Annotated in this window: 56 protein-coding genes (1 of these 56 cut by a window edge); 49 read left to right on the top strand and 7 right to left on the bottom strand. The window is 50.3% G+C overall.

The window, feature by feature from the left end; all coding sequences use genetic code 11:
* From yqeK to G477_RS0103470, 6 genes are all read left to right on the top strand, one after another.
* A protein-coding gene (gene yqeK, locus G477_RS0103495; RefSeq protein WP_245575370.1) for a bis(5'-nucleosyl)-tetraphosphatase (symmetrical) YqeK crosses the window boundary here: on the top strand, nucleotides 1-283 show its final stretch. Its footprint begins 305 nt before the window's first position; 283 of the gene's 588 nt are visible here — the last part of the coding sequence; its start codon lies beyond the left edge, outside the window; its stop codon occupies nucleotides 281-283.
* Nucleotides 284-370: 87 nt separating this feature from the next.
* Complete coding sequence (rsfS, locus tag G477_RS0103490) at nucleotides 371-730, top strand: ribosome silencing factor (RefSeq protein ID WP_035211072.1); 360 nt, start codon at nucleotides 371-373, stop codon at nucleotides 728-730.
* Nucleotides 731-744: 14 nt separating this feature from the next.
* Nucleotides 745-1,479 carry a class I SAM-dependent DNA methyltransferase gene (locus G477_RS0103485; RefSeq protein WP_026696769.1) on the top strand — a complete coding sequence of 245 codons (735 nt, stop codon included), beginning with the start codon at nucleotides 745-747 and terminating at the stop codon, nucleotides 1,477-1,479.
* A gap of 364 nt (nucleotides 1,480-1,843) precedes the next feature.
* Entirely contained in the window at nucleotides 1,844-2,467 is a 624-nt protein-coding gene (locus G477_RS18565) for a helix-hairpin-helix domain-containing protein (protein ID WP_051287638.1), read from the top strand.
* Nucleotides 2,468-2,516: 49 nt separating this feature from the next.
* Nucleotides 2,517-3,086 (top strand): ComE operon protein 2, encoded by a 570-nt coding sequence (locus G477_RS0103475; protein WP_026696768.1) that lies wholly within the window; start codon nucleotides 2,517-2,519, stop codon nucleotides 3,084-3,086.
* Between the two features lie 50 nt (nucleotides 3,087-3,136).
* Nucleotides 3,137-5,398, top strand: coding sequence for a DNA internalization-related competence protein ComEC/Rec2 (locus G477_RS0103470; protein ID WP_026696767.1), 2,262 nt, complete (start codon nucleotides 3,137-3,139; stop codon nucleotides 5,396-5,398).
* On the opposite strand, the gene G477_RS20855 is transcribed toward G477_RS0103470, so the two are convergent.
* Nucleotides 5,387-5,518 carry a YqzM family protein gene (locus G477_RS20855; RefSeq protein WP_026696766.1) on the bottom strand — a complete coding sequence of 44 codons (132 nt, stop codon included), beginning with the start codon at nucleotides 5,516-5,518 and terminating at the stop codon, nucleotides 5,387-5,389. The genes G477_RS0103470 and G477_RS20855 overlap by 12 nt on opposite strands.
* 266 nt (nucleotides 5,519-5,784) lie before the next feature.
* Here G477_RS20855 and holA point away from each other — a divergent pair, with 266 nt between their 5' ends.
* Nucleotides 5,785-6,825, top strand: coding sequence for a DNA polymerase III subunit delta (gene holA, locus G477_RS0103460; RefSeq protein WP_026696765.1), 1,041 nt, complete (start codon nucleotides 5,785-5,787; stop codon nucleotides 6,823-6,825).
* 80 nt (nucleotides 6,826-6,905) lie between these two features.
* Here the strand turns inward: holA and rpsT are convergent, their stop codons facing one another.
* A complete protein-coding gene (gene rpsT, locus G477_RS0103455) occupies nucleotides 6,906-7,175 on the bottom strand; it encodes a 30S ribosomal protein S20 (protein WP_026696764.1) in 270 nt (89 codons plus the stop codon).
* A 253-nt stretch (nucleotides 7,176-7,428) separates the two neighbouring features.
* On the opposite strand from rpsT, the gene lepA reads away from it, so the two are divergent.
* The 35 genes from lepA (at nucleotide 7,429) to G477_RS0103275 (ending at nucleotide 43,299) form a co-directional block, all read left to right on the top strand.
* Nucleotides 7,429-9,255 (top strand): translation elongation factor 4, encoded by a 1,827-nt coding sequence (lepA, locus tag G477_RS0103450; RefSeq protein WP_026696763.1) that lies wholly within the window; start codon nucleotides 7,429-7,431, stop codon nucleotides 9,253-9,255.
* A gap of 69 nt (nucleotides 9,256-9,324) precedes the next feature.
* On the top strand, nucleotides 9,325-10,464 hold the full coding sequence (hemW, locus tag G477_RS0103445; protein WP_026696762.1) for a radical SAM family heme chaperone HemW: 1,140 nt from the start codon (nucleotides 9,325-9,327) through the stop codon (nucleotides 10,462-10,464).
* Between the two features lie 112 nt (nucleotides 10,465-10,576).
* Complete coding sequence (gene hrcA, locus G477_RS0103440; protein WP_026696761.1) at nucleotides 10,577-11,602, top strand: heat-inducible transcriptional repressor HrcA; 1,026 nt, start codon at nucleotides 10,577-10,579, stop codon at nucleotides 11,600-11,602.
* 22 nt (nucleotides 11,603-11,624) lie between these two features.
* Nucleotides 11,625-12,185 (top strand): nucleotide exchange factor GrpE, encoded by a 561-nt coding sequence (grpE, locus tag G477_RS0103435; RefSeq protein WP_026696760.1) that lies wholly within the window; start codon nucleotides 11,625-11,627, stop codon nucleotides 12,183-12,185.
* Between the two features lie 35 nt (nucleotides 12,186-12,220).
* Nucleotides 12,221-14,050, top strand: a complete 1,830-nt coding sequence (gene dnaK / locus G477_RS0103430; protein ID WP_026696759.1) for a molecular chaperone DnaK — start codon at nucleotides 12,221-12,223, stop codon at nucleotides 14,048-14,050.
* A gap of 122 nt (nucleotides 14,051-14,172) precedes the next feature.
* Nucleotides 14,173-15,294, top strand: coding sequence for a molecular chaperone DnaJ (gene dnaJ, locus G477_RS0103425; protein WP_026696758.1), 1,122 nt, complete (start codon nucleotides 14,173-14,175; stop codon nucleotides 15,292-15,294).
* 21 nt (nucleotides 15,295-15,315) lie between these two features.
* Nucleotides 15,316-16,263, top strand: a complete 948-nt coding sequence (gene prmA, locus G477_RS0103420; RefSeq protein ID WP_026696757.1) for a 50S ribosomal protein L11 methyltransferase — start codon at nucleotides 15,316-15,318, stop codon at nucleotides 16,261-16,263.
* Nucleotides 16,263-16,997 (top strand): 16S rRNA (uracil(1498)-N(3))-methyltransferase, encoded by a 735-nt coding sequence (locus G477_RS0103415; protein WP_026696756.1) that lies wholly within the window; start codon nucleotides 16,263-16,265, stop codon nucleotides 16,995-16,997. The genes prmA and G477_RS0103415 overlap by 1 nt, the downstream gene beginning before the upstream one ends.
* Before the next feature lie 13 nt (nucleotides 16,998-17,010).
* Nucleotides 17,011-18,339, top strand: coding sequence for a tRNA (N(6)-L-threonylcarbamoyladenosine(37)-C(2))-methylthiotransferase MtaB (mtaB, locus tag G477_RS0103410; protein WP_026696755.1), 1,329 nt, complete (start codon nucleotides 17,011-17,013; stop codon nucleotides 18,337-18,339).
* Nucleotides 18,340-18,442: 103 nt separating this feature from the next.
* Nucleotides 18,443-18,616, top strand: a complete 174-nt coding sequence (gene rpsU, locus G477_RS0103405; RefSeq protein WP_026696754.1) for a 30S ribosomal protein S21 — start codon at nucleotides 18,443-18,445, stop codon at nucleotides 18,614-18,616.
* Nucleotides 18,617-18,640: 24 nt separating this feature from the next.
* Nucleotides 18,641-19,078, top strand: coding sequence for a GatB/YqeY domain-containing protein (locus G477_RS0103400; protein ID WP_035211101.1), 438 nt, complete (start codon nucleotides 18,641-18,643; stop codon nucleotides 19,076-19,078).
* Nucleotides 19,079-19,493: 415 nt separating this feature from the next.
* Complete coding sequence (tnpB, locus tag G477_RS0103395; RefSeq protein WP_026696752.1) at nucleotides 19,494-20,645, top strand: IS200/IS605 family element RNA-guided endonuclease TnpB; 1,152 nt, start codon at nucleotides 19,494-19,496, stop codon at nucleotides 20,643-20,645.
* 209 nt (nucleotides 20,646-20,854) lie between these two features.
* Complete coding sequence (locus G477_RS0103390) at nucleotides 20,855-21,187, top strand: hypothetical protein (protein WP_026696751.1); 333 nt, start codon at nucleotides 20,855-20,857, stop codon at nucleotides 21,185-21,187.
* 271 nt (nucleotides 21,188-21,458) lie between these two features.
* The gene (locus tag G477_RS0103385; RefSeq protein WP_026696750.1) at nucleotides 21,459-22,796 is read left to right on the top strand and encodes an NfeD family protein; all 1,338 of its coding nucleotides are present in this window, start codon (nucleotides 21,459-21,461) and stop codon (nucleotides 22,794-22,796) included.
* 19 nt (nucleotides 22,797-22,815) lie between these two features.
* Nucleotides 22,816-23,835 carry a flotillin-like protein FloA gene (gene floA, locus G477_RS0103380; RefSeq protein ID WP_026696749.1) on the top strand — a complete coding sequence of 340 codons (1,020 nt, stop codon included), beginning with the start codon at nucleotides 22,816-22,818 and terminating at the stop codon, nucleotides 23,833-23,835.
* A 17-nt stretch (nucleotides 23,836-23,852) separates the two neighbouring features.
* Entirely contained in the window at nucleotides 23,853-24,365 is a 513-nt protein-coding gene (locus G477_RS0103375) for a hypothetical protein (RefSeq protein ID WP_156897272.1), read from the top strand.
* A 318-nt stretch (nucleotides 24,366-24,683) separates the two neighbouring features.
* Nucleotides 24,684-25,658, top strand: a complete 975-nt coding sequence (locus G477_RS0103370; protein ID WP_026696747.1) for a PhoH family protein — start codon at nucleotides 24,684-24,686, stop codon at nucleotides 25,656-25,658.
* 78 nt (nucleotides 25,659-25,736) lie between these two features.
* A complete protein-coding gene (locus G477_RS0103365; RefSeq protein ID WP_425387096.1) occupies nucleotides 25,737-27,920 on the top strand; it encodes an HD family phosphohydrolase in 2,184 nt (727 codons plus the stop codon).
* Between the two features lie 3 nt (nucleotides 27,921-27,923).
* The gene (gene ybeY, locus G477_RS0103360) at nucleotides 27,924-28,385 is read left to right on the top strand and encodes an rRNA maturation RNase YbeY (protein ID WP_026696745.1); all 462 of its coding nucleotides are present in this window, start codon (nucleotides 27,924-27,926) and stop codon (nucleotides 28,383-28,385) included.
* Nucleotides 28,369-28,761 (top strand): diacylglycerol kinase family protein, encoded by a 393-nt coding sequence (locus G477_RS0103355; protein ID WP_026696744.1) that lies wholly within the window; start codon nucleotides 28,369-28,371, stop codon nucleotides 28,759-28,761. Before ybeY ends, G477_RS0103355 begins: the two co-directional genes overlap by 17 nt.
* 26 nt (nucleotides 28,762-28,787) lie before the next feature.
* The gene (locus tag G477_RS0103350; RefSeq protein WP_026696743.1) at nucleotides 28,788-29,186 is read left to right on the top strand and encodes a cytidine deaminase; all 399 of its coding nucleotides are present in this window, start codon (nucleotides 28,788-28,790) and stop codon (nucleotides 29,184-29,186) included.
* Nucleotides 29,179-30,081, top strand: a complete 903-nt coding sequence (gene era, locus G477_RS0103345; RefSeq protein ID WP_026696742.1) for a GTPase Era — start codon at nucleotides 29,179-29,181, stop codon at nucleotides 30,079-30,081. The genes G477_RS0103350 and era overlap by 8 nt, the downstream gene beginning before the upstream one ends.
* An 18-nt stretch (nucleotides 30,082-30,099) precedes the next feature.
* Nucleotides 30,100-30,855 carry a DNA repair protein RecO gene (gene recO / locus G477_RS0103340; RefSeq protein WP_026696741.1) on the top strand — a complete coding sequence of 252 codons (756 nt, stop codon included), beginning with the start codon at nucleotides 30,100-30,102 and terminating at the stop codon, nucleotides 30,853-30,855.
* Between the two features lie 302 nt (nucleotides 30,856-31,157).
* Nucleotides 31,158-32,042, top strand: a complete 885-nt coding sequence (gene glyQ / locus G477_RS0103335; protein ID WP_026696740.1) for a glycine--tRNA ligase subunit alpha — start codon at nucleotides 31,158-31,160, stop codon at nucleotides 32,040-32,042.
* A complete protein-coding gene (glyS, locus tag G477_RS0103330; RefSeq protein WP_026696739.1) occupies nucleotides 32,035-34,128 on the top strand; it encodes a glycine--tRNA ligase subunit beta in 2,094 nt (697 codons plus the stop codon). The genes glyQ and glyS overlap by 8 nt, the downstream gene beginning before the upstream one ends.
* A 25-nt stretch (nucleotides 34,129-34,153) precedes the next feature.
* Nucleotides 34,154-34,786, top strand: a complete 633-nt coding sequence (gene ccpN, locus G477_RS0103325; RefSeq protein ID WP_026696738.1) for a transcriptional regulator CcpN — start codon at nucleotides 34,154-34,156, stop codon at nucleotides 34,784-34,786.
* Nucleotides 34,787-34,798: 12 nt separating this feature from the next.
* A complete protein-coding gene (locus G477_RS0103320) occupies nucleotides 34,799-35,614 on the top strand; it encodes a pyruvate, water dikinase regulatory protein (RefSeq protein ID WP_026696737.1) in 816 nt (271 codons plus the stop codon).
* 69 nt (nucleotides 35,615-35,683) lie between these two features.
* Complete coding sequence (locus G477_RS18560; protein ID WP_170203819.1) at nucleotides 35,684-36,136, top strand: DUF188 domain-containing protein; 453 nt, start codon at nucleotides 35,684-35,686, stop codon at nucleotides 36,134-36,136.
* Between the two features lie 32 nt (nucleotides 36,137-36,168).
* Complete coding sequence (dnaG, locus tag G477_RS0103310) at nucleotides 36,169-37,977, top strand: DNA primase (protein ID WP_026696736.1); 1,809 nt, start codon at nucleotides 36,169-36,171, stop codon at nucleotides 37,975-37,977.
* A gap of 26 nt (nucleotides 37,978-38,003) precedes the next feature.
* Nucleotides 38,004-39,119, top strand: a complete 1,116-nt coding sequence (gene rpoD / locus G477_RS0103305) for an RNA polymerase sigma factor RpoD (protein WP_026696735.1) — start codon at nucleotides 38,004-38,006, stop codon at nucleotides 39,117-39,119.
* Between the two features lie 312 nt (nucleotides 39,120-39,431).
* A complete protein-coding gene (locus G477_RS0103300) occupies nucleotides 39,432-39,977 on the top strand; it encodes a hypothetical protein (protein ID WP_026696734.1) in 546 nt (181 codons plus the stop codon).
* 12 nt (nucleotides 39,978-39,989) lie between these two features.
* On the top strand, nucleotides 39,990-40,709 hold the full coding sequence (locus G477_RS0103295) for a glycerophosphodiester phosphodiesterase (protein ID WP_026696733.1): 720 nt from the start codon (nucleotides 39,990-39,992) through the stop codon (nucleotides 40,707-40,709).
* A 152-nt stretch (nucleotides 40,710-40,861) separates the two neighbouring features.
* On the top strand, nucleotides 40,862-41,230 hold the full coding sequence (locus G477_RS0103290; RefSeq protein ID WP_026696732.1) for a c-type cytochrome: 369 nt from the start codon (nucleotides 40,862-40,864) through the stop codon (nucleotides 41,228-41,230).
* A 252-nt stretch (nucleotides 41,231-41,482) separates the two neighbouring features.
* Entirely contained in the window at nucleotides 41,483-42,187 is a 705-nt protein-coding gene (locus G477_RS0103280; protein ID WP_026696731.1) for a tRNA (adenine(22)-N(1))-methyltransferase, read from the top strand.
* Nucleotides 42,184-43,299 (top strand): Nif3-like dinuclear metal center hexameric protein, encoded by a 1,116-nt coding sequence (locus G477_RS0103275; protein WP_035211065.1) that lies wholly within the window; start codon nucleotides 42,184-42,186, stop codon nucleotides 43,297-43,299. Before G477_RS0103280 ends, G477_RS0103275 begins: the two co-directional genes overlap by 4 nt.
* A gap of 318 nt (nucleotides 43,300-43,617) precedes the next feature.
* On the opposite strand, the gene G477_RS0103270 is transcribed toward G477_RS0103275, so the two are convergent.
* Together G477_RS0103270 and G477_RS0103265 are read right to left on the bottom strand one after the other, a co-directional pair.
* Complete coding sequence (locus tag G477_RS0103270; protein WP_026696729.1) at nucleotides 43,618-44,577, bottom strand: 4-hydroxy-3-methylbut-2-enyl diphosphate reductase; 960 nt, start codon at nucleotides 44,575-44,577, stop codon at nucleotides 43,618-43,620.
* Between the two features lie 74 nt (nucleotides 44,578-44,651).
* Nucleotides 44,652-45,131 carry a CarD family transcriptional regulator gene (locus tag G477_RS0103265; protein WP_026696728.1) on the bottom strand — a complete coding sequence of 160 codons (480 nt, stop codon included), beginning with the start codon at nucleotides 45,129-45,131 and terminating at the stop codon, nucleotides 44,652-44,654.
* A gap of 222 nt (nucleotides 45,132-45,353) precedes the next feature.
* Here G477_RS0103265 and G477_RS0103260 point away from each other — a divergent pair, with 222 nt between their 5' ends.
* The 3 genes from G477_RS0103260 to G477_RS0103245 all read left to right on the top strand — a co-directional run bounded on the left by G477_RS0103260 (nucleotide 45,354) and on the right by G477_RS0103245 (nucleotide 48,532).
* Nucleotides 45,354-46,655 carry a DEAD/DEAH box helicase gene (locus G477_RS0103260; RefSeq protein ID WP_026696727.1) on the top strand — a complete coding sequence of 434 codons (1,302 nt, stop codon included), beginning with the start codon at nucleotides 45,354-45,356 and terminating at the stop codon, nucleotides 46,653-46,655.
* The gene (locus G477_RS0103255; RefSeq protein ID WP_026696726.1) at nucleotides 46,652-47,554 is read left to right on the top strand and encodes a deoxyribonuclease IV; all 903 of its coding nucleotides are present in this window, start codon (nucleotides 46,652-46,654) and stop codon (nucleotides 47,552-47,554) included. Before G477_RS0103260 ends, G477_RS0103255 begins: the two co-directional genes overlap by 4 nt.
* A gap of 258 nt (nucleotides 47,555-47,812) precedes the next feature.
* On the top strand, nucleotides 47,813-48,532 hold the full coding sequence (locus G477_RS0103245; RefSeq protein ID WP_051287636.1) for a lytic transglycosylase domain-containing protein: 720 nt from the start codon (nucleotides 47,813-47,815) through the stop codon (nucleotides 48,530-48,532).
* Nucleotides 48,533-49,063: 531 nt separating this feature from the next.
* Here the strand turns inward: G477_RS0103245 and G477_RS0103235 are convergent.
* Complete coding sequence (locus G477_RS0103235) at nucleotides 49,064-51,151, bottom strand: RNA degradosome polyphosphate kinase (protein WP_051287635.1); 2,088 nt, start codon at nucleotides 51,149-51,151, stop codon at nucleotides 49,064-49,066.
* A 57-nt stretch (nucleotides 51,152-51,208) separates the two neighbouring features.
* Nucleotides 51,209-52,750, bottom strand: a complete 1,542-nt coding sequence (ppx, locus tag G477_RS0103230; RefSeq protein ID WP_026696721.1) for an exopolyphosphatase — start codon at nucleotides 52,748-52,750, stop codon at nucleotides 51,209-51,211.
* Nucleotides 52,751-52,905: 155 nt separating this feature from the next.
* On the opposite strand from ppx, the gene G477_RS0103225 reads away from it, so the two are divergent.
* The 4 genes from G477_RS0103225 to G477_RS0103210 are packed head-to-tail and all read left to right on the top strand — an operon-like array spanning nucleotide 52,906 to nucleotide 55,868.
* Nucleotides 52,906-53,721, top strand: coding sequence for a metal ABC transporter ATP-binding protein (locus tag G477_RS0103225; RefSeq protein ID WP_035211062.1), 816 nt, complete (start codon nucleotides 52,906-52,908; stop codon nucleotides 53,719-53,721).
* The gene (locus G477_RS0103220; protein WP_026696719.1) at nucleotides 53,718-54,581 is read left to right on the top strand and encodes a metal ABC transporter permease; all 864 of its coding nucleotides are present in this window, start codon (nucleotides 53,718-53,720) and stop codon (nucleotides 54,579-54,581) included. Before G477_RS0103225 ends, G477_RS0103220 begins: the two co-directional genes overlap by 4 nt.
* The gene (locus G477_RS0103215) at nucleotides 54,568-55,431 is read left to right on the top strand and encodes a metal ABC transporter permease (RefSeq protein ID WP_026696718.1); all 864 of its coding nucleotides are present in this window, start codon (nucleotides 54,568-54,570) and stop codon (nucleotides 55,429-55,431) included. Before G477_RS0103220 ends, G477_RS0103215 begins: the two co-directional genes overlap by 14 nt.
* Nucleotides 55,428-55,868, top strand: a complete 441-nt coding sequence (locus G477_RS0103210) for a Fur family transcriptional regulator (RefSeq protein WP_026696717.1) — start codon at nucleotides 55,428-55,430, stop codon at nucleotides 55,866-55,868. The genes G477_RS0103215 and G477_RS0103210 overlap by 4 nt, the downstream gene beginning before the upstream one ends.
* A 1,052-nt stretch (nucleotides 55,869-56,920) precedes the next feature.
* On the opposite strand, the gene G477_RS0103205 is transcribed toward G477_RS0103210, so the two are convergent.
* Nucleotides 56,921-57,502, bottom strand: a complete 582-nt coding sequence (locus tag G477_RS0103205; RefSeq protein ID WP_026696716.1) for a 5' nucleotidase, NT5C type — start codon at nucleotides 57,500-57,502, stop codon at nucleotides 56,921-56,923.
* Between the last annotated feature and the right edge of the window lie 169 nt (nucleotides 57,503-57,671).

Genomic DNA, 57,671 nt, shown 5'->3' with positions numbered 1-57,671 from the left:
AGCTGTGCTGCAGATGATTGCGTCGCACACGACAGGCCGAGCCGGAATGACGCTGGAGGAGAAGATTCTCTTTTTGGCAGATTATATTGAACCGGGAAGGACCTTCGCTGGAGCGGACGCAGCAAGGCAGGCCGCTGAAGAGAGTCTGGAGGCAGGATGTCTGCAGGCTTCATCCCAGATGATTCAGTTTCTCGCGGGAAAGCAGGTGTCCATTTATCCTGCTTCTGTCGAGGCATACAATGATCTGATCCGACAGGAACAAAGGCGGCGGATTTCCCTTTAATCAGGGACTCATGTACAATGTGATTAAACGAATCAACCGTTTGGAATACCGATAAATTATATCATCAGGAAAGGATGAACAATCGATTTGACTAACGAGAGTGAACGAATCGTACAGACCGTTCTACAAGCGGCCGATGAAAAAAGCGCACAGCAGATACGAACTTTGAATATGGAGGGGATCTCTTCCATTGCTGATTACTTTGTAGTTTGTCATGGTACCTCAGAAACACAGGTCGAGGCCATTGCGCGTGAGATTAAAGACCAGATTGAAGAAGCAGGGCTTCCCGTCAAACGTGTCGAAGGGATGCGTGAGGCCCGATGGATCCTGATTGACCTGGCGGATGTGGTCGTTCACGTCTTTCATAAAGAGGACAGAGAGTACTATCAGCTTGAGAAAATGTGGGGAGACGCCCCGGTCTACGAGCTTGAGGATATGCTTCGCTGAGGAGGGCGGTCTGAATGAGCAGTACGCATTTTGCGTCTTTATACGATCTGCTTATGGAGGATGCACCATACGAGGAGTGGCTCGACTACACGAGACGCTTCGCGGAGCCCGGCAGCAGAATTCTGGATCTCGCCTGTGGGACAGGGACACTGACGCTGCAGCTTGCTGCTGAAGGCTACACCATGACCGGCATTGATATTTCCGCAGACATGCTCGCTGCTGCAGAAGGAAAGGCTCGTGCCGCCAGCGAATCTGTTTCATTTGTCCAGCAGGATATGCGTGAACTGCATGCAGGAACGTATGATGTCGTGACATTATATTGTGACGGCTTGAATTATCTTGCGGAAGAGAGCGATGTCAAGCAGACGTTTCAGCATGTTGCTGCTTCTCTGGAAGCAGGAGGGGTGTTTTTATTTGATGTGCATACACCGTTTAAAATGGAGCACATCTTTCATCATCAGCTCTATGGTGAAGATGGGGCGGAAGTCTCTTACCTCTGGTTCTGTGAACCGGGTGATGACCCGCTCAGCGTCCATCATCTGCTCACGTTTTTCGTTAAAGGGGGAGACGGGCGCTATGAACGGATGGATGAAGAGCTGTATCAGCGCACGTTCTCTCCTTCATCCTATGAGCGCTGGCTGAAGGAATCCGGATTTACAGACATTGAAGTGAAAAGCGAATTCGGGGCAGCAGAAGCGAATCCGAATGATGAGCGTCTTTTTTTCAAAGCCGTAAAAAATAGCTGGTAATCTCGGAACCCCTCCTGTATAGTTTTATAAAAGAGAACAGGAACGTTACCATATGCAGCGAGATTTCAAAAGGCAAGGACTGTTATTCCCGTGACGGGATGACGGTCCTTTTTTTGCTCATAAGAATGTAAAAGTTTTCATCGAGGGAAACGGCGCCGCCGCAAGCCGTTCAGACCGAAATGCGCTCTGCGCTTTTGTTCTGGAAACGAAGACTGTGTCGGTGAACTTCATCACACGGCGAAACGTCCGAAGCAAATGTGCCGGCCGCATGGTTAATGCAGCTGAACAAAGGAAGCCGACGGCCGCTGCTCCAACCTCAGCAGCCGGCATACAGTAGAAGAGGTGCTGGAGAGGAGAAGGTGTAATGCTGGAAAAAGGGAAAGCCTATATGAATGCCCTGCCGAACCGCTGGAAATATGGGAGCGGCGCAGCAGTGATTCTACTGCTTTGGCTGGTTCTTTCGCCGGATGATACATCGGGGGAAATCCCTGAAGAACGAAACGAAGAGACGGAATCCGTCCTTCTGGAGACCGTGACAGATGAGGCGGATATGGAAGGCACAGGCATGCTGATGGTGGATGTAAAAGGAGAGGTAATGGACCAGGGAACCTATCAGCTGGAAGAAGGGGACAGAGTGGAAGATGCTGTTTCCGCAGCAGGCGGATTTACTGAACATGCCGCTGCAGACGGCGTGAACCTGGCGCAGCGTGTGATGGACGAGATGATGATCGTGATCCCGGAAGAGGGAATGGAAGAAAGTACAGCGGTTCAGCCGGATGCTTCCAGCGAAGCGGAGACATCGATATCGATCAACCAGGCGGACAGTGCCCAATGGCAGACACTGCCCGGCATCGGCCCGGCGAAAGCGGATGCTATCGTCCTGTTCCGCGAAGAAAACGGGCCGTTCGGATCGGTCGAAGAACTGGTCGAAGTTCCTGGAATCGGAGAGAAAACATTGGATCAGCTGCGTCCATATCTGCAGCATTGACGTGCAGAATACGCTTCTCTAAACTGAAAAGGAGAGAGGAGTGGAACTGATGGAGAGAATCTCATGGCACCAGTACTTCATGGCACAGAGTCATCTGCTGTCCCTTCGCAGTACATGCACGAGGCTGATGGTGGGGGCTACGATTGTCCGGGATAAGCGGATTATTGCCGGCGGGTATAATGGCTCTATATCAGGAGGCACCCATTGTTCAGAAGAAGGATGCTACCTGGTGGATGACCACTGCGTCCGCACCATTCATGCAGAAGTGAATGCGATTCTGCAGTGCGCCCGGTTCGGTGTTGCCACCAATGGAGCAGAGATATATGTAACCCACTTCCCGTGCCTGAACTGCTGCAAAGCGATCATTCAGGCGGGGATCAAGAAGCTGTATTATGCTGCAGACTATAAGAATCATCCGTTTGCGGAGCAGCTGTTCGACGAAGCAGGAGTAGAAGTGGAGCAGGTCGAGCTTGAGGAAATGATATTAGATACACAAAACCAGGAAAAGCTTGCTTTTACTGCACAACTGCTTGAGCGCCTCGAAAAATCCGGTGCTTCCGAGCAGGAGATGAAAGAAATGAGAGACAAAGCAAACGACTTGTATGTAAAACAGATGTAGGGTCGTTTACATGAAGAATGGGCAGCCGTTCCTGAACAAGGGGGATCTGGATGTATCCATTCTTTTTTTTACTGCTGGGAACGATCTGCGGCCTTCTTCTGGCGGATGGGGTTTATTTCCTTGGAGGTGGCTTCCTGCTGCTTCTGGTAACAGGACCAGCAAGACGGTGGACGGCCGCTGGAGCTGCAGCCGCTTTCCTGCTGCAGCTGGTTTCCCCTCACGAGGCGGTGGTCCCTGTCGGTCAGGAAGCTGTGTCCGCAGGCACAGTACTGGATGCTTCGCTCGATGGGAGAGTGACGTTTGAAAGCGGGCCGTACGTTTACTATCTTTACGGTCCTGAGGAGAACTATCCCGCGCCGGGAGACTACTGCCGCCTTGATATCAGAACTTGGGATCCGGAACCCCCGGCAACCGCATACTCTTTCGATTATTCCCTGCACCTGGAAAGAAGCGGGATTTACAGCACCGGCTCTGTGAAGGAATGGCACTGCCTGGATCGCAGCGGTCTTTTTCATCTCGTGCAGCGCTGGCGCGCAGAGAAATTGAAGAGCCGCTCATGGGAGGAATCGGAAGCAGCTGCGCTCGCGGCTGCTCTCGTTTATGGGGAGCGCAGTTTTATCACAGAGGAACGTACACAGCAGTACCAGCAGTTCGGCGTCATTCATCTGCTCGCGGTATCAGGTCTGCATGTCGGTGTTGTCAGCGGTGTGCTATGGTTGATCCTTGTCAGGAGCGGCCTTTCGAGAGAAGGGGCTGCCTGGGTTGTCATTGCCGTGCTGCCGCTCTACGCTGCTGCTGCAGGTGGGGCTCCTTCGGTTGTTCGAGCGTCCTTGATGACTGCAGCCGGCCTGCTGTTGTATATCTGGAAAGGCCGTCTCGCCGGACTGGATATTATTGGAGCCGCCGGCCTGCTGCTGCTGCTCTTTGACAGCAACCTGCTCCATCATCTCGGATTTCAGCTCTCGTTTTTGACAACGTCCGCGCTGCTGCTGTCACGACGGCTGCTCGCCGGATCGTTCATGCTATGGAAAGTCACACTCACCGCACAGGCTGTTTCACTGCCATTGGTCCTTTTTCATTTTTATGAAGTATCTCCCTGGTCGCTGCCCGCGAACCTGGTGTTTGTTCCTGCCGTTACGGTCGTGCTGCTGCCATTATCGTTCGCTGCAGCCCTGCTGCCCGGGGCGGGTGGAGGGGCGGCTCTATTCCTATCAGAACAGCTGCTGCAGCGGGTACACCGGCTGCTTGACGTCCTGGAACAGCTCCCCGGACATCCACTGAATACGGGTGCGGTCCCGGCAGCGGGTGCATGCTTGTTGTTTGTCATCATCGTCTGGATGCTGTACAGATGGGAACGGAAAGGACCGGCCGTGTTCCTTCTGCTGATTCCGATTTTCGGGATCCTGATCGGACGTCCGTATGTGGACACCCAGGCATACGTGCATTTTATTGATGTAGGTCAAGGCGATGCTGTGCTGATAGAGCTGGCAGAACGGGAGAAAGTCTATTTGATTGATACTGGGGGAGAACTTGATTTTTCACAAGGGGAAAACCCGGAAGTGAAAGCATACGGCCCGGGGAGGAAGGCCCTTCTGCCGCTGTTGAAAGGAAGAGGGATCGAGCGGATTGACAAAGTCATCCTTTCACATGGACATACCGATCATCTGGGAGAGCTCTGTCTGCTCGTAGACGAGTTGGATATTGGCGCCGTTCATTATCCGATGACGAATGAACGGCCGTCGATTGCAGAAGAGCATCTCTTGTGCGCGCAGGCGGAACAGATACCTATCCACTTTGCTTCCGCAGGGGAAGGATGGGAAACAGATTCGGACTCGTTCCGTTATCTCCATCCGCAGGATCCCGCCGGATGGTCGGAAAACGACTTATCTCTTGTGCTGCAGGCGGACATTGAAGGCGTATCGTTTTTGTTCACGGGGGATATCGAAGAGGAGGCAGAAAGAAAATTGATCGGGGAAGGACTGCTCTCCAGGACCGACGTGCTGAAAGTTCCGCACCACGGCAGTAACAGCTCGTCGACAGCGCCCTTTATAAGCAGTATACGCCCGAAAGCAGCCGTGATTCAGGCCGGGTTGAACAACCGTCATGGCCATCCGCATCAAGACGTGCTGGATCGGTATGAAGAAGCGGGAACGGAGGTGTATCGGACAGATGCTATGGGCACCATTACCTTTACCTTGCAGGAGGGGAGCTGGGAGGCCAACTGTTCCAGATCATGCAGCTCGATGGAAGACGAAAAAAGATCGGGAAAGCAGTCTGCTTCCCCGATCCGTGCTGGTAGTTTAGAAAAATAAATCCACAACGTGACCCAGCGAAAAGATGGCCATAAAAAACACGAAAGATGCAACGAAACCGATACCGCTGTCGATAGCATCATTACGGTTCGACTGTACGTCTTTTTCGAACTCATTCATGCTTATCCCTCCCTGTCTGAATAAATTATAATGCATCAGACGGAAAAAATCCATCAATATCATAGGAAAAAGCCGCTTTCCGTCTCACTAATGTGCTCGTCAGAAGAGAGCTGCGGTAGCTGGATGCTATGTTCTCCTGTATGATGGATGAAGAAGGTCGGACGGACGCCGTTCACCACAGAGAAGAAACAGCCGCACAGTCTCGGAGAAAAAGGCCGGAATCGACGCACCACTCACTACAAGAAGTTGAACATGGAGGCCTAAACATGTCGTATGTACACGAACTAAAAAACATTCAAAACGGAGATATTTCTCCGCTTTATTTGATCACCGGAACCGAATCCTATCTTATCGAAGATATCATCCAGAAAATCACAGGCAGGGTGCTGAGTCTGGAAGAACAGGAAATGAACCTGCTGCGTTTTGATCTGGAAGAAACGCCGGTAGAGGCGGTAGTCGAAGAGGGAATGACCTTTCCTTTCATGGGTGGAGCGAAAGTGGTAATAGCGAAGAACGCTTCCTTTTTAACTGGACAGAAAGGGAAAGAAAAAGTGGAGCATCGAACGGACAGTCTGCTGCAATATGTCCAGAACCCCCCGCCGGAAACAGTGATGATTATCACCGCTCCTTACGAGAAGCTGGATGAGCGCAAAAAACTCGTCAAAAACATGAAGTCCTCCGCTCGGACCGTCTCGGCTGCACCGATGCAGGAAAAAGATATCCGTCAGTGGCTCGATACGAAAGCACTGGAGCTGAACACCGCCATGTCCGATGCTGCGAAAGAGAAGCTGCTGACGCTGGTGGGCGGAAACCTGCAGATGCTGACATCCGAAGTGAATAAACTGGCCATGCATGCGGATGGGGAGCGTATTGAGGCTGAGAGTGTCGCCCTGCTTGTGGCCCGGTCCCTGGAACAAGATATTTTTGCTTTAGTTGACCACGTCGTTAAGGCGGAAGCGGAAGGAGCTCTGCGGATCTACAGAGACTTGTTGAAGCAGAAAGAATCACCGCTGAAAATACTCTCGCTGATGGTGAGGCAGTTCCGGATTCTCTACCAGGTCAAGCACCTTGCGAGTCAGGGGTATGGGGAAAAAATGATGGCATCGAGGCTGAAGCTGCATCCATTTGTCGTAAAACTGGCAGTCAGACAGTCGAAGTCCTTTCAGCCGTCCTTTCTTCTCCAGCAGCTGGACGAGCTGGCAGAACTTGATTTTCATATTAAAACGGGCCGGGTGGATGAATCAACAGGCGTAGAGTTGTTTCTGTTAAAAAGAGGAAGCCGCCGAGGGCATTCTCAGGTGAAGTAGCAGCTGGGACATGTCCGGAGGACGACGCTGCAGCATGCTGAATATGAAAAAAACTCCCCATAGGGGAGTTTTTAAGCGTATCAGGACGCTGTCAGTTCATCAAGACGCTTTTGTAGACGTGCTTTGCGGCGGTCAGCAGCGTTGCGGTGAAGCAGTCCTTTGCCGACTGCTTTGTCCAGCTTGCTGGTAGCCTTGACGAAAAGATCTTTTGCTTCTTCTACCTTGTTTTCGTCAGCACGCTTATAGAAACCTTTCATCGCAGATTTCAGGTCGGATTTGAATGCATTGTTTTTCGCCCGCGCCTGCTCGTTCACGATGACACGCTTTTTAGCAGATTTAATGTTAGCCATTTTGTCACCTCCTATAATACTCAACGGAGTTCGACCGCTGAATTACAACAATTGAGATTTTATCAAATGCCCTGTCAAAAAGCAATCTCTTTCTTCAGCTTTGATGAGGACCGGCAGCAGCATCAGCACCGAGAGAAGAACGAATCCGGTGAAAAGAGTGGAGACAGATTGGAATCACAATTGAACCGGGGCTTCTTTACCTGCTATAATAGGGAGTATTGTATAAAGGAAGCCGCCAATGGGAGTGATATACGTGAATCGGGAACAACGAATAGAACGGCGAGATCATATCAGGAATTTTTCTATCATTGCACACATAGACCACGGGAAGTCAACGCTGGCTGACCGTATTTTGGAACAGACGAGCGCATTGACAGATCGAGAAATGAAAGATCAGATGCTCGATGCGATGGATCTTGAACGAGAGCGCGGCATCACCATCAAGCTGAACGCTGTGCAGCTCGGTTATAAGGCGAAAAATGGGGAAACGTACATTTTTCATCTGATCGATACACCGGGACACGTCGATTTTGCTTATGAAGTATCACGAAGCCTGGCTGCCTGCGAAGGCGCACTGTTGATTGTTGATGCTGCACAGGGCATCGAAGCCCAGACGCTGGCGAATGTTTATCTTGCGCTCGACAACGAACTCGAAATCATTCCGGTCATTAATAAAATTGACCTGCCAAGCGCCGAACCGGAAAAAGTGCGGAAAGAAGTCGAAGACGTCATAGGACTTCCTGGCGAAGAATGTATTCCGGCATCAGCCAAATCCGGTCTCGGTATCGAGGATATTATGGAAGCAGTTGTTGAACGGGTTCCTGCTCCAACTGGTGATCCAGAAGGTCCGCTTCAGGCGATGATTTTTGACTCCATCTATGACCCGTACCGCGGCGTCATTGTATACATCCGGATTGTGGAGGGAACAGTAAAGCCCGGAGAAAAAATCCGCATGATGAACAAAGGGAAAGATTTCGAAGTGCAGGAAATCGGCGTATTTACTCCGAAGCCGGTTGCTCAGGATGAGCTGACCGTCGGCGATGTCGGTTTTCTCATCGCTTCTGTTAAGAATGTCGGAGATTCTCAAGTGGGTGATACTATCACGCATGCGAACCGTCCTGCACCGGAACCACTGCCGGGCTATAGGAAACTGAACCCGATGGTATTCTGCGGCCTCTATCCGGTGGATACGAACAATTACAACGACCTCCGTGAAGCGCTGGAAAAGCTGGAACTCAATGATTCCGCTCTGCAGTTCGAAGCGGAAACGTCGCAGGCACTCGGATTCGGGTTCCGCTGCGGCTTCCTGGGACTTCTTCACATGGAAATTATCCAGGAACGCATTGAGCGGGAGTTCGGCATCGATCTGATTACGACCGCGCCGAGCGTGGTGTATGAAGTGACGAAAACGGACGGAACCTTCATGGAAATTGACAATCCTTCCGAAATGCCGGATGCCCAGCAGCTGGAGCAGGTAAAAGAACCGTATGTGAAAGCAGAGGTAATGGTACCGAACGAATATGTCGGTCCGGTCATGGAGCTCTGCCAGAGAAAACGGGGCAACTACCTTGATATGAAGTATCTGGATGAGACACGCGTAAACATTGTTTATGAAATCCCGCTGTCGGAAATTGTGTATGATTTCTTTGACACATTGAAATCGAGTACGAAAGGTTACGCTTCTTTCGATTACGAACTGATCGGCTATAAAGAAAGCAATCTCGTCAAAATGGATATTTTGTTGAATGGGGAAACCATTGACGCCCTGTCGATCATCGTTCACCGTGATTCTGCCTATAACCGGGGGAAACATATCGCTGACAGGCTGAAAGATCTGATTCCGCGCCAGCAGTTTGAAGTACCAGTGCAGGCAAGTATCGGCCAGAAAGTTATTGCCCGTTCGACGATCAAAGCCATGCGCAAAAACGTACTCGCGAAATGCTACGGTGGGGATGTTTCGCGTAAGCGGAAGCTCCTTGAGAAACAGAAGGAAGGGAAGAAGCGGATGAAGAGTGTCGGCAACGTAGAAGTGCCGCAGGAGGCTTTCATGTCCGTACTGAGCATGGATGAGAATAAGTGATTTATTCCCGCCGGCGGACTGCCGGCGGGTTTCTGCTGTGCGTCTGCACAGATGGAAGGAGGAACGATGATGGCAAGAGCGCTTTATGTACATGTGCCTTTTTGTGAGCAGATCTGTCACTACTGTGACTTTAATAAATTTTTCCTCAAAAACCAGCCGGTGGATCAATACGTGGATACGGCGGTGGAGGAAATGGAGATGACGACGAAGCGGATGCCGACGGAGCAGATCGACACGATTTATGTAGGAGGGGGGACCCCTACTGCTCTAACGACCCCTCAGCTTGAGCGGCTGCTGCGCGGAATCACCACGCATTTTCCGGTTGCACCGGATGCGGAGTGGACAGTCGAAGTGAATCCCGGCAGTGCGGATATAGATAAAATGAAGATGATGAAACAGGCAGGTGTAAACCGGCTGAGCATTGGTGTGCAGACCTTTGATGAAGGTCTCCTGCAGGCAATCAACCGGGATCATCAGAATGCCCACGTAGAAGAAACGCTCCATGCTGCCCATACAGCCGGTATTACCAACCTCTCCATTGACCTGATGTTCGGCCTGCCGACGCAGACTTTCCGGCAGTGGCAGCAGACACTCCAGGCAGCCGTTTCCCTGCCGGTTACGCATATCAGTGCGTACTCTTTGAAAATTGAGCCTAAAACGGTATTCTACCAGATGATGAACCGGGGCCACCTCCGTATGCCTGCTCAAGAAGTAGAGGCGGACATGTATGAGGAGCTGCTTCAGACAGCAGAAGCGAACGATTTTCTTCCGTATGAGATCAGTAACTTTGCCAAGCCCGGATTTGAAAGCCGGCACAACCTGACGTATTGGAACAATGAAGGATATTACGGGATCGGTGCAGGGGCGCACAGCTATACAGAAGGGATCCGCAGACGGAATCACGGACCACTGCCGAAATATTTCCGTTCGATGGAAGAACACGGCCACCCTTACCTGGAAGAGCATCCCGTCACATTTCAAGAAAAAATGGAAGAAGAGATGTTTATGGGACTGCGGAAACGGATAGGAGTATCAGGGACCCAGTTTCATGAGCGCTACGGTATGCGCCTCGATGAAGCATTCCCTTCGGTTGTGCCGGAGCTCGTGGAGCACGGACTGCTGGAGAGAAACGAAGAGCGACTGGCTCTGACGGAAAAAGGAAGACTGCTTGGAAATGAAGTCTTTGAGCGGTTTCTTATCGATCAATGACAGAGAATCAGAAAAAGAAAGACTTTCTTCGTTGACACACGTTTTCCCCTTTGGTACTTTATATAATAGATTTAGCACTCGTAACGACAGAGTGCTAACAGGAGGGGTGAATATGCTGACCGAAAGACAGCTGTATATTTTGAAGGCCATCGTTGATGACTACATCACGAATGCCGAACCCGTCGGCTCCAGAACCATTGCAAAAAGGGAAGACATGCATTTCAGTCCCGCGACGATCAGAAACGAGATGTCCGATCTGGAAGAGCTCGGATTTCTGGAGAAGCCGCACAGTTCGGCTGGCCGGATTCCTTCTCAGAAAGGCTACCGCTACTATGTGGATCACCTTCTCCCGCCGGCAGAGTTATCGAATAGCGACGTGCACGATATCCGCTCGCAGATGACAGCACGATTTCATGAGTCGGAGCAGCTCATTCAGCAGTCAGCCAAGATTTTATCGCAGCTTACCTCTTATACATCGATTGTTCTCGGCCCGGAGGTATTTGAATCCAAGCTGAGTCAGCTGCAGCTTATTCCGGTTTCAGGAGATCAAGCTGTCCTGATTATCGTCACGGATGCTGGTCATGTAGAAAATCAGACCGTGCACTTCCCGGATGAGATCAGCAGTTCTGATGTAGAGAAAGTCGTGAATATTTTGAACGAACGTCTCCGGGGCGTTCCTATGTTCCAGCTGCAGCACAAGCTTTCCAGAGAAGTGTCCGACGTCCTGAAACAGCATGTTACGAAATACGAAACCATGATGACAGCGCTCAAGGACGTCCTCGCCGACCACCAACAGGAGAAGGTATACTACGGTGGAAAGACGAACATGCTCAATCAGCCGGAGTTTCACGATGTGGAAAGAGTCCGCAGTCTCTTGAACATTTTCGAGGAAGACGCCCTTGTCTCCAAGTTAATCCGTTCGGAAGATCAGGGACTGACGATAAAGATAGGCTCTGAAAATGAATTTAAACCATTCGATGAGCTGACGATCGTCACAGCGACGTACATGCTCGATGGAAAGTACGCGGGTACCATCGGGCTGTTAGGACCCGTGCGGATGGAATACCCTCGAGTGATCAGCCTCATGGACTATTTTTCCAAGGACATGACACGGCTGCTCGACCGGGATCGTCATTAATTCGAACAAGGAGGTGAAGGCAGTGTCAGAAGATAAGAAAGAGCAAGTACAGGAAGAAGAAGTGCACGAAGCTGCTCAGGAGCATGCTGAGGAAGCTGACGCAGCAGCGGAGGAAGAAGAGGTCGTGCAGGAAGATACGGCAGAAAGCAGACTGGAAACAGAAAATGCTGAACTGAAGGATCGACTTGCGCGCGTCCAGGCAGACTATGATAATTTCCGCCGCAGAACAAAGCACGAAAAGGAATCGGCGGCTAAATATAAATCACAGACGCTTGCAGAAGGACTGCTCCCGGCACTCGACAATTTCGAGCGTGCCCTAATGATGGAGCCGGAAACAGAAGAGGCTAAAAATCTGCTCCAGGGAATGCAGATGGTCTACAACCAGCTGAATGAAGCTCTTGAAGCAGAAGGCATTCATGTAATGCCGGCGGTCGGTGAAGCATTCGATCCGCACCGGCATGAAGCAGTCATGCAGGTGGAAACGGATGAATATGAGTCCAATGTCGTAACCGAAGAGCTGCAAAAAGGTTACGTATTGAAGGACAAAGTAATCCGTCCAGCCATGGTAAAAGTAAACGCATAAACTATAATCAGCAGTGTATGAAGGAGGACGTAACAATGAGTAAAGTAATCGGGATTGACCTCGGTACAACCAATTCCTGCGTAGCCGTAATGGAAGGCGGCGAAGCAGTCGTTATTCCAAACGCAGAAGGGGCTCGTACAACACCTTCCGTCGTATCGTTTAAAGACGGCGAAAGGCAAGTAGGGGAAGTAGCTAAGCGTCAGATGATCACAAATCCAAACACAGTAACTTCCATCAAGCGTCACATGGGAACAGACCACAAAGTAAATATTGACGATAAAGCATACACACCGCAGGAAATTTCTGCGATCACGCTGCAGAAACTGAAAAACGACGCAGAAGCGTATCTTGGAGAAACGGTCACAAAAGCTGTCATCACCGTGCCGGCATACTTCAATGACTCTCAGCGTCAGGCGACAAAAGATGCAGGTAAAATTGCCGGACTGGAAGTTGAGCGGATCGTCAACGAACCGACAGCGGCAGCGCTGGCGTACGGTCTTGATAAAGAAGACGACCAGACCATTCTCGTGTACGATCTCGGCGGTGGTACTTTTGACGTATCCATCCTGGAACTAGGCGACGGTTTCTTCGAAGTGAAATCAACGTCCGGTGACAACAAGCTCGGCGGGGACGACTTTGACCAGGTGGTTATCGATCACCTCGTTGCTGAATTCAAAAAAGAAAACGGCATTGATCTGAGTCAGGACAACATGGCTCTGCAGCGGTTGAAGGATGCGGCAGAAAAAGCGAAGAAAGACCTTTCCGGCGTATCTCAGACGCAGATCAGCCTGCCGTTTATTACAGCGGATCAGTCGGGGCCGAAGCACCTGGAACTGAGCCTGACTCGTGCGAAATTCGAAGAGCTCTCTTCCAAGCTGGTTGAACGAACAATGCAGCCGACGCGCCAGGCGCTGAAAGACGCTGATCTTTCCGCAGGCGAAGTAGATAAAGTAGTCCTCGTCGGTGGTTCAACAAGAATCCCGGCAGTACAGGAAGCCATCAAAAAAGTAACCGGAAAAGACTCGCATAAAGGCGTGAATCCGGACGAAGTGGTAGCACTTGGTGCAGCAATTCAGGCCGGCGTGCTTACAGGAGACGTGAAGGACGTTGTGCTTCTTGACGTAACACCACTGTCCCTCGGTATTGAAACCATGGGCGGCGTGATGACGAAGTTGATTGAGCGGAACACGACGATTCCGACATCCAAATCCCAGACCTTCTCGACAGCGGCTGATAACCAGCCTTCTGTAGACATTCATGTGCTGCAGGGCGAGCGTGAAATGGCTTCGGACAACAAAACACTCGGCCGTTTTCAGCTTTCTGACATTCCACCGGCACCTCGCGGCGTTCCGCAGATCGAAGTAACGTTTGACATCGATGCCAATGGTATTGTGAACGTCAGCGCGAAGGACCTCGGCACAAACAAAGAGCAGTCCATCACGATCACTTCCAGCTCAGGTCTCTCTGACGAAGAAGTAGAGCAGATGGTAAAAGACGCGGAAGAAAATGCAGAAGCGGACAAACAGCGCCGTGAAGAAGTGGATCTCCGCAATGAAGCAGATCAGCTCGTATTCTCGACAGAGAAGACGTTGTCTGACCTTGGTGAAAATGTGGACGCCGGAGAGAAAGAACAGGCGGAAACAGCAAAAGACAAGCTGAAGGAAGCACTCGAAGGCGATGACCTGGAAGCTGTCCGTACGGCGAAAGATGAGCTTCAGGAGATTGTCACGCAGCTGACAACGAAGCTCTATGAACAGGCAGCGCAGCAGCAGGAGGCGGAAGGTGCTTCTGGAGAAGCGCAGCAGGACGACGATGTTGTTGATGCAGATTATGAAGAAGTCAACAACGACGACAAGAAAGAGTAAGCTGGTAGACAAGCCAAAGTCGAGTTCTGCTTGACTTTGGCTTTTTCACGGCTTCCCGTCTTTACGGACGTATCGGCGGGTGATAATATAGTCGTTATGGATAATTTACGGGAGTGGTCAGTATGAGCAAGCGAGATTTTTACGAAGTACTCGGCGTCGATCAGAACGCGAGTGAGCAGGAGATCAAAAAAGCATACCGGAAACTGGCACGCCAGTATCATCCGGACGTCAATAAAGAAGAGGGCGCTGAGGAAAAATTTAAAGAAGTAAAAGATGCCTATGATACGTTGAGTGACAGCCAGAAACGAGCGCACTATGATCAGTTCGGGCACAGCGATCCTAATCAAGGCTTCGGTGGAGCCGGAGCGCAGGACTTCGGCGGATTCAGCGATATCTTCGATATGTTCTTCGGTGGCGGCGGCCGCCGCGATCCGAACGCTCCCCGGCAGGGACAGGACCTTCAGTACACGATGACGCTGGAATTCAAAGAGGCCGTATTCGGCAAAGAAACCGATATCGATATTCCGCGGGAAGAGTCCTGCGATACGTGTGGTGGAAACGGCGCGAAGCCGGGAACGAAGCCGGAGACCTGCACCCAGTGCGGCGGCGCCGGGCAGATGAATGTCGAGCAGAACACCCCATTCGGCCGTGTCGTCAACCGGCGCATTTGTGATAAGTGTTCCGGTACCGGCCAGCAGATTAAGGATAAGTGCGGTACCTGCGGAGGTGCCGGAAAAGTCAAGCGGCGGAAGTCGATTCATATCAAAATTCCTGCTGGAGTTGACACCGGTCAGCAGATCCGTGTTGCCGGTCAGGGTGAACCAGGCGTCAATGGAGGACCTCCAGGGGATCTTTATGTCGTATTCAATGTAAAAGAGCACGAGTTTTTCCATCGTGATGGAGATGATCTTCACTGCGAGATGCCGTTGACGTTTGTGCAGGCAACTCTTGGTGATGAGATTGAAGTACCTACTCTGGAAGGCAAAGTGAAATTGAAAGTGCCTGGAGGTACCCAGTCCGGCACGCACTTCAGATTAAGAGGCAAAGGGGTGCCGAATGTTCGCGGTGCAGGTCAGGGGGATCAGCACATCCAGGTGAAAGTCATTACACCGAAGAAATTGAATGACCGTCAGAGGGAGCTGCTCCGGGAATTCGCAGAAGAAAGTGGAACCGAAGCTCCGGACGAACAGAGCCAGAACTTCTTTGAGAAAGTGAAGCGGGCATTCCGTAGTTTTGGTGAATAAATGTAAGGGAGAGGACGCAGCGTGAAATGGTCAGAGATCAGCATCCACACTACACAGGAGGCGGTTGAGCCTGTCAGTCATATACTTCATGATGCCGGAGCCGGCGGCGTTGTGATTGAAGACCGTGCCGATTATTTCCGGGAGAGGGAATCCCGCTACGGGGAAATTTTTCAACTGTCTGCAGATGACTATCCGGAAACGGGCGTCCTGATAAAAGCCTACCTGCCTGAGAGCGGTATGCTGGAACAAACCATTGGCGACATTTGTGCCTCTGTCACGAAGTTGAAAGACTATGGAGTAGACATCGGTGCGAACGAAGTCGCTGTCTCTGAAGTTGATGAAGAAGAATGGTCGACAGCCTGGAAAAAGTATTACAAGCCGGAAAAAGTGGGAACACGGATCACCGTGTCTCCAAGCTGGGAGAACTATGAGCCGGAACAGTCCGATGAAGTGGTGGTAGAGCTGGATCCCGGGATGGCCTTTGGAACCGGTACGCATCCAACTACCGTTCTCTGCCTGCAGGCATTAGAGAAAAGAATGGTTTCCGGCATCCATATGATGGATGTCGGAACCGGATCCGGCGTGCTGGCGATTGCAGCAGCAAAACTCGGAGCATCCGTTGTTGATGCCGTGGACCTGGACCCCGTTGCGGTAAAAGCTGCCCGGGAGAATGTTCAATTCAATCAGACGGAGCAGGTTGTGCGTGTTTCGGAATCCGATCTTCTCTCTGGCGCAGAAGGTACATACGACCTGGTTACTGCTAATATTCTGGCGGACATTATCGTTTCGATGGTTCCAGATGCTAAGCGTGCGGTGAAACCGGGTGGACATCTGATTGTTTCCGGCATTATTGAAAAACAGCGTGATCAAGTAAGAACAGCTTTGATGGAAGCCGGCTTCGTCATGGTGGAAACGACGGAGATGGAGAACTGGACCGCCTTTACTGTCCAAAGACCGGAGGAAGACTAATGCAGCGATATTTTCTGGATGGCCCTCTGGAGGACAGTACTTCTGCCGTTCTGCTCGATAAGGAAGCAGCCCACCATGCTGTAAAGGTCATGCGCGGGGCACCCGGAGATGAAATGATCGTCTGTTTCAGCAGCGGATGCTGGCATGCCGTGCTGGCGGAAACCGATCCAGCCACTGTTCACCTGCTTCAGCAAGAGAAGGAAACGAATGAAATGCCGATACGGGTAACCATCGCCCACGGACTGCCGAAAGCGGATAAGCTGGAAATGGTCCTCCAGAAAGGGACCGAACTCGGGGCAGCCTCCTTTCTCCCTTTTGCTGCAGAGCGGTCTGTAGTAAAGTGGAATAAACAGAAGGGAGAGAAGAAAGTAGAGCGGTGGAGGAAGATTGTGAAAGAAGCTGCGGAACAATCGCATCGTCACACGCTGCCATCTGTTCATGAACCGTGCAGCTTCTCTTCCCTTCTGGATCAGTGCTCCCAGTTCGATGTTGTTATTACGGCTTATGAAGAAACAGCGAAACAAGGTGAGCGAGGCTTGCTGAAACGACGTTTTGAAGACATACTGCCCGGTGCATCCGTTTTATTTATCGTTGGACCCGAAGGGGGATTCTCCGAGCAGGAAGCCGCGTCTTTGAAGAATGCAGGCATCCTCTGCAGTCTCGGCCCGAGAATCCTCCGTACCGAAACAGCGCCGCTTGCTTTTCTTTCGGCTGTTTCTTTTTATTTTGAATGAATGAGGTGATCTGATGCGCAAAGTCGCATTTCACACGCTCGGATGTAAGGTGAATCACTATGAGACAGAAGCCATCTGGCAGCTGTTTCAGCATGAAGGCTATGAGAAAACGTCGTTCGAGGAAACGGCTGATGTGTATGTGATTAACACATGTACCGTGACGAATACTGGAGATAAAAAGAGCCGCCAGGTGATCCGCAGAGCCATCCGGCGCAATCCGGAAGCTGTCATTTGTGTGACGGGATGCTATGCTCAGACGTCCCCTGCCGAAGTGATGGCCATCCCGGGAGTCGATGTCGTAGTCGGAACACAAGACCGTCACAAAATGATTCCATATATTGAAGAATTCCGACGGGAAAGAGAACCGATCAACGGCGTAGGAAATATCATGAAAACGAGGGTCTATGAAGAACTCGACGTACCAGCTTTTACAGACCGGACTAGAGCTTCTTTGAAAATCCAGGAAGGCTGCAATAATTTCTGTACGTTCTGCATCATTCCATGGGCGCGGGGGCTTCTCCGTTCCCGCGATCCTCAAGAGGTGCTCAAGCAGGCAGACCAGCTTGTGGCGGCAGGCTACAAAGAGATTGTCCTGACCGGCATCCATACCGGCGGTTACGGTGAAGATATGAAAGAGTACAACCTTGCACGCCTGTTGAGAGAATTAGAACAAGTCGACGGCCTGAAAAGAATCCGCATTTCTTCCATAGAGGCGTCCCAGATCACGGAGGAAGTGATTGAGGCCATTGACGATTCAGAAAAAATCGTCCGTCACCTGCACGTACCTATGCAGTCAGGCTCCGACACCGTGCTGAAGCGCATGCGCCGCAAATATACAATGGCGTTTTACAAAGAACGCGTGGACCGGCTTAAAGAAGCGCTGCCCGGTCTGGCTGTCACTTCAGATGTGATCGTTGCTTTTCCTGGGGAAACGGAAGAAGAGTTTCTGGAAACGTACAAGTCCGTTCAGGAGATCGGCTTTTCAGAGCTGCATGTGTTCCCTTATTCCAAGCGCACAGGAACACCGGCTGCACGAATGACAGATCAGGTGGAAGATGAGGTGAAACATGCCAGAGTCAGACGCTTGATTGAGCTTTCCGATCAGCAGGCTAAAGAGTATGCTGCACGCCATGAGAATACCGTTCTCGAAATGATTCCGGAAGAAAAAGATAAAGAGAACGAACATCTCCTCGTCGGCTATACGGATAACTACCTGAAAGTAAAAGCACCACTTACTGAAGACAGCATCGGTTCGATCGTGGCTGTCCGGATAACAAAAGCCGGTTACCCCTACAACGAAGGAGAGCCGGTAAAGCATCTCGAGACAGCAGCTGGAAAATAAGGGATAAAAGCAAGAAATCCCTTGACCGTCAGGCTTAGATTCGATATAATCTACTGTACATGCCCTTGCATGTTCACTGGTTGTCCGGAGGGAGGGATATAGAATGGCAGAAACACGTGTTCGTAAAAACGAAAACCTCGATACTGCTCTTCGTCGTTTCAAGAAAACGATGTCTAAAGAAGGGACGATGGCTGAGGTAAAAAAGCGTAAGCACTATGAAAAGCCGAGCATTAAGCGGAAGAAAAAATCCGAAGCCGCTCGTAAGCGTAAATTCTAAGGAGTGGTCCCTGTGTCAGATCACATGATCAATCAGCTGAATGAAGATATGAAACAGGCGATGAGAGCGAAAGAAAAAGAACGACTTTCCGTCATCCGTTCTGTGAAATCTGCACTTCAAAACGAAGCCATTCAAGCTGGACATGACCTCTCTGAAGAAGAAGTGCTCACCGTATTGAACAGGGAGATGAAACAGCGTCGAGAATCCCTCCAGGAGTTCAGCAGGGCTGACAGAGAAGACCTTGCCTCAAAGACGCAGCGGGAGATCGATCTGTTGTCCCGTTATCTACCCGAACAGATGTCGGATGAAGAACTTCAGGCTGTAATCGATGAAGCGGTCGCGGAAAGCGGTGCTTCAGGCAGAGCAGATATGGGACGCGTAATGGGACTAGTCATGCCCCGGGTTAAAGGAAAAGCCGACGGCGGTCTTGTCCGGGAACGTGTGCAGCAGTCACTCAGCTGACTACAGCCGTAAAATAGGAATATTCCGGGCCGCCTCAAACAAATTTGAGGCGGCTTTTTAATAGTATATGTATACCGTTCTCATTCAGGTTGACGGCGTAGCCGGCTGATCGGGAAGTACGAAGAATCCATGCTTCCCTCAAAGAACCTGCGGTACACGCCGTTCCGATTTAAAGGCGCTCCGCGCTTTGGTTCTTTGACGGAATACAAACGTTCTCACCGGCAGAGGTCTGCGTCCACAGTATGGAAGAAAGAGCTTTGCACTGCGTTTATCATGTTTGGGCGAGAAGACCCCCGCTTCCTACGAAGTGTAAAGCGGGGGATGAATCGCCCGTCTCTTGGTAGGTGTTGCGCACAAAAGACATTCCTGCTAAAATGGGAATATAAGTTCGTATTCTACAGGGAGGTGAACACCCATGGTTGTCCAAAAAGCCTACAAATTCCGCCTCTATCCGAATCAAGCCCAGCGAACGCTCATCCACAAAACCATCGGGTGTTCCCGATTTGTGTACAATCATTTTCTTGCGAAATGGCAGGATACCTACACGACGACAGGCAAAGGGTTGACGTATAGCACCTGTTCTTCGCAACTCCCGTCTTTAAAAGCAGAATACGAATGGTTGAAAGAAGTCGATAGTGTTGCTGTGCAGACAAGCGTGAAGCACCTGTCCGATGGGTTCAGTCGTTTCTTCAAGAAGCAGAACAAGCACCCTCGCTTTAAATCCAAGAAGAATCCTGTTCAATCCTATACAACTAAGCAGACGAACGGGAATATTGCCGTCACCGGCAACAAGGTGAAACTTCCGAAACTTGGTCTGGTGACGTTTGCTAAAAGTCGGGAAGTGGAAGGGCGCATCGTTTCTGCGACGGAACGTCGCAACCCGACAGGGAAGTATTTCGTGTCGCTTCTCGCTGAAACGGAAGTCGAAGAACTTCCGAAAACCGGCAGCACCGTAGGGATAGATGTCGGATTAAAGGATTTTGCTGTTCTTTCTGATGGGACAGTTCACAAGAACCCCCGCTTTCTTCGAACGCTGGAGAAGCAACTGCAACAAGAACAACGAAAACTTTCCCGTCGATACGAGCAGGCCAAGAAAGACAACAAACCGTTGCGGGAAGCGAAGAACTACCAGAAGCAGCGAAGAACCGTCGCTCGTATTCACGAAAAAATTAAAAATACCCGCACGGATTTCCTGCATAAACTCAGTACCGCTATCGTCAAAAACCACGACGTCATCGGTATCGAAGATTTGCAGGTAGCCAATATGATGAAAAACAACAAGCTCGCCAAAGCCATCAGCGAAGTGAGCTGGTCTGAATTCCGCAGCCTGTTGGAGTACAAAGCAGCGTGGTACGGGAAAGAGGTCATTCCTGTAGGAACAACGTTCCCTTCCAGCCAACGTTGTTCCTCCTGCGGTTATCAAAACAAAGACGTGAAGAATCTCGCGTTGCGTGAATGGACATGTCCGACATGCCACACCCACCACGACCGGGATGTGAACGCAGGTAAAAATGTGGAAGCCGAAGCTTTAAGGCTTCGAACCGAAGGGACTTCGGGGATAGCCTAATGAAGTAGGGTTCGTTAGAACCCTGTACTTAGGAATCCCCCACCTCTTAGCGAAGCGTAGGTGGGGGTAGTTCAAGATGATAAGAAACTTCGGGTACTGGTTCTGATGCGCCTCCCTCCTGCAGAAGGCGGCCGTACTCAAGGTGCTGGAATCCGACGCATGGAACGAGCAGGAAATGGGTATACCTTCCTTAGAAGGAGGGGTTGTATATGGCAAAAGATATTTACTACGTAGTATGGAGAAGCGGTACTTTTATCGAGCTGACCCCAGTACTGGCTGATGATCAGCTGATCCATTATGAAGTAGAGCTGAATGCCGCGGAGAGAGAAAAACTCGAAGCGAAACTTCAGGAAGTTTCCGATGGCGATGTGATGCCGGAGCATATTTTTGTATCCCCGTTTGATGAAACGAAGGATGATTGGGAAAAAATCGAGCTCGGGGATGATGAAGATAATTTATTTCATATGATTTATAATTTCGGCACCCCGGAAACGCGCCGAAGATTAAACGAATTGTATGACGATAACCGTCCGCGCCGTTAAGGTGCACACAATCGTTACACTGGCGTCAGAAGCTCACTGCTTCCGGCGCCTTCTTGATGTGGCACAGCTGTCTGGACGCTCCTGCTCGGGCTTCCAAGAGTGCAGAGAAGTATTTACAGGTGCTTTCTGCATGAAGGCGTTGTCACTGCGGGCATGTCTGAATACATAGGGAAATCGAAAGAAGTTATTCTCACAATTCGTGAAACTTTTCTTGAAGGGGCTCCGTAGTCTATACTGAGGGTACAGCGAAGAAGAGGGGAGGACATCAAATGTGAAGAACGTGAGACTGTTGTTATATGCATTGATGATGGCTGCAGGACTCAGTCTGTTTTTGTTCACCTCCTCAACAGCGCAGGAAGGTACATCTGGAGAGGCGGTTTACTTTGTTCCAGTTGAAGACACTGTCGAACAAGGATTGGAATCATTTCTCAAGCGTGCTGTGAATACTGCCGAAGAGGAGCAGGTTGATCACATTGTTTTCGAGATGAATACACCCGGAGGACGGGTTGATGCTGCCGGCGAGATTGCAGAAGCCATTCGTAATACAGAGATTCCTACAACAGCGTTTATTGTCAGGGAAGCGATGTCAGCCGGTGCGTATATATCATTGAATGCCGATGAGATAATTATGCGTCCCGGGACAGAAATGGGCTCAGCGCAGGTAGTGGATGGTACTGGATCCGCAGCTGACGACAAAGCGCAGTCAGCCTGGCTCGGCAACATGCGTTCCGCAGCAGAGCTGAACGACCGGGACCCTGCAGTAGCTCTGGCTATGGCAGATCCTTCAAGAGAAATTGAAGAACTGGATCTCGGGGAAGGCGAGCTGCTGACCCTGACTGCTTCAGAAGCAGAACGTGTCGGTTATGCTGAGGCAGTTCTTGAATCACGAGAGGACGTTTTATCCTATCTTGATATGGAAGATGCCCAGATCATGGAATTTGAATTGAGCTTCGCGGAACAGATTGCAAGGTGGGTAACCCACCCTTTTGTGATTCCATTTCTACTGACGCTCGGCGGGGTAGGCCTTGCTATTGAACTTTTTTCACCAGGGTTTGGTATACCGGGGATCTTAGGAGCTTCATCCTTATTCCTTTTCTTCTTCGGACATACTGTAGCTGGATTTGCAGGTTGGGAAGCACTTATTCTATTCATTGTCGGAGCCGGCCTTCTCGTTCTGGAAGTATTTTCTCCAAGTTTTGGTATCTTTGGTATACTTGGACTTGGAGCTGTCCTCGCAAGCCTTGTGCTCAGTTCATTCTCGACAGCAAATATTCTCATTTCCTTCTCGATTGCGCTGATCGTCACAGCAGCGGCAATGGCGCTCCTGATCAAGTACATGGACAGGGCCGGCCCATTCAAGAAAATGATTCTTCACGAAGAAGCAGGAAATGAGAAAGGGTATGTTTCCAGTGATACCCGAAAAGATGTTGAAGGGAAAACGGGTACTGCATTAACGGTTCTCCGGCCTTCCGGTTCAGCAAGAATCGGGGAAGAACGGCTTGACGTGGTATCTGAGGGAGGCTATATTGAACAAGGAAGTAAAATTCAAGTTGTTTCCGTATCCGGTTCCAGAATTGTCGTCAGAGATATTTCCGGAGAAGATGCGTAATTAAAAAGGAGGAAAAGACATGCCTGATCAAATTGGAATTTTTATTCTCATCGGTGTGATTCTGGTAGCAGCTGTTGTGCTGTTTACCTTCGTTCCGGTGGCACTATGGATTTCGGCCCTGGCAGCCGGAGTGAAAGTGGGTATCTTTCAGCTCGTCGGGATGAGACTGCGTCGAGTTATTCCACATCGAGTTGTCAACCCGCTCATCAAGGCGGTAAAAGCCGGTCTTGATATTTCTACAAACAAATTGGAAGGACATTACCTGGCAGGGGGTAACGTCGACCGGGTTGTTAATGCGCTGATTGCCGCGCAGCGTGCGAACATCGATCTGACCTTCGAACGATGTGCCGCGATTGACCTCGCCGGCCGAGACGTACTCGAAGCGGTACAGATGAGCGTCAACCCGAAGGTCATTGAAACACCGTTTATTGCCGGTGTTGCGATGGATGGTATTGAAGTGAAGGCGAAAGCCCGGATCACCGTCCGTGCCAACATAGACCGCCTTGTCGGTGGTGCCGGTGAAGACACTGTTATTGCCCGTGTCGGTGAAGGGATCGTCTCCACGATTGGTTCTGCAAAGAATCATAAAGAAGTGCTGGAGAATCCGGACATGATTTCCCAGACTGTCCTGAAAAAAGGACTGGACGCTGGTACGGCGTTTGAAATTCTATCCATCGACATTGCTGACATTGACATCGGTAAAAACATCGGCGCAGGACTGCAGACCGATCAGGCCGATGCTGATAAGAAAATTGCACAGGCGAAAGCAGAAGAACGTCGTGCAATGGCCGTAGCACAGGAACAGGAAATGAAAGCCCGCGTAGAAGAAATGCGTGCGAAAGTGGTTGAGGCAGAAGCCGAAGTACCAATGGCTATGTCGGAAGCACTTCGTTCCGGAAACCTGGGCGTGATGGATTATATCAACTTTAACAACGTAAAAGCTGATACGGATATGCGCGATTCCATCGGAAAAGCAACTCGCGGTGATGAGGAAGATGAGGAGAGCAAGATTTCCAACAATACCCCTCATAACAGCTGATGAAAGGGGTAGATCTGATGCTACAATTCATGGCACTAGTGGACAACCCGATCATCCTGTTTTTTATCATTGCAGCGCTGATCAGCTTGTTCCAGTCTCTCGGCAGACAAAAAAGCGGCTCTCAGACGGAGGGCGGCCAGGGCCAGCAGCAGTCGTCTTCCCAGGATCAGCAGCGGGATGACCGCGGTGAATCCGGTAAAATTGACTGGGAAGACGTACTGTTCGGCGGCGGTGATGGGAAAAAGGAAGAAAAGCAGTCCCAGCCGCAGTCGCGCGAAGTGGAGAAGTCCGAGGCGGAGAAGAAAATGGATGAACGATACGAACAGCTGAAAGAGAAGCAGCGTAAAGCATCCGAAAAAGCCGCCAAAGTGGATACGTCCATGATTGAACAGGGCGATATCACGAAAAGCGGTAGTCATAAGCTGGACCTCGGATTCGACCGGATGGAGAAAGAAGACGTCATTAAAGGAATCGTCTGGTCCGAAGTACTGAATAAACCAAAATCAAGGCAGTCCGGGCGTCGTCACTGACGAAGGACTTCTGAAAGGGCCGTCTCCTGCAGAGCAGGAGGCGGTCGTTTTTGTATATATAAGAATGTATAAGGTTTCATTAAGGGTGACGTCGGCTCTGTCAGCTGCTCGGGAAGCATGAATAACTTATGCTTCCCTCAAAGAACCTGCGGTACACGCCGTTCCGACCAAAAGACGCTGCGCGTTTTTGTTCTTTGATAGAAAAACAGCGGGTATACGCACTTCCGGCGGCAGGGAGAACCCGGAAAAACTTTGCACGTGCGCGGCCCGGATGGTAAAGTAAAGGTATACACCACCGTAGTAGGGAGATTTGCATACATGAGTCGACTGATTGCGATACCGGCCGATGATGCCGATCAAGTACAGGCGTTGTTCGGTCCGAATGATAAACATTTGATAAGACTGGAAGAAGCTTTTGAGACCGAATTGGTCACAAGAGGAAGCGATGTGTCAGTAGAGGCAGACCAGGATACATCGGATAAAATCGAAAAGATACTGCTTACCCTCCTGCAGCTGATCCGAAAAGGAATACGCATTCATGAGCGGGACGTTATGTACGCAGCACAGCTTGCGGAACAGGATCTGTTAGGAGAAATGACAGATCTGTATGAAGAAAAAATCACGGTGACGGCAAAAGGGAAGCCGATTCTGGCGAAAACCCTCGGACAGCGCCACTACGTTTCCGCTATCCGGAAACATGATATTGTCTTCGGTATCGGACCTGCCGGCACCGGTAAGACCTATCTTGCTGTTGTACTTGCTGTGCATGCGCTGAAAGAGGGGCATATAAAGCGGATTGTTCTGACCAGACCGGCTGTCGAGGCCGGTGAGAATCTCGGTTTTCTTCCAGGGGATCTGAAAGAAAAGGTCGATCCGTATCTCCGGCCCCTGTATGATGCCCTTCATGATGTCCTTGGGGCAGAGCATACAGCGCGATTGCAGGAACGCGGTACGATCGAAATTGCACCGCTTGCCTACATGCGTGGAAGAACACTGGATGATTCATTCGTCATTCTGGATGAAGCGCAGAATACAACAGAGGAACAAATTAAAATGTTTCTCACTCGACTCGGCTTCGGCTCAAAAATGGTCGTTACCGGGGATTTGACGCAGATTGACCTGCCAAAAGGAAGGAAATCCGGCCTCAAAGAATCCCAGAGGATACTCGCAGGAGTCAAAGGACTGCAGTTCATTTATCTTCAGGGCAGCGATGTGGTCCGGCATGCTCTCGTACAGCGGATCATTGAAGCCTATGACACGGAAAGTGGAGAAGGAAAAGAAAGAAACGAATAAGCGGGGCCGCATCCGGTGCAGCCGGAGCGGCTCCTTTGTGCCTGACATACATACCAACAGGTTCTGGGAGGAGGGGCAGTGTTGACATCTCCGTCATCGATCGACCATATGCGCTGGTGGAACAAGTGGAAGAACCACCCAAGTCTTCGGGTGCTGCTGTTTACACTGGCTGGAGTCATAACTTTTTTTCTGCTGCTTCCAAACGTACTTCCGGATGACCTGGACGTCGAATCAGGCGACATTGCTCAAGACGATCTTCGTTCTCCCGTCACCGTGGAAAACTCCGAAGAAACGGAACGGATGCAGCAGGAAGTGCTGGATAACATCGATCCCGTCTATGCTGTCCAGCCTCGTTATACCGATAACCAGCTGGAGCGGATCCAGGACATGTTTCAGACGATTCACCTCGTACAGCTGGATATCCGGCAGCAGGAAGGGGATTTAACCTTTTTTGAGAATACCGGACCCGGTGGAGAGGAATGGTCGGAAGAAGAGCAGGTGCAGGAAGTCAGAGAGCGGATTTCAGAAGAATTTGCCGAGGCACTCGATGATGATACCATTCGAACGCTGCTTCTAGCGGATCTGGAAGAACTCCAGACGGCCCAGGACACCATAACGAGTGCGGTCCACGATATTATGTCCGACGAGGTTGCATTGAATGAAGTAGACGAAGCTAGAGATCAGGTGGAACTTAGTGTTCGAGGCTCCTCGATTCGATCGAGCATGGAAGATGCGATGGCGGATATTGCCCGTGAAGGCATTACGGCCAACTATATGATCGATGAAGAAGCGACGCAGGAAGCACGGGAAGCAGCGCTCGATCTCGTCGAGCCAGCGATGATCCGCGAAGGCCAGATTCTTGCCGAAGAAGGACAGGTTGTCACCGCTGAAATTCACGAACAGCTCCGGCTCGCCGGCATGACAGAAGAGTCTACTGCATACGGCGCATATGCAGGGCTGGCACTGCTGACAGGGCTGATGATGTTTGTGCTCGCCTACTATCTGGGTGAAGCCAAAACGAGCCTCAAGACGAACAATACGCACCTGCTGCTGTTTCTGATTATTTATCTGTTGACGCTCGGGATGATGAAGCTCGCCAGCCTGCTGCAGGAGCTGGAACTGACGGGGATCATTTATCTCGTGCCGGCCGCTTTTGGTGCAGTGATGGTTTCGCTGCTGCTGCACCCGCGTACGGCGATCTTTTTAAGTGTGCTTTTTGCCATCTGTGCCTCTGTCCTGTTCAATGAGCAGTCCGCTTCCGTGTTTGATTTTGGATTCGGTATCTATGTCCTCTTCTCCAGCCTGGCAGGGGTATTCTTTCTGGACACTTCCAGTCGAGCAACCCGGCTGTTGAAAACGGGGGCGTATATTTCGATTATGAACATGGCGGCTTTATTCGCCGTGCTGTTTATGAAAGGAATCCCGCTCAATTGGACGGAGAGTTTTCTATATGCTGGGGCCGCTTCTGCTGCGGGGTTTGGTTCAGTCGTTTTCGCTCTCGGTCTTCTCCCGTTTTTTGAATCCGGATTCGGGGTACTTTCTTCTGCAAGGCTGATTGAACTGTCCAATCCGAACAGCAGGATGCTCCGCAAAATCCTGCTGGACACGCCGGGCACCTATCATCACAGTGTCGTCGTTGCAAACTTAGCAGAAGGTGCCTGTGAAGCGATTGGAGCTAACGGACTGCTTGCCCGCGTCGGATCGTATTATCACGATGCCGGAAAGACGGTCCGGCCGCAGTTTTTCATTGAAAATCAGCACAAAGATGACAATCCCCATGACCACCTCCCTCCAAAGAGGAGCGCGGAAATCATCATTGCGCATCCCTACGACGGGGCAGCCATGCTGCGGGATGAAAAAATGCCGAAAGAAATCATTGATATTGCAGAACAGCATCACGGAACGACCCTCTTAAAATATTTCTATTTTAAAGCAAAAGAAACTTCGAATGAGGTGGACGAGAGAACGTACCGCTATCCGGGGCCTAAAGCGCAGACGCGGGAAGCGGCGGTAGTCGGGATCGCTGATAGTGTGGAAGCAGCCGTCCGTTCCATGTCGGAGCCGACGATGGCGAAGATTGAGGATCTCTGCAGGAAAATTATCCATGACCGTCTGCATGACGGACAGTTTGACGACTGTGACATTACGATGCGGGAACTGGATCAAGTGCACCAGGCGATCTGTGAAACGCTGCAGGGGACCTTTCATACAAGAATAGACTATCCGGACGATGAAGAGCTTAAGACTGCGGAAGGAGAGTAGACCATGACATATAGTATTGATGTTATCGATGAGAACGAGAAGCTGACGGAGGAGGAAGCCGCCCTGCTGCACGGCGTTCTGACGGAGGCTATGACAAGAGAGTCTCTCCCGGAAGACAGTGAAGTCTGTGTGCGCATTACCAGTGATGCAGATATTCATGAACTGAACCGGACCTATCGGAATAAAGATAAACCGACGGACGTGCTCTCTTTCGCTATGCAGGAAGGGGAGGAGATGCCTCACATAGAGGGGATGCCGCTGGTTCTTGGTGATATTGTCATTTCTTATGATACGGCAGTGAGGCAGGCAGAGACTTATGGGCACAGCCGCCAAAGGGAGCTCGCTTTCCTTGCGGTTCACGGTCTGCTGCACCTTCATGGCTATGATCACGAGAGCAGCGAAGCTGAAAACGACATGTTTGCGCAACAGGAAGCGGTGCTTGCGGCATATGGCATCGAGAAATAAACGTCCGTTCATTTCGCTGGCGAGGTTGAAGCAGAGTTTTGCGTATGCCGGTGCAGGGATTAAGTATACGTGGCAACATGAACAGAATTTTCGTTTTCATACTGCCGCAGCCGTCATCGTGATGCTTGCTGCGCAGCTGCTCCAGATTCCTCTGCTGGAGCAGGCTGTACTTGCCGCAGCGGTGGGCATTGTTCTCTGTCTCGAGCTGATCAATACGGCTGTGGAGCATATCACTGATTTAATCATACAGACGTACGATGAACGTGCAAAGATTATTAAAGATACCGCGGCAGGAGCGGTGCTTGTGTTTTCCATAACATCAGCGCTCGTCGGGATGATGATCTTCCTGCCGCATATCGCAGCATTGTTTCAATAAAATTTTTAATGGTGGTGGATGATAAGATGACTAAAGAAGATCTCATGAAACGCGCAGTGGAAGCGAGAGCCAATGCCTACGTTCCTTACTCGAAGTTTCCGGTAGGAGCGGCACTCGAGGCAGAAGATGGAACGATCTTTACGGGCTGCAACATTGAAAATGCCGCCTACAGCATGTGTAACTGCGGCGAGCGTACTGCCGTATTCAAAGCCGTTTCCGAAGGTTATACGCGTTTTCGTGCCCTGGCTGTTGCGGCCGATACAGACGGTCCTGTTTCCCCGTGCGGCGCCTGCAGACAGGTGCTGTCTGAACTGCTTCAACAGGAGACGGTGGTATACTTAACGAACTTACATGGAGATGTGCAGACGACGACGATCGAAGCGCTGCTTCCCGGCGCATTCACCAAGGAGGATCTTCATGGCTGAAGAGCATAAGTCCGGTTTTGCCGCGCTGATCGGCCGGCCGAATGTCGGCAAATCGACCTTGTTGAATGAGGTGCTCGGCGAAAAGATCGCCATTATGAGCGATAAAGCACAGACGACACGCAACCGGATTCAAGGCGTGTATACCGAAGAACGCGGCCAGGTAATCTTTATTGACACACCAGGCATTCACAAACCGAAACACCGTCTCGGTGATTTCATGACCAAGACGGCAGTTAATACCTTGAATGAGGTAGACATGGTGTTGTTTCTCGTCGATGCATCAGAAGGCAAAGGGCGGGGCGACGAATATATCATCGAAAAACTGAAATATGCGCAGACGCCGGTGTTTCTGATTATCAACAAGATTGACCAGGTGCATCCGGATGAGCTCCTTCCGCTCATCGCTTCGTACCAGGAGCTCCATGCTTTTGATGAAGTGATACCGATCTCGGCTCTCCACGGGCAGAATGTAGATACGCTGAAAGAACAGATCTTCGCCAGACTGGAAGCAGGTCCTGCCTATTATCCGGAAGACCATATCACCGACCATCCGGAACGTTTTCTCATTGCCGAGATGATTCGTGAGAAAGTACTCCATCTGACGAGAGAAGAAGTACCCCACTCGATTGCAGTCGAAATCGAACAGATCAAAGAGCGCAGCAGCAGCACGGTTTATGCAGGCGCGGTGATTGTTGTGGAAAGAAAGTCACAAAAGGGTATTATTATCGGCCGGCAGGGCAGCATGCTCAAAGAAATCGGCAGGCTAGCGCGGGAAGACATTGAGAAGCTGCTCGGTACGAAAGTATTTCTTGAACTGTGGGTGAAAGTCGAAGAAGACTGGAGAAACAAACCGAAATATCTCCGCGAATTCGGATATGACGACGAAGACTATTGATCGTAGCGGGAGGAGCCTATGCTGAAACGGGTACAGGGAATAGTGCTGCGGACGACGAATTATGGAGAGACACATGTCATCGTCACGATTTTCTCACGGGAAGGCGGGAAGACAGCACTGATGGCAAGAGGGGCGAAAAAACCGAAGAGCCCTTTCGGTGCTGCGGTCCAGCCTTTTGTGGAGAGCATTTTTGTTTTTTACCAAGGGCGGGGAATGGGCAGCCTGAATCAGGCTGACATTATCCAGTCGCACCGAAGACTGCGGGAAGATATTTTCTTGAATGCCCGTGGCTCGTGCATGCTGGAGCTGCTTGATAAGCTTACGGAGGACCAGCAGGCTTCTCCAGCGCTGTATGACCTGATCACGTTCGCCCTCGGTCGAATGCATGAAGGGGAAGACGGAGAAGCGCTGCAGCTGTTGTTTGAGACAAAAATGCTCGCTGTATCCGGTGCCGATCCAGTGCTGCACGCCTGTGTCTCCTGCGGGGATGCCGAAGGAGAAAAAACACTGTCCATCCGCGACGGTGGTGCTCTTTGTCTCTCCTGTGCCTCGGAGAGAGAAAATGAATTTTTCCCGAGGCCGAAGACCATCAAGGTGATGCGGCTGTTCCAGCAGGCACAGCCGGAGCGTCTAGGCAGCATTACGCTGCATCAGGAGACAAAGAAGGAGCTTCAAATCATCCTGGATGAATATTACCAGAATTACGTTGGAGTGACGCTCCGGGCGAAACGATTCCTCCAGCAGCTGGACAATATGGAGCCTCCCGGGAGTTGACAGACGACGGTTTCTTTCGTAGTATAATGAAATGACAATAATCTGCTGAGAAGAAGAGTAGTACACTGCGAGGGACTGCCAGCGAATCCGGGATCGTGGAAGCCGGATCAGCCCCCCTCCTGTCGAAGGCACTTTGGAGCGGAAGGACGAAAGTGGCACTGGAGAGAAAATGTTCAGTGCAAATAGGGTGGAACCGCGGGAAAGCTCCCGTCCCTATATCTGCACAGGCCGGGTATAGAGACGGGAGTTTTTTGCGTACCGTAAAGCAGTATCCGGATTAATTGAAAGGTGGAGGGAATAGCATGAATGTACAGGATATGATCTTAACACTGCAGAATTTCTGGGGTAAGCAGCGCTGCCTGCTTCTACAGCCGTATGATGTGGAAAAGGGAGCAGGGACGATGAACCCGATGACCTTTCTGAAGAGCATTGGTCCGGAACCCTGGAATGTTGCTTATGTCGAACCTTCCCGCCGTCCGGCTGATGGACGATACGGGGAAAACCCGAACAGACTGTATCAGCACCATCAGTTTCAGGTGATCATGAAGCCTTCACCGGATAATATACAGGAGCTTTACCTGCAGAGCCTTCGTGAACTCGGAATCAATCCGGATGAGCATGACATCCGGTTTGTCGAGGATAACTGGGAAGCACCGACACTTGCTGCCTGGGGGCTCGGCTGGGAAGTATGGCTGGATGGAATGGAAATCACCCAGTTCACGTATTTCCAGCAGGTAGGCGGACTCGATGCGTCGCCCGTGTCCGTGGAAATCACCTATGGACTGGAACGTCTCGCTTCGTACATTCAGGATAAAGAGAATGTGTACGATCTGGAATGGGTGGAAGGATTCACCTACGGAGATGTGTTCCGTCAGAATGAATACGAACAATCCAAGTACTCTTTTGAAACCGCGGACCGCAGCATGCTGTTTCAACTATTTGATATGTATGAAAAAGAAGCAGCACGAGCACTCGATGACCAGCTTGTCATCCCGTCCTACGATTATGTGCTGAAATGTTCCCATGTGTTCAACCTTCTCGATGCCCAGGGAGCGATTTCCGTCACTGAGCGGACCGGGTATATCGGCAGAGTCCGGACCCTTGCACGCCGGTGCGCTTCTGCCTACTACGATGCGCGGGAAGCGCTTGGATTTCCGATGGTAAAGGAGGAGTCAGAAGATGAGTAATCAAACACTGCTTTTAGAAATCGGACTGGAGGAGATGCCCGCCCGATTCGTCACCAATGCACAGAAAGAACTCGAACAGCGGACTGCAGCCTGGCTGCAGGAGAGACGGATTCCGTATGAAACCGTAAAAGGATTCTCGACACCGAGACGCCTGGCCGTCCAAGTCACAGGAACGGCAGATCGGCAGCCCGATATGGAAGAGAAGGCGAAAGGCCCTTCCGAAAAAATCGGTGTCCAGGACGGTGACTGGTCGAAAGCAGCGCAGGGTTTTGCCCGCGGCCAAGGGGTGACGACCGAGGATCTTTATATAAAAGAGGTAAAAGGAGAGAATTACCTTTTCGCCACCAAGTATATTAAAGGGGAAGCGGTCGAAGAGCTTCTGCCCGGATTAAAAGATGTCCTGTTGTCGATTCCGTTTCCAAAAAACATGCGGTGGGGCAGCAATACCCTCCGTTACGTACGTCCGATTAAGTGGCTGACTGCCCTCTACGGCAGCGAGGTCGTCCCATTTACGGTGACAAACGTGGAAAGCGGGCGGACGACATGGGGCCATCGTTTTCTCGGCGGTGAAACGGAACTCCGCCATGCGGACGAATACGAAACAAAGCTGCAGGCGGAGCATGTGATTGCGGATCCGACAGAAAGAAAACAGGCCATTGCCGCTCAGATACAGGATCTTGAAGCAGAGAACAGCTGGCATATTCCGCTGCATGAAGGCCTGCTGGAAGAAGTCAATCAGCTAGTAGAGTATCCAACAGCTCTGTTCGGTCATTTTGATGAAAGTTTTCTGCAGGTACCGGATGAAGTGCTGATTACGTCCATGCGTGAGCACCAGCGGTATTTTCCAGTCTACAATCAGGAGGGCGCTCTCGTACCGGCGTTTGTCACGGTACGCAACGGCGATCATCGTCACCTGGAGAACGTACAGAAAGGGAACGAAAAAGTCATCCGGGCACGACTTGCCGACGCTGAATTCTTCTACAGCGAAGACCGGAAGCAGACGCTGGAATCCCGGCTAGAGAAACTGTCTTCGATCGTTTATCACGAAAAGCTGGGAACGATGATGGACAAAGTGGAGCGGATTACATCAGCATCAAGACTGCTGGCATCGTTCGCGGAAGCAGATGAACAAACGACCGTCACGGCATCCAGAGCCGCAGCTCTTTCAAAAGCGGATCTGGTCACCCTGATGGTCGATGAATTTACTGAACTGGAAGGGCAGATGGGCGAATATTATGCGCTTCATGACGGAGAATCCCCGGATACAGCGAAGGCAATCCGGGAACACTATCTCCCGAAGCAGTCCGGAGACCCTGTACCGGATGGCATGGCAGGCCGGATTGTAAGCATGGCGGATAAATTGGATACGCTGGTGACAAGTTTTGGCATCGGCTCTATCCCAACTGGTTCACAGGATCCTCATGGACTGCGGCGCCAGGCGGCAGCCGTGCTTCACATCTACCTTGAATCCAGCTGGCATTTCGACTTTATTCAGCTGCTCGAAACATTGACAGCAGATGCTGCGGACCAGGGGCTGCTCCAGGAGACAGAGGAAACAACCGTGGCAGAACTGAAGTCCTTTTTCCAGCTTCGTTTCCAGACGATTCTCAAAGAGCGCGGCATCCGCTATGACGTTGCCGATGCTGTTATGGCAGCAGGCATGCAGTATCCGAACCGGCTGATGAAGAAGGCAGCATTAATCAATGAAAAACTGGATCAGGCTGAATTCAAAAAAGAGACAGAAGCATTCAGCCGGGTGACGAACATCGCTGTGAAAGCTGATTCCGATCGTTTGATTCAGCAGGAAGACCTTCAGGAAAAAGAAGAACAAGCGCTCTTCGCCGCGGCTGCGGAAGCGGAACAGAGCATCGCCACTGCCTGGAATCAGGAAGATGCCGTAGCGGCCTACCGCGCACTGCAGAAGCTGGTGCCATCCGTGAATGCTTATTTTGACCACATTATGGTGATGACAGAGGACCCAGCCTTGAGGGAAGTCCGGCTGGCCCAGATGAAAAATACTGCAGCTCTGATCACGTCGTTTGCTGATTTTCAGCACCTGGTTTTCCACAGCGAAGATGACAGCTGATTGAGCGCAGAGAGGCGGTGAAGACATGGAATTGTCGGAGCGTCAGGAAAAAATTGTGGAAATCGTCAAAGCAGACGGCCCGATTACCGGCGAAAAAATAGCGGATAGACTGCACCTCACACGGGCTACCCTGAGACCTGACCTGACAGTGCTTACGATGTCGGGGTACTTGGATGCGAGGCCGCGCGTCGGATATTATTACACGGGAAAAACCGGTGGAGAGCTGTTTCAGGAACGACTGCTTAAGCTGAAAGTGAAAGAATTTCAGTCGGTCCCTGTCGTTATCGGTGAAGATGCCTCCGTCTACGATGCCATTGTGTCGATGTTTCTTGAAGACGTCGGAACGCTGTTTGTTGTCAAAGATGGAGGCAGGCTGATCGGCATTGTATCCCGTAAAGATCTGCTCCGTGCAAGCATGGGGAAGCAGGAGCTGGAATCCGTTCCGGTGAGTATCATCATGACGAGGATGCCGAACATAGCTGTCTGCACACCGGAAGAGTCGGTACTGGAGACAGCGAATAAGCTGATCAGCAAACAGATCGACGGACTCCCTGTTGTCAGAGAGACGGAGGATGGAGACATGGAGGTGATCGGTCGTATGACGAAGACCAATATCACGAAAGCATTCGTTTATATCGCTGAAGAGCCTGATGCCTAGGAGGGGTTACACGTGAATGAACAGGTGACTGTATATGTATTGTCTGATTCTGTAGGCGAAACGGCAGAACTGGTTGTTAAAGCAGCAATCAGCCAGTTTTCCGAATCGAAATCCAGAATCCGCCGTATTCCTTATGTTGAAGACGTGGGCACTGTCGATGAAGTGGTCCGGGAAGCTGCGGAGAACAACGGTCTGATTGCCTTTACTGTGGTCATCCCGGAAATCAAGCAGCGGATCATCCAAGAGGCTCAGAAGCAGGGGATCCCCTTTTACGATGTGTTGAGTCCACTCCTCTCTATGGTGGAGGATCGACTGGGTGAAGCACCTAAAAACGAATCTGGATTGATCCACACCCTGGACGAAGATTATTTCCGCAAGGTCGAAGCAATTGAATTTGCTGTGAAATATGATGACGGGCGTGATCCGCGTGGCATCCTGCGGGCGGATGTGGTGCTGGTGGGCGTCTCACGCACCTCGAAAACCCCGCTTTCCCAGTATCTGGCACACAAACGGCTGAAAGTGGCGAACGTACCGCTGGTCCCTGAAGTAGAGCCGCCTGAGGAGCTGTTCACCATTCCGCCGGAGAGAGTGATTGGACTTAAAATCAGTCCGGAGAAGCTGAACGGGATCCGCACGGAACGACTGAAAGCACTCGGGCTTAAAGCACAGGCGAACTATGCGACGATTCAGCGAATTGAAGAAGAACTCCGCTACTCCGCAGACATGATGGAACGGCTTCAATGCCAGGTGATTGACGTATCAGCGAAAGCGGTGGAGGAAACAGCCAATATTATCTACCAGATGGTTCATCCTCATCAGTCCCGGTAACCTTCTCTGGTATTCAGACCGTAGATGAGATATAATAAACTATTGTGATTCAACCTTGGAGGAACTATGGTGAAACCTATACATGTCTGGGTGGACGCGGATGCTTCTCCCGTAGTTCCACAGCTTCTTCAGCTGAAAAAGGAACTGCCGATTACGCTGACGCTGGTACATTCTCCGGATCATATCCGCCGCGATCCTCCGGCTGATGTCGAGATCGTTGTTGTTGAACGGGGACCCGATGCAGCTGATTTTTATATTATGCAGCACTGCCGCCGCGGTGACATTGTGATAACGGATGATCTTGGATTTGCCTCTATGGTGGAGGCGAAAGGAGCCGTCCCTTTGCAGTCGAATGGCAGACAGCTGCGTCGGGAGATGCTTGACGGCCTGCTTGAAATGCGCCATGCGGCTGCAGAAGAACGAAGGGCCGGCCGGCGGACGAAAGGACCTTCAAAGCGGAAAAAGCAGCATAACGATGCATTCACAGAAGGGTTTCGCTGCGTAGTCAATGATATGAGCTGACGAGTCAGCCTGCGGAAAAGGTGGGAAAGCCGATGGCTGTACGTATACCTGATGAGACGGTGGCTGCGGTGCGCAGCGAACTTGATATTGTCGATATCATTTCAGACTATGTTCAACTACGGCGGCAGGGGAGGAATTTTTCGGGCCTCTGCCCCTTTCACGGCGAGAAAACGCCGTCTTTTTCTGTTTCACAGGAAAAACAGCTGTACTACTGTTTCGGCTGTGGTGCCGGAGGGGATGTCTTCAAATTTCTGATGGAGCACGATGGACTGAGTTTTGCAGAAGCAGTCGTCGAGCTCGGCCGGCGCACTTCTGTTGATATACCGGAAGAAGCAGCAGCGGTCGAAGAGTTGGAAGAAGAAGCTTCGGCCTGGTACCAGGGTCATGAGCTGGCAGCAAAGATGTATCACCACCTGCTTGTGTCTGCTCCTGAAGGCAGGAAAGCGAGAGAATACCTGCGGAGCAGGGGGTTTACGCGAGAAATGATCGATCGTTTCCAGATCGGCTACGCCCCCGACGCCTGGCAGTTTCTGACGGATTTTCTGGAGAAGCGCGGTTTTAGACCAGAGGATATGGTAGAAGCAGGGCTGCTCGGCGCGAGAGAGAGGGATGGTGGCGTCTATGACCGTTTCAGAGACCGGATCATGTTCCCTATATGGGATAAACAGGGAAATGTGATCGCGTTCGGTGCACGCGTACTGGAAGCCGAGCAGCAGCCGAAGTACTTAAACAGCCCGGAATCAAAAGTGTTCCATAAGGGGCGGCTTCTGTACTATTTTCACGGCGCGAGGCCTGCCATCAAGCGTCGTAACGAAGCTGTGCTGTTTGAAGGATATATGGATGTTATAGCAGCCTTCAGGGCGGGTATAGATAATGGAATAGGCGCTCTCGGAACATCGCTGTCTGAAGAGCAGGCTCGTATGATTCGAAGAAACGCTGATCACGTCATCCTATGTTACGATGGGGACCGTGCCGGCAGGGACGCAGCGTGGAAAAATGCAGAGATTCTGCAGAAGGCAGGACTTGGCGTGCGCATTGCGATGCTACCGGACGGGCTGGACCCGGATGACTATATTCAAGAGTACGGAAGCGAAAGGTTCACCGCCAATGTGACAGGGGAACCTTTGACAGTCATGGAATTTAAGTCGAGAGTGCTGCGGCAGGGAAAGAACCTGCAGCAGGAGTCTGGACAGCTTGAATATGTGGAAGCCATGCTGAAAGAAATCAGTCAGCTGCCCAAGCAGCTGGAGCAGGATTATTACTTGAGGCAGCTGGAAACAGAATTTTCTTTATCATATGATGCGTTGAAGCAGGAAATGAAGCAGTTGATGGAGAATAGAATACAGGCGCAGCCAAAAGCAGCCAAATCGATTCCGTCAAAACCGAAGCAGCAGGGCAGAAAAGTGCATGCAGCTGAAGTCAAGGCGGAAAGAGACCTTCTTACGATGATGATGCATTCAGCGGACGCTGCGCTCGACATCGAAGAACGGATCGGCGGACACTTTCAAAGTGAGACGTATCAGGCACTGGCAGCTCTTCTCTACAGTTACTATGCGGATGGAAAACCTGGAGATCCTTCAGGGTTTGTCCATTCCATTGAGGATCCTGAACTGCAGAGAGAAGCTGCTTCCCTTGCGATGGCTGACGTCGATATAGATTTAACAGAAGAAGGCATGAACGATTACGTGGAAGAAATCCTCTATCGTGGACCAGCAAGAAAACGGCAGCAGGAACTGCTCGAATCGATGAAGCAGACTGCTGATCCGGAAGAGAAGACCGCGTTGCTGCAGGAGTTTATTGAACTTCGTAAACACTCGCAGCCGGCTCGCGGTGATAGTTGAGCTGATTATGAGGAAGGAGGGATCGCATGGCTGAAAAACCAATCCGCCCCCTGGCGGAGGGAGATTTGACCATCGATCAGGTAAAAGAACAGTTACTGGAATCCGGGAAAAAGAGGGGTTCCTTGACATATGCTGAAATCACAGAGCGTCTGGGAGCTTTCGACCAGGACTCGGAACAGATGGATGAGTTCTTTGAATATCTGGGAGAACAAGGTGTTGAAATAATCAACGAGAACGAAGCTGTGCCGAGTCTGCAGCAGGTGGAAAAGGAAGAGGCGTTCGACCTCAATGATCTCAGCGTACCGCCTGGTATCAAAATCAATGACCCTGTCCGCATGTATCTGAAAGAAATTGGTCGAGTACCGCTTCTATCAGCTACCGAAGAAATTGATCTGGCCAAGCGCATTGAAGAGGGTGACGAAGAAGCGAAGCGTCGACTGGCTGAAGCCAACCTGCGTCTTGTCGTCAGTATTGCAAAGCGGTACGTCGGACGAGGCATGCTCTTTCTCGACCTGATTCAGGAAGGCAACATGGGTCTTATCAAAGCCGTAGAGAAATTCGATTACAATAAAGGGTACAAATTCAGTACCTACGCTACATGGTGGATCCGTCAGGCAATTACGAGAGCCATCGCCGACCAGGCCCGGACGATCAGAATACCGGTGCATATGGTGGAAACCATTAACAAACTGATCCGAGTCCAGCGCCAGCTGCTTCAGGATCTTGGACGGGAACCGACACCGGAAGAAGTATCCAAGGAGATGGATCTGACGCCGGATAAAGTCCGCGAAATCCTAAAAATTGCGCAGGAACCTGTGTCTCTTGAAACTCCGATTGGTGAAGAAGATGATTCTCACCTTGGTGATTTCATTGAAGATCAGGAAGCACTGGCCCCTTCCGATGCAGCTGCCTATGAATTATTGAAAGAACAGCTCGAAGATGTTCTGGATACATTGACGGACCGGGAAGAGAACGTACTGCGTCTCCGCTTTGGACTGGATGACGGACGCACCCGGACACTCGAAGAGGTTGGGAAAGTATTCGGAGTAACAAGGGAACGAATTCGTCAAATCGAAGCGAAGGCGCTCCGGAAACTTCGCCATCCAAGCAGAAGCAAACGTCTGAAAGATTTTCTCGAATAATCACGCGGCTGCCTGAATGAAAAGCTGCTGATCATAGAGGAGGCCGTCTCAAAAGATAGTTGAGGCGGCCTCTTTCTGCAGCAAGTAAACAGTATGCGTCTGTAGAGAAAGCAGTACGTACCGCAAGGCTCTGCTTATTTTTATTCTAAAGCCTTTTGCAGAGCGCTGAAAAAGAACAGCCGCGCCTCAGAAGAGATGCCAGGCAAGCCAAAAACAACCTGGAACTAGAACGCAGCCATTTCTCAAAACAGACTGTATTCAAAAATGGATGTAAGATATACTGGAAACAGCAGGGTTCAGGGGGGAAAGCAGATGGATGAGGAGAAACGAATCATCGTTAAAGAAATTCGGAAATGGCAGGAGAGCGGCCTGCTGCCTGAAACATACTGCCGCTTTCTGCTGAGTCTGTATCTGGAAGGTGATGAGGATCCTCTTCCGGAAGCCCAGGAAAAAAGCGGCGGCAGGAACAAGGCCTGGATCGGTCTCGGACTATTTTTGAGCATCGTTCTGATTTTGTTATTCACCATGCTTTTTGCGCTGCTGCCGGTCGACAGTCATCTTTACTTTCTTGGTGCGGCCTCTGTCGCAGGCGCAGCGGTTGCTGCTTTTTATTATCGAAGGGCATCTTCATTTGTGCATGTGTACGTGATCCTGACTGCTTTTCTTACTTTTTTTACGACTGTCACTGCTGCAGAACAGTGGTTTCCCGACAGCCGCACAGCACTGGGGACGAGCATCGCTCTGCTCAGCACCTCATGGGCAGCAGTCGGATGGACATGGCGATTTCAATACCTGCTGCTCGCCGGCATCGGCGGCTGGTTGATGCTCGGGATTTTTCTGCTCATAGAACAAGTGTAAATGGAGGAAGTCATGCATATTATCGGTCACCGCGGTTTTAAAAAAAAATACCCTGAGAATACGATGCGCTCCTTCCGTGAAGCAGCGGAGTTTCCTATCGAGGGAATCGAGTGCGATGTACATATGAGCAGCGATTTTGTTCCGGTTATTCACCATGATGCGACGCTGGAAAGAACGACTGACGGCTCTGGGCTGCTCGCCATGAAAACGTATGAAGAACTCCGCACACTCGATGCAGGAAGCATGACGGCCCCAGCGTTTGCCGGAGAGAAAATCCCCTCGCTTGCGGAAACAGCAGATTTTATCAAAGAAAAAAACCTGTGGTTTCATCTGGAGCTGAAAGAGCAGAAGCATGTGAGTGACGCTTATTTCATAAGTACCTGTCTAGAGATGCTGCGGGAGAGAATGATGCTTACTGAAACCGTGATCTCTACGTTTTGTCATCGATACCTTCGTGAAATTAAAAAGCAGCAGCCGTTAGTAGAAACGGCCATGCTCACAAAGACGCCTTTTCGCCGCGGACGGAAATATGCAAACAAAAACGCAGCGGATGGGATCCATATCCGTCACGGAATCCAGTCATCCATGTACTACAAAGCCTGGCGGAAGCAGTCGATCGTAGTCCGGGCGTATCATGTCCGCAAACATCACGAATACTTCCGCTGCAGACAGGCGGGCATCAATGGAATCATTACAGATGACGTAGAGAAAATGACGAAGCTCCGATTTTGATGATTCTGTGAACGCCTTCAATAAGAGCCGGCTCTTCAAGGGAAAAACCTTTTCATGCAGCGCGATTTCGTATACAATTAAAGAGGTACAGCATCTGCTGTCATATCTGGCTTTATCATTTTATTTTGAAAATGGCAAGGAGGTTACATAGTATGAGGGGATCACCGTTATATCCATTCGCCGCAACAGCTGTGCTGGGAGTTCTGGCGGTATTTGTTCTTTCTCTGGTTGGACTGAACGTCGCACCCGACGAAGCGGCTGAAAACGGAGAGAACAACAATAATGCAGAAGAGGTAGACTCGGACGACCCGCTTGAGCTCGGAGAGGCCATGTACGAGGCTGAATGTCTGTCCTGTCATGGCGGAGACTTCGAAGGCGGCACTGGGCCTGCGCTCGATGGGTACTCTGAAGATGAAATTCTTCAGGCAATTGAAGAGGGACCCGGCTCCATGCCTGCAGATCTCGTAACAGGGGAAGAAGCGGACGCTGTTGCAGAGTATATCGTAACAGAAACGGAATAGGTTTGAAAAAACAGGTGTCACCCTGATGGAGACACCTGTTTTGTTATAGGGTAAACATAAACGGCATGTTAGTTTAAACGACGACGGGATACTCCTGCAGCCTTCTATCCAAGAGCAGCTTTATCCTTTTGGTCTGGAGTGATGGTACTCCCCGGCTCCTTGTTCAATATGCTTCCTAACAGCTGACCGCCCAGCAGTACTTTCTGTCGCGGCTTCTTGTTTAATAAGAAAAAAAGGTTGAAGGTGATCATTATGAACGGCAAAAGATTATCAAAAAGACTGGAAGTCACGGCCTCCTTTGTTCTGAAGGAGGGGACTGTAGCAGATATCGGCTCAGATCATGCCTACCTTCCTATTCACCTGACTGCGCATGATCTCTGCGAGTACGCTATTGCAGGGGAATTGAATGAGGGGCCGCTGCAATCAGCTATTGAAAAAATATATGCAAATGAACTGGAAGACCGAGTGGAGGCGCGTCTCGGAAACGGCCTGGAAGTGCTGGAAGGACGCAGAGCGGATACCGTTGTTATTGCCGGAATGGGAGGGCCTCTTATTGCGAGCATCCTCAGTGAAGGCAAACAGTATCTCGGAGGAGTCAAGCGGCTGGTGCTGCAGCCGAACGTAGCCGCAGATCAAGTCCGCAGATGGCTCGACGGTCATGGCTGGATCCTGTTTGACGAGGAAATTCTCGAAGAAGATGGTCATATTTACGAAGTGCTTGCAGCCGAACCGGAGGGGACCTCTCCGTACACGGAAGCGAAAAAGGAGCAGCAGCTCTGGCTCGGGCCGTACTTGATGGAGAGAAAACCTGCGTCCTTTCGGATGAAGTGGAGAATGGAATACGATCAGCTCAAGCGAATCCGGGCACAGCTGCAGCTTGCGTCACAGCAGCTGGCACAGGAACGAGCAGCAGAACTGGAGAAAAAAATGAGCTGGATCGAGGAGGTATTAACATGAGCATGCACGCCCAGACGATCATTCAGACATTTGAGCAGTTTTCTCCAAAACACCTCGCTGTGGAAGGGGACCGGATTGGCCTACAGGTCGGTACACTGAAGAAACAGGTATCGAAAGTGATGATCACCCTGGATGTCCTGGAGCCTGTCGTTGATGAAGCAGTGGAAAAAGGGGTGGATTTTATCATTGCCCATCACCCGCTGCTATTCCGGCCGATAAAACAACTGGATGTGTCGACCTCTTACGGAAGAATGATCGAAAAACTTATAAAAAATGAGATCACCGTATATGCCGCTCATACGAACCTGGATGCGGCACCGGGAGGCGTAAATGACTTAATGGCTGACGCAGTCGGACTGAAAAATACTCGTGTCCTCGTTCCAACAGGAGAAGATCCATTAAAGAAACTGATTGTATTCGTCCCAGATTCCCACGCGGATCACGTTCGCGAAGCAATGGGGGATGCGGGAGCCGGACACATAGGCAGTTACAGCCACTGTGCATTCACAAGTGAAGGCCGAGGCGCGTTCCGCCCTGGTGAGGGGACCAATCCTTTCATCGGTGAACAGGGGAGGCTGGAACGGCCGGAGGAAACAAAGATTGAAACAGTGGTACCCGCTTCCATCGAAAAGAAAGTCATTCAAGCGATGAAAAAGGCCCATCCATATGAAGAAGCTGCGTTTGATTTATATCCGATGGATGTCCCTGGCGACGTTTATGGTCTGGGCAGAATCGGAGAACTCGAGGAAGCCGTAACGCTGGACGCATTTGCTGACCACGTAAAAACAGCTTTTGGCGTCGATGGGCTGCGTGTTGTCGGTGATGGCAGCCGTCTCGTCAAAAAAGCCGCAGTGCTCGGCGGAGACGGAAATAAATATACGATGACAGCTCTGCAGAAAGGGGCGGATGTCTATATAACGGGGGACTTGTACTTTCATGTTGCTCATGATGCCTGGATGGAAGGGTTGATGATGATAGATCCCGGCCATCATGTGGAGCAGATCATGAAGCAGGCGACGGCAGACCGCCTGGAAGAGGATCTTGCGGACCAGAAAGGGTCGGTAGATATTGTCACATCCGAACTGAATACAGACCCGTTCCGTTTCAAATAATGCGGCAGCAGGTCAGCTAATGCAAAGGCAGGACCTGTAGGGCGCTGTTCCACCTGGAGGAGCTCCAGCACAGCAGGTGACTGAGACGAAGTTGGTCTGTCTGTGCCGCTGTATAACGATGGATGGAGGGGTGCTCACTCCGCCTTGCATGTACGGAAGGAAGACATGAAAAGAGCCGACAACCAGTCAATGGTCGTCGGCTCTTTTTTACTGTATTTGCAGCATGCGCGTCGACATGTGCACGGCGGATAGGTTTCGTACTCCGCATCCTGCATGATGTTCAGGACAGCCTGAACGTTTCGTAAGAATCACGGGTGATCAGGTCGTCTGCTCCCTTTTTTTCTTACGAATCTTCGGCAGGATTTTCGTCAGTTTCACAGTACTCGTCGTATCCCATGTATGGGGATCATCTTCATCAAACTGTTCAATAAAACGAATCACTTCTTTTGTAATCAATGTCGGAGTGGAAGCACCGGAAGTAACGGCGATTTTTTTCCGTTCTTTCAGCCATTCCAAATTAATATCATTCACGTTGGAGATTCGATACGCTTCTGTTCCCGCGACTTCCTTGGAAACTTGAGCCAGACGGTTCGAGTTGTTACTCTTTGGATCTCCTACAACGAGCAGCAGGTCGGCTTCTCCAGCCTGCTCGGCTACAGCTTCCTGACGTACTTGGGTTGCATTGCAGATTTCATTATGAATTTCAGCATGCGGATACTTTTCGGAAGATGCTTTTATCAGATGATTAACATCCCACTGACTCATCGTCGTCTGGTTCGTGATAATGATTTTATCGGATTGAATATCGAGCGCCTCAATGTCATCCATGTCCTCGACGAGATGAACGATATCGGGTGCAACGCCGACAGCTCCTTCAGGTTCGGGGTGATTGCGTTTGCCGATGTAGATGAACTCATAGCCCTGATCTTTTCTTCCGCGGATCAGGTCATGCGTCACGGTCACATCCGGACAGGTAGCATCAATCGCCGTCAGTCCTTTTTCATCCGCAAGCTGACGGACCTCCGGTGAGACACCGTGGGCCGTGTAGATGACGGTTCCTTTTTCGACTTGCCTGAGGATGTCCAGACGGTTCTCTCCATCCAGCGTGACGACACCGTCTTCTTCGAAAGCATCGGTTACGTGCTTGTTATGGACAATCATACCAAGAATATATATCGGGCGCGGCAGATCCGGGTTGGTGGCTGCTTCCTTCGCCATTACCATAGCATCAACAACACCATAGCAGTAGCCCCGCGGGGAAATTTTCATTACTTCCATACAGTGGAATCCTCCTCGAAATATCGGTCTGCTCTTATTATAGTATGGATTGCTCCCATAGACAAATGTGTGTTTCAGACTCCTGAAAGGGATTGCTGCAGCTCTTTTTCTGCTTCCTCTTTCGAAATCTGATAGGAGAGCATGATCTCGCTCAGCAGCAGCTTTCTTGCAGATTCGAACGTTTTCTTTTCTTCGACATGGAGACGGTGTTCACTGCAGTTTTTGCAGTGAAGTTCATGATAAAGGTTCATGCAGGTTTCTACAGATCCGGTGTCCAGCCGGGTATCCCGTCGGCGGGAAGGTTTCTCGTAGGATTCCGGAACTTCTCTCGTATGCAGTTTTTCCAGGAGGACGCTGAGCGTACCGGGTTCGGTGACAGGCCGCAGGCTGGAGTCGTGAATCGTCTGTTCAGGGAGCATCAGGGTCATCTCCTGCATAGGAAAGTACACAACAAGATACAGCTCTTCTTCTTCAATAAAGCTTTTTTTAATGATTTCCGTGATTGTTCCCGCACCGTGCCCGGGATAGAACACAGAATCGCCGGCTTCAAACATAGTGATGCCTCCATTCGTTAAAAAGATGAGTTGGTTTTAAAGCAGGACTGCTCTCCCGTCATTACAGGAAGCAAATACTGCCATGCGAATCGAATCAGTCTACACCCATCATATCACAGATGCTGGAAAAGCTATAACGAAAACCCCTGCATGCTAGGCAGATGCAGGGATTCATGCTAAAATTAAAAGTTGGATTAAGGCACAATAAAAAGGATGATCGATATGAAACATAATTTTGAACGATTCAATATCGGCAGTCATTTAATCGAGCGGCTGCAGGAGCATAAAATTGAAAAACCTACGGAAATACAGGAACGTATCATTCCTTCCGTGATGCGGGGGATTGACGTTATAGGGAGATCACAGACTGGTACGGGCAAAACGCTGGCGTTTGTACTGCCGATTCTCGAAAAATTGGACAGTTCTGTGCAGCAGACACAGGCTGTCATCGCTGCACCAACGAGAGAACTCGCTGTCCAGCTGATGGAAGTGTTCCAGGCATATGCAGATGATCAGGTGCAGATGCAGCTGATTGTCGGAGGCACAGATCGTCAGCGGATGATGGACAAGGTAGGGAACCGTCCTCACCTTATCATTGGAACGCCGGGACGTATCCGGGATATGGTTCAGGCCTCTGCGCTGGAAACAGCGTCGATTCAGACATTTGTTGTCGACGAGGCAGACCAGATGCTCGATCTTGGTTTTCTGGAAGAGGTCAATGAGATTGCTTCTTCCTTGAAAGGGGATGTACAGCTGCTTGTATTTTCCGCCACAATTCCGGAGAGTCTTATGCCGTTTTTGAAAAAATACATGAAGCAGCCGAAGCAGGTGGAAGTACAGCCGGACCAGACGGCTCCTGAAGCGATGCAGCACTGGCTCGTGTATGACAAAAACCGCGATCGGCGGGAGGTGCTTTTAAAAGTCACGGAACGACTGAACCCGTTTCTCGCAATCATCTTTGTCAACACGAAGGAATTTGCTGAAGAAGTATATCAGGATCTCCTGGACCGCGGATATAATGTAGACCAGCTTCACGGGGATGTCGCTCCGAGAAAGAGAAAGAAAGTGCTGAAGAAACTTCAGGATGCAGAAGTTCAGTATCTGGTCGCAACGGACTTGATTGCTCGCGGTATTGATATCACCGGTGTCAGTCATATCATTAATGCTGAAATACCAAGTGAACTTGAGTATTATGTCCACCGCGTCGGCAGAACAGCCCGCGCCGGCTGGGATGGCACAGCGCTGACGATATACGGAAGATCGGATGAAGCTTCCATTGCCAAACTGAAAAAACAAGGGATTCCCTTTATTTATAAAGAATTCCGCCGGGGCGGATGGCAGACAGTGGAAAAGCGTGCGGATCAGAAACCGACGGACAAAGGTACCATCATGCCACCGAAGAAAAAAACGACGAAAGTGAAACCGGGATATAAGAAAAAGGCCCGCGCAGAAGCAGAACGAAAGCAGCAGCGGGATCGACGTCTGGAACGCAGACGGACGAAAAGCAAAGGGGGCAGAAAATAATGCTGTTGGGTTCACACGTGTCCATGAGCGGCAAGAAAATGCTTCTTGCGGCAGCAGAAGAAGCAGCATCTTATGGAGCAGACACTTTTATGATTTATACTGGTGCACCTCAGAACACGAGGCGTAAAGCCATCGAGGACTTGAACATTGAGAATGGCACGCAGTTTATGGAGGAACACGGCCTCTCTCATATTGTGGTGCACGCTCCCTATATTATTAACATCGCCAACACGGTAAAGCCGGAAACGTTCCAGCTTGGGGTCGATTTTCTGAAGAGTGAAATCGACAGAACCGAAGCCCTTGGATCGAGACAGATTGTCCTTCATCCAGGTGCTCACGTCGGAGCGGGAGCCGAAGCGGGAATTGACAAGATTGCCGAGGGGCTGAATCAGGTGATAGACCCCGATCAGGATGTACAAATCGCTCTCGAAACCATGGCCGGCAAAGGGTCGGAGTGCGGCCGGACATTCGAAGAAATCGCAGCCATTATTGACAAAGTAACCCATAACGACAAGCTGTCGGTCTGCTTTGACACCTGTCACGTGCACGATGCAGGGTATGACATTGTCCATGATCTCGAAGGCACGCTGGCTCATTTTGACCGCGTCGTGGGGCTGGACCGGATCAAAGTGGTGCACGTCAACGATAGTAAAAATGAGCGCGGAGCCGGGAAAGACAGGCATGAGAACATTGGATTCGGCCACATTGGTTATGAGGCACTCGAGCGCATCATCTACCACGAGGCTTTCTCGGACCTGCCGAAGATTTTGGAGACACCTTATGTAGGAACGGATAAAAAGAACAAGAAGCCTCCGTACGCCAGAGAAATTACCATGCTGAAACAAAAGCAGTTTGATGAGGATCTGAAGGAAGATCTGACCGCAGAAGCGGACAAATAGAAAAAAATAAACATGCTGCAGAACATGCCGCCCGGGCGCATCCGGAGCGGCATGTTTCATTGTGTTGACCAGCAGCGGTGTTTATTCGACATCGTGACCGGGTATGTGAAAACAGTGGGGCGGAAGTCCTTGACGACGGAAGCGCTGTCAGACAAAAGCCTTGATAAGCCGTGCTGGGAGCTTGCATTTATGCGGGATTTCCTATAGTATTGCTTATTGGAATTTATAATTCATTTCTAACTAACTAGGAGGATGAGAATGCGTTTATCATTCTTAACGATGTCTGCAGCCGTACTGTTTCTCAGTACAATTTCTATTCTGCTCGGATCAGACTACGTCAACACACAGTCGGAGATCGAAGAGCTGGAAATGGAGCAGGCAATGGACTCAGGTGATTTTGAACGTTCACTTGATGGATTCGGCACGCTGCAGCAGGAAATTGATGCACTCCCGGATGGATATGAAGTTTCAGCAGGTATAGACTGGACTCGAGCTGAAGAAACAGCAGCTCACATATATGAGGACAGCAGTGGTTTGTTTAAGAAAGACTGGGGGCTGCTCCTGGATCTTGAAGCTCAAAGTAAAGGGATAGATCCTTATATTGTTTATGAGCTGCTGCGTGTAGAAACCGGCGACACGTTCGATCCGGAACTTGTCGGCCCGGAAACCAAGTACGGTCACGCTTACGGTCTCGCTCAGTTTATGAAAAATACGGGCCCTTGGATTGCAGAGAAGGCAGGACTGACTTACGAACATGATAAGCTGTTTGACCCTCATTACGCGATTCAGCTGTCGGTTACGTACCTGGACTATCTCCATGACCGATTCGATGGGGACTGGGATCGGGCGCTGACAGCGTATCACCGTGGTATTGCTGGAATGAATGCCTACGTGTCGGAAAACGGTGGAGCGGACAGCTGGTACGCGGTCGATATACAGGAAAATGCTGAAATGACAGCTTCTGCTAGAGAAAATTAAGCGAATGTGCTCCAACGGAAAATGACCCTCACAGTAACAACATTAACGGGGCTGAGTAAAAAAGTGCTGAATAAGTAAAAGACGCTTCCAATGATCCCGAACGGATCGTTGGAAGCGTCTTGTGTGTTCATGACAATAGCGTAACCCGCTATGGCTGGCTTTCTCTGCGATGAGTGCAGAAGCTCTGTCCTGTCTCACATGTTACGCTGCTTCTTGCCGGCACGCCGGCGAGAGACAGCAGCGTGCAGCACGTTAAAAATGGCTTCTGCATCGACAGTCAGCCGTTCCATTTCTTTCTGTAAAATCAAGAGGTGCTGTTTCGGGAGCTCGTTGAGCGGAAGACGGCGGTCCCTTGGGTAAAGCAGAGGTCGAAGCGATATCCCCGCCAAAGTATGGCAATCAATCTACCTGCTGCAAGAGGCCCTCACCAACGAGGATGAGGGCCTCTTTTTTTCGTTTTTATATCTGCTCTCTGCAGAGCGCTGAGCGTGCAGCAGGTTGTCCAGGCAAGAAAGGAGGAGGAGAGGAGGGTCAGCTGTCTTCCTGTTTCAGCGCTGCTTTTGTTCGGAAGATATCCTGACTGCTCAGTGTTGCCTCGCTCTCTGCATGCACGTAAGAATAGGAGCCATCCGTATTCATGATTCTGGCCTTCGTATTATCAGCAAGCGATATATCGAGGACTTCTTTGACTCGATCTCGGATGTGTTCCTCATAGACAGGGAATACGACTTCAATACGTTTTTCCATGTTCCGCGTCATCCAGTCTGCAGAGGAGAGGAAGATGCGCTCCTCGCCACCGCGGTAAAAATAAAAGATCCGGCTGTGTTCCAGAAAGCGCCCGAGAATGCTGCGTACGGTGATGTTATCACTAATACCGGGGATACCCGGCTTCAGGCAGCAGATCCCCCGGATGATCAACTCGATAGAAATACCGGCACAGCTTGCTTCATACAGTTTCATGATAATCGGCTTATCGGTCAGGGAGTTCATTTTAACCATGATTCTTCCACCGCCGTGGGTTTGATGAGAAGCGATTTCCTCGTCGATCTGATCGATAAATGCTTCTCTGATTTCAAACGGTGACGCAGCAATTTCCAGCCATTCAGGTTTGCTGCTGTATCCGGAAAGATAGTTGAAGAAGTTGGTGGCATCCACTCCGAATTCGTATCTCGTCGTCAGCATCCCCATGTCTGTGTAAAGTTTCGCAGTCGAATCGTTGTAGTTGCCTGTCCCGAGATGAACAAAACGTTGAATTTTTTCATCTTCATGTCTGACGATGAGCGTGATTTTGCTGTGCGTTTTCAGTCCGGTGATGCCATAGATGACGTGACATCCCGCTTTCTCCAGCTGTTTGGCCCACTGGATGTTGTTTTCTTCATCGAAACGCGCTTTCAATTCAACGAGGACAGTGACTTGTTTGCCGCGTTCTGCGGCTCTTGCCAGTGCAGCTATGATAGGAGAGTCACCGCTCACCCGGTAGAGAGTCTGTTTGATAGCAAGTACGTTAGGGTCCTCTGCCGCTTGATCCATCAGGTCGATAACCGGCTGAAACGATTCATAAGGGTGATGGAGAAAGATATCTGATTTCGTCATAGCACTCATGATATCTTCTTCTTCCAGCAGGTCTTTCGGGGGCTGGGGGATCGAGGTTTCATAGACTAGATCTTCCCTGTAAGGTTTCATCTGCTCGTAGAAAGCAAACAGAAAACTTAAATCAAGCGGACCGTCGAGTTCATACACATCATCATCTTCCAGTTCAAGTACGTCCTTCAGCAGCGAGAGGACATTGTCATCCATTTCCCCTTTTTTCATTTCAAATCGGACGGCCGCTCCCCATTTCCTCTTTTTCAGCTCTTTCTCAATTTCTCTTAAAAGATCTCTCGCTCCTTCTTCATGGATGGTTAAATCCGCATTGCGTGTAATGCGGAACTGGCTGATCGAATGGACATGAAAGCCGTGAAACAAGTGCTGAATAAAAAGGCTGATGATGTCTTCAAGCAGGACGAATCTGGAATAATCCCCATCGACAACGGGAACAGCTCTGGATAAAACAGAAGGGACCTGAACGATAGCAAGACGGCGTTCTCCCTCCTGTTCAAGCACCACGGCAAGGTTCAGACTTTTATTGGAGATCATAGGGAACGGCCGGTAAGCGTCAATAGCCAGGGGAGTCAGCACCGGCAGGATATAATTCTTAAAGTGGTAGTTCATCCGCTCGTAATCGTCCCCTTGAAGATCTGAGGCTGACACAAACTCGAACCCGGCCTCGGCAGCCTCAGGAAGAAGCACATGCTGATAATGTTCATACTGCGAATCCACGAGAGTGTGGTTAAACGCAGCGATGCGGCTCAACTGCTGCTTCGGAGTGAGGCCGGTTTTATTTTCGGGTTTATTAAAACCCGCGGCTAGCTGATCTTTCAGTCCGGCTGCACGAACCATAAAAAATTCATCCAGGTTGGAACTGAATATAGCATGGAACTTGAAGCGCTCCAGCAGCGGATTCAACGCATCTTTCGACTCCTCCAGAACTCTCTCATTAAAACGAAGCCAGCTCAGTTCACGGTTATGGTAATACTCCGGGCTGTCGAATGTGTTCATCTGATCACCTGTACTTCCCATCTGTTTAATAACTGCTTGTATACAGTGTTACTATAGCAGAAGAATGTTAAGCCCGTGTTAAGATTCAATCGGATGAAAAACGAGTTCAATATTCCTTTTCAGCGGGCGTTCGAGATGTTTTTTATACTTGGCAGCTTCTTCTGCTTCGAAAAACACGTCGCCTTTGTGATAGATGTGGAGGTGGACGTCGTTCTCATCTACTTGACCGAGCTCAATGTGACTGACGGGATGCTGCTCGGAAACATTGAGTGCATCACAGAAACGAATAACTGCACCGAGGAGCTCGTAGGTTTTCAGCTCCTTTTTGGGCACCCACTTCTTAAATGGTTTGGCAAACTGCTTCAGCTGCGACTTGGATTTAAAGGAAGAAATAAAAGCAACGGCCAGCCGCTGCATATGAGATAGACCGTCAATCGACTGATTCGTGATTAAGTAAAATGTATGCTGACTCTTGGATTCACTGTGAACAGCCCGGCCGAGGTAGAAAACGTTCGCTCCAAGACGCAGGAGATGGGCATCATGTTTGTCCAGCTCAATCAGTCCTTGATTCCTTAGTTCGTCAGCGAGATAGGAAGCCAGAATCGAGACCTTTTTCTGATGCTCTGTGTTGAGCCGGTAGTGGTTACTCAACTGATAGAAACTTTCTTCTTTTACATTCGGAAAATGTGTCACTTCGATTGTGCTGAGCATCTGTTCATAAAACAATCCGTCCCGGAGACCGCGGTTGCTGACAACGAAGCTGTCGGATCCGGATTCTTTGACCAGCATCATCATCGCTGCCGCTGCCGGTAGAATGATGTCTGCGCGATCTTTGGAGAGTCCATCAAGCTTCTCTCTCTTTTTCAGGGACATACTCATCAAGTCATCGATGGTTTCTTCCATGTCTTCTTTCTCCATCGTGTACTGGTGAAGGCCGGAGAGGGGGTAGGCTGTTTCCTGCTGATGCACGAGAGCCACGTTCCGCGCTGAACCACCGATCCCGATCACAGGGACTTCCTTGTCGTCTATCCAGCCGAGTGAACGGTAGGACTCTTTAATGAAGCGGGTCATATTCTTCCATTCAGCCGATGTCGGTGTATCCCCTTCAACAAACTGTTCTTTCAACGTTAAGGCACCGAAAGGAAAGCTGTGGGAATGTTTCAGTTCTCTATTTTGAAAGTACGTAATTTCGGTACTGCCGCCGCCGATATCGATCGTAAGCCCTTCCTGGAGGTCGGTAGAATTGGTGACAGCAAGGTAGCCGTAATACGCTTCATCTTCGCCGCTCAGCACTTCAAACGGGAATGCCGAGTGCTTCTCTACTGCTTCCATAATTTCTTCCTGGTTAACAGCATTTCTGACAGCCGCAGTAGCAGCACCTCGCACACTGTCAAGCGAATATCCCGACGTGACCTTTTCGAATTGTTTTAACGTATCGAGAATGACCCGAATGCCTTCCTGGCTCATTCTTCCTTCCTCATCAATATATGTACTCAGTCGAGCGGAAACTTTGAGATTCTGCGTTTCGCTGAAACAGGCGTATTCATCTACCTCATAGATGACCAGCCTGATGGAGTTCGATCCCATATCGATAATACCGATCTGCTGTGAAGCTGACATAGTTGTCACACCTTTCTGTTTTCTACATTATACATGTATCACGCCTTTCCTGTATACGTGGAGGAGCGCATCCGGTTTACATTCCTGAGGGAATATTCTATACTAGATTAAGTATATAAATCGTAATGATTACTAATGGGAAAGAAGGGATAACAGTGTCCCAGAAAGAAGTACTTCGTTTAGAAGGCATTGACTTCGATTACGGCTCGCAGCAGGTGCTGGAAGATATACATTTACATGTCGAAGCTGGATCTTTCTTAGGTCTCGTCGGGCCTAATGGATCCGGTAAATCCACAATGATGAAATTGATTCTCGGCCTGATGAAACCGGACCGCGGAGAAGTGTCTCTGTTCGGTACACCCGTACAGTCTTTCAAAGACTGGAGCAGAATCGGCTATGTATCGCAGAAAGCTAACAGTTTCAACAGCGGCTTTCCGGCAACGGTGTTTGAGGTTGTATCCATGGGGCTGTATGGCAAAATCGGACTGTTCCGCTTTATCACGAAAAAACATAGGCAAAAAGTGCGGGAAGCAGTTGCTCAAGTTGGTATGTCAGACTATTTAAACCGGAGCATCGGGCAGCTCTCCGGCGGACAGCAGCAGCGTGTATTCATTGCAAGAGCGCTGGTCAGCGAACCGGATCTGCTTATTCTGGATGAGCCGACTGTCGGCGTGGACGCGCAGTCCGTGCAGAACTTTTATCAACTGCTGAAATCCTTGAATCAGGATAACGGTATTACGCTGATTCTCGTCACCCACGATATTGGGGCCATGACGGACTATGTGACGGATGTAGCCTGCCTGAATAAATGCCTGCATTTCCACGGGGGCAGACAGGAGTTTGAGGATAACCAGGATACGATGATGCAGCGGATGTACGGGACGGATGTGCACGTCCTTGATCACAACCACGATCACGACCACCACCATCATCATCATGATCACGATGATATTAAGGAATTACAAAGATGATCGACGTATTTTTACAGTATGATTTTCTACGATATTCTTTTTACACGTCCGTGCTGATCGGGTTTCTTGCTCCCATTGTAGGTGTTTTCATCGTTGTCCGACGGATGTCACTGATGGCGGATGCGCTCTCCCATATTACGTTGACCGGAATTGCCTTCAGTCTGCTTCTCGGAAGGCATTTTTCTCTGTTTGCAGGAGCGAATCCTGTGTATATGGGGATGGTTTTTGCGGTGGGAGGGTCGATTCTGACCGAGAACCTGCGCCGCACGTACCGGTTTTATCAGGAAATTGCGATTCCGATTATCCTCTCTTCTGCAGTAGGAATTGGAGTCGTCTTTATCTCGCTCGCCGATGGATTTACGACCGATTTGTTTTCCTATCTATTCGGCAGCGTGTCTGCGGTGTCTGAAGGTGATTTCCAGATGGTCCTGCTGTTAACCGGGGCAGTCAGTCTTCTGCTGCTTCTCTTTTACAAGGAGTTGTTTTTCCTCAGCTTCGATGAAGAGCAGGCTGTCGTATCGGGACTGCCGAAGCAGTGGATGCACTTTCTATTTATTATTATTACGGCTGTCGTGATTGGGTTATCCATGCAAATCGTCGGGATTCTGCTCGTCTCTGCGCTCATGACGCTTCCAGTGGCGGCGGCCATGCGGCTCGCTTCCTCATTTAAGCAGATGTTTATTTATTCGGTGCTGATCGGTGAAGTGTCTGTTATGAGCGGACTGGTGGCGGCATTTCATCTCGACACCGCTCCTGGAGGGATGATTGTCGTCATCAACATTCTTCTTCTGCTTATCATTCTCGGGATAACTTCAGCTGGCGGAACGATGCAAAGGAGGGGAAGGCGTGGAACTGCTTGAACAATTAACGTTTCTTGAAAGAGGCATCATCGCCGGACTGCTGATCGGATTCACGGCACCGCTCATCGGTGCGTTTCTGCTCGTGCGCAGAATGACGATTATTTCCGAAGGCCTCTCCCACGTCACATTAACCGGTATAACAGCAGGGGTCTTAATGATCCAGACTGCGGCGTGGCTCGAATGGGTCAACCCTTTGTATACCGGGCTGTTATTTTCGCTCCTCGGCTCTCTGGCGATCGAAAAACTCCGCCAAGTATACAAACATTTCTCTGAGCTGGCCGTTCCGATCATTTTATCCGGAGGCGTAGGGGTCAGTGCGGTGATGATCAGTATCGCTGCAACGAGCTATACAGAATGGTATAATTATTTATTCGGCAGTATCGTGACTGTGTCATTGAACGACCTGTTTTTCAGTCTGGGTGTCGGGGCAGCGGCCCTGCTTATTCTAGGGCTGTTTTATAAAGAACTGCTCTCGCTTTCGTTTGATTCTGAGTTTGCAGCTGCCTCTGGCATTCCGGCCCGCCGATTGAACTTCATCTTTTCACTGCTGATTGCGCTCGTGATCTCGATGTCGATTATGATCGTTGGTATCCTGCTCGTCGGAGCGCTGATCACCCTGCCGGTAGCAGCGGCGGTTCTATTTGCAAAAAGCTTTCGTCAGGTGATGATTCTTGGTATCCTATTTGGAGAGGCTGCCGTGATCGGTGGTATTATCAGTTCTTATTATTTAAATGTTGCTACTGGCGGCATGATTGTGCTGACAGGAGTAATCCTGCTTGCTGGAGCCGTGCTGGTACGCCGGCTGATGGATATTTTCAGCAGCAGCCGAAAGGAGGAGTCCACAGCATGAATGTAGATGAAGCGATGGGACGCCTGAAAGAGAAGGGATACAAGTATACAGATAAAAGACGCGATATACTGCAGCTTTTTTCAGATGAGAGTCGTTACCTCGGTGCAAAAGATGTGCTTGAATCGATGCAGCCGGTGTATGACGGGATGAGTTTCGACACCATTTATCGGAATCTTTCTTTGTTCACCGAGCTGGGTATTCTCGAGGCCACAGAGTTGAACGGGGAAAAGCGGTTCCGCTTTACGTGCAGTGTCAACGAACACCACCACCATGTGATCTGCCTGGAATGCGGGCGGACGAAACACATTCATCACTGTCCGATGGATGATGAGCCTGTTAAAGCAACGGGCTTTGATGTGGTCGGTCATAAATTTGAAGTGTATGGTTATTGTGGTGACTGCCGTACTGCTGCGGAAAAAACAGCAGAGCAGGTCTGACGAAATCGTTTATTCACCGCCGCTGGCTTGTTCAGCGGTTTTTTTCGTTCGTAAGAGATAGAAGTGTCATAGAAAAGGTTCTAAAATAAATGTTGGGGTAGAGGTTCATGTCCGCGGCATCTTTTCTTCCGTTTCAGGCGGACGGCGCTTGATCCCTCTGGCGTCACCGCCCTTCAATCCTGAAAAGGGTTCGCTTTGTTTCTCTTTTTAGCTCTGTTATCGTTTGTTGTTGATAATGACAGAAAACGCCGCTGCAACTCGGCAGGCTTGCCGTGGAGGAAATCTCCAGCTTCCTCGGTCTTACGCCCTGCGGGAGCTTCCGATCTCCTTCTTCCACAGGCGTCCGCCGGTCTTCGCTGCGTCCTTCTGAAAGAAAAGAAACTTTTATGAAACGGAGCAAGCCCAGGCTATTTTTGAGACGCCTGCGGATAAAGAAAGCGTGAGATTCTCCCGGACGTAAGGGAGGGAGAGCGGAAGGATGTCTCCGCGGCAGGCGAAGAAAAAAGAGCCGCAGGCGTACTTTTGTTATAACAACACTAGGCTTTAACAAAGCCTTTGGTGAAGCTCGACTAAAGCTTGATGTTGTTACTTGATGATAGTAATGATAGGCGGAGACGCTCAAGGGATAAGCGCAGTCCGATAAATCTCCTTCGCTTCGCGAAAGCGCGTGGAGGACAAGTCCCGGAGCAAGCGTTCGCCGAAAGCGGAAGGAATCAACAACGAACGATACATAGCCTTCTTTTTAAAAAATCCTAGGTGCGCCATTTGAAAAACGTCTGAGCATTCTTGAGCCTGTTCAACATGTGAATGAGAACGATAGAAAACCGACTTTTCAACCAAAAGCGTGCCGCATTTGGACGCGTGAGCGGGAGTACAGCAGAGAACGGTGCTGACAATATTAACAGCAGCAGGGATATGGATGGGAGCGCACTGCGATTTTCCGTTCAGAAACAAGGACGCCGAATAAAAACGGCGTCCTTGTTTCTGTATCAAAGCTGGAAATGCCGGCTGCTTGTTGTTTTTTGGGGCCCGGGTGCCAAAAGAGGTGTCCCTCAGCGCTGTGCTGCCGGCTGAAAGAGCTGTTCAGTGATATGGCGGGCTTCCTGCCAGGTTGCTGCTCGGTATACATTGTCCGGAACAGTCATCTGGTTGTAGGGAGTTTCCATAAGGACAACCGGAATCCGGCATTCTTCTGCAATATTTACGGCATTGTCGTGCTTATCTTCAAAAAAGATATCCACTTTGTTGCGGCGGACGGCCTGTAATTTATCATGCTGGCCGAGCAGTTCGATGTGATCATACGGCACTTCCTGGTCTGTAAACCACTGCTGCGTTACATCAAACAAGTGATCCGGGCGTGCACTGATATAGTAAAGTTCAAAATGATGTTGCCACTGCTGCAGGGTCTGCTTCGCAAATCTGGCGAGAATCGAAGAACGGTACAGCATCGTTTCATGTTCTTGCATCCATGTCCAGAACGTCTGCTGGCTTACACCCAGCGCTTTCGTCAAGTCATACTCTTGAATGTCATCGAGCGTCAAGTTTTTATTGAAATGTTCATTCAAATGAGGAATGAACGTTGCGGGATCGGTAACCGTCCCATCAATATCGATACCAAATCGGTGATTTCGCATAATCATTGCCTCCTGTTGCTGTCTATATAGGCGATATTATCTCATACATACAGCAGAATTTACACCTCCTGGAGGAACTTTCAGGTGATGAGCCCTACACGTCGGGCAGAAACTAAGTCTGTCGGCATGGGGGATGACAGCAGAGCCATCTGCCCTTGTGTCGTATGTA

The sequence above is a fragment of the Alkalicoccus chagannorensis DSM 18086 genome, assembly GCF_000429725.1.
GTDB classification, from domain to species: domain Bacteria; phylum Bacillota; class Bacilli; order Bacillales; family Salisediminibacteriaceae; genus Alkalicoccus; species Alkalicoccus chagannorensis.
This window is presented reverse-complemented; position numbering and strand designations above follow the sequence as displayed.

Bases quoted from the DNA above. Each gene is read 5' to 3' on its own strand.
- G477_RS0103485 (WP_026696769.1), top strand. From the start codon at position 745: ATGAGCAGTACGCATTTTGCGTCTTTATACGATCTGCTTATGGAGGAT.
- G477_RS18565 (WP_051287638.1), top strand. From the start codon at position 1,844: ATGCTGGAAAAAGGGAAAGCCTATATGAATGCCCTGCCGAACCGCTGG.
- G477_RS0103475 (WP_026696768.1), top strand. From the start codon at position 2,517: ATGGAGAGAATCTCATGGCACCAGTACTTCATGGCACAGAGTCATCTG.
- G477_RS0103470 (WP_026696767.1), top strand. From the start codon at position 3,137: ATGTATCCATTCTTTTTTTTACTGCTGGGAACGATCTGCGGCCTTCTT.
- G477_RS20855 (WP_026696766.1), bottom strand. From the start codon at position 5,518: ATGAATGAGTTCGAAAAAGACGTACAGTCGAACCGTAATGATGCTATC.
- holA (WP_026696765.1), top strand. From the start codon at position 5,785: ATGTCGTATGTACACGAACTAAAAAACATTCAAAACGGAGATATTTCT.
- rpsT (WP_026696764.1), bottom strand. From the start codon at position 7,175: ATGGCTAACATTAAATCTGCTAAAAAGCGTGTCATCGTGAACGAGCAG.
- hemW (WP_026696762.1), top strand. From the start codon at position 9,325: ATGGCAAGAGCGCTTTATGTACATGTGCCTTTTTGTGAGCAGATCTGT.
- hrcA (WP_026696761.1), top strand. From the start codon at position 10,577: ATGCTGACCGAAAGACAGCTGTATATTTTGAAGGCCATCGTTGATGAC.
- dnaK (WP_026696759.1), top strand. From the start codon at position 12,221: ATGAGTAAAGTAATCGGGATTGACCTCGGTACAACCAATTCCTGCGTA.
- dnaJ (WP_026696758.1), top strand. From the start codon at position 14,173: ATGAGCAAGCGAGATTTTTACGAAGTACTCGGCGTCGATCAGAACGCG.
- G477_RS0103415 (WP_026696756.1), top strand. From the start codon at position 16,263: ATGCAGCGATATTTTCTGGATGGCCCTCTGGAGGACAGTACTTCTGCC.
- mtaB (WP_026696755.1), top strand. From the start codon at position 17,011: ATGCGCAAAGTCGCATTTCACACGCTCGGATGTAAGGTGAATCACTAT.
- rpsU (WP_026696754.1), top strand. From the start codon at position 18,443: ATGGCAGAAACACGTGTTCGTAAAAACGAAAACCTCGATACTGCTCTT.
- G477_RS0103400 (WP_035211101.1), top strand. From the start codon at position 18,641: ATGATCAATCAGCTGAATGAAGATATGAAACAGGCGATGAGAGCGAAA.
- tnpB (WP_026696752.1), top strand. From the start codon at position 19,494: ATGGTTGTCCAAAAAGCCTACAAATTCCGCCTCTATCCGAATCAAGCC.
- G477_RS0103390 (WP_026696751.1), top strand. From the start codon at position 20,855: ATGGCAAAAGATATTTACTACGTAGTATGGAGAAGCGGTACTTTTATC.
- floA (WP_026696749.1), top strand. From the start codon at position 22,816: ATGCCTGATCAAATTGGAATTTTTATTCTCATCGGTGTGATTCTGGTA.
- G477_RS0103375 (WP_156897272.1), top strand. From the start codon at position 23,853: ATGCTACAATTCATGGCACTAGTGGACAACCCGATCATCCTGTTTTTT.
- G477_RS0103370 (WP_026696747.1), top strand. From the start codon at position 24,684: ATGAGTCGACTGATTGCGATACCGGCCGATGATGCCGATCAAGTACAG.
- ybeY (WP_026696745.1), top strand. From the start codon at position 27,924: ATGACATATAGTATTGATGTTATCGATGAGAACGAGAAGCTGACGGAG.
- G477_RS0103355 (WP_026696744.1), top strand. From the start codon at position 28,369: ATGGCATCGAGAAATAAACGTCCGTTCATTTCGCTGGCGAGGTTGAAG.
- G477_RS0103350 (WP_026696743.1), top strand. From the start codon at position 28,788: ATGACTAAAGAAGATCTCATGAAACGCGCAGTGGAAGCGAGAGCCAAT.
- era (WP_026696742.1), top strand. From the start codon at position 29,179: ATGGCTGAAGAGCATAAGTCCGGTTTTGCCGCGCTGATCGGCCGGCCG.
- recO (WP_026696741.1), top strand. From the start codon at position 30,100: ATGCTGAAACGGGTACAGGGAATAGTGCTGCGGACGACGAATTATGGA.
- glyQ (WP_026696740.1), top strand. From the start codon at position 31,158: ATGAATGTACAGGATATGATCTTAACACTGCAGAATTTCTGGGGTAAG.
- glyS (WP_026696739.1), top strand. From the start codon at position 32,035: ATGAGTAATCAAACACTGCTTTTAGAAATCGGACTGGAGGAGATGCCC.
- ccpN (WP_026696738.1), top strand. From the start codon at position 34,154: ATGGAATTGTCGGAGCGTCAGGAAAAAATTGTGGAAATCGTCAAAGCA.
- dnaG (WP_026696736.1), top strand. From the start codon at position 36,169: ATGGCTGTACGTATACCTGATGAGACGGTGGCTGCGGTGCGCAGCGAA.
- rpoD (WP_026696735.1), top strand. From the start codon at position 38,004: ATGGCTGAAAAACCAATCCGCCCCCTGGCGGAGGGAGATTTGACCATC.
- G477_RS0103300 (WP_026696734.1), top strand. From the start codon at position 39,432: ATGGATGAGGAGAAACGAATCATCGTTAAAGAAATTCGGAAATGGCAG.
- G477_RS0103295 (WP_026696733.1), top strand. From the start codon at position 39,990: ATGCATATTATCGGTCACCGCGGTTTTAAAAAAAAATACCCTGAGAAT.
- G477_RS0103290 (WP_026696732.1), top strand. From the start codon at position 40,862: ATGAGGGGATCACCGTTATATCCATTCGCCGCAACAGCTGTGCTGGGA.
- G477_RS0103280 (WP_026696731.1), top strand. From the start codon at position 41,483: ATGAACGGCAAAAGATTATCAAAAAGACTGGAAGTCACGGCCTCCTTT.
- G477_RS0103275 (WP_035211065.1), top strand. From the start codon at position 42,184: ATGAGCATGCACGCCCAGACGATCATTCAGACATTTGAGCAGTTTTCT.
- G477_RS0103270 (WP_026696729.1), bottom strand. From the start codon at position 44,577: ATGGAAGTAATGAAAATTTCCCCGCGGGGCTACTGCTATGGTGTTGTT.
- G477_RS0103265 (WP_026696728.1), bottom strand. From the start codon at position 45,131: ATGTTTGAAGCCGGCGATTCTGTGTTCTATCCCGGGCACGGTGCGGGA.
- G477_RS0103260 (WP_026696727.1), top strand. From the start codon at position 45,354: ATGAAACATAATTTTGAACGATTCAATATCGGCAGTCATTTAATCGAG.
- G477_RS0103245 (WP_051287636.1), top strand. From the start codon at position 47,813: ATGCGTTTATCATTCTTAACGATGTCTGCAGCCGTACTGTTTCTCAGT.
- G477_RS0103235 (WP_051287635.1), bottom strand. From the start codon at position 51,151: ATGGGAAGTACAGGTGATCAGATGAACACATTCGACAGCCCGGAGTAT.
- ppx (WP_026696721.1), bottom strand. From the start codon at position 52,750: ATGTCAGCTTCACAGCAGATCGGTATTATCGATATGGGATCGAACTCC.
- G477_RS0103220 (WP_026696719.1), top strand. From the start codon at position 53,718: ATGATCGACGTATTTTTACAGTATGATTTTCTACGATATTCTTTTTAC.
- G477_RS0103210 (WP_026696717.1), top strand. From the start codon at position 55,428: ATGAATGTAGATGAAGCGATGGGACGCCTGAAAGAGAAGGGATACAAG.
- G477_RS0103205 (WP_026696716.1), bottom strand. From the start codon at position 57,502: ATGCGAAATCACCGATTTGGTATCGATATTGATGGGACGGTTACCGAT.